The following is a 57671-nucleotide window of genomic DNA, read 5'->3' as shown; positions in this document are numbered from 1 at the left end:
TTACTGCTTTTTATTCAAACATTTCCATCACTTCCTGGCTTACTCCCATGTTTGAGAAACCACCATCATGCAATAAGTTTTGTAACGTTACTTTTCTGGTCAAATCAGAAAATAGTGTTAGGGTATAATTAGCACAATCTAAAGCAGATGCATTCCCTAAAGGTGACATTTTCTCGGCAAAATTTATAAATCCGTCAAATCCTTTTACGCCCTGACCAGCCGTTGTAGGCGTTGGAGATTGAGAAATAGTATTGACTCTTACTTTTTTATCTCTACCAAAGAAATAACCAAAACTACGTGCTATAGACTCTAAAAACGCTTTGTTATCCGCCATGTCGTTATAATCTGGAAACACGCGTTGTGCTGCCATATAAGAAAGCGCAACAATGCTTCCCCACTCGTTCATGGCATCTTTTTTATATAAAACCTGCATTACTTTATGAAAAGAAACCGCCGAAACATTCCATCCTTTCTCCGTATAATCGTAATTCTGATTGGTATAATGGTTGCCCTTTCTAACATTAACGGACATTCCGATAGAATGCAAAACAAAATCTATTTTCCCACCCAGAATTTCCATAGCTTGGTCAACTAAATGCTCTAAATCAGCCACAGATGTTGCATCAGCAGGAATAATTTGAGAATTTGTTTTTTTCGCCAGCTCATCAATCGTTCCCATTCGTATGGAAGCAGGAGCATTGGTAAGAACAAAAGTTCCTCCTTCTTCAAACACTCTTTCTGCTGTTTTCCATGCAATTGAATTTTCATCCAAAGCACCGAAAATGATTCCTCTTTTTCCTTTTAGTAAGTTATACATGATATAATTAATTTAAGTCTGTTCTTTTAAAAAAAATAATGCATCTTAATTTCGAAATGAATAAAACCATTGTGAAATTAAGATGCATTACAGAAACTAAATATTTAATTTAGTAAGGATTAAGCAATACTTTCGATGTTTACCACTTCGTTAGCATCTGCTTTATAATCTACTCCTTCTACGTCAAAGCCAAATAGATTGTAAAAATCTTTTCTGTATCCTTCCAAATCTCCTATTTCAGATAAATTTTCAGTTACAGCTTCAATCCACAATTTAGCCACTTTTTCTTGAACATCAGGACGCATTTCTAAATCGTCAATACGGATTCTTCCTTTCTCATCAACTGGAACTTCATTTCCAGTATATAATCTTTCTTGGTACAAACGTTGAATTTGTTCGATACAACCTTCATGAATTCCTTCTTCTTTCATTATTTTATACAACAAAGAAATATACAATGGAATAACCGGAATAGCTGAACTTGCTTGTGTAACCAATGCTTTATTTACCGAAACAAATGCTTTACCATTAGTAGCAGCTAAACTGTCAGTGATAGCAAATGCAGTCGCTTCAAGATGATCCTTGGCACGACCAATTGTACCTTTTCTATAAACCGCCTCAGTCAATGATGGCCCAATATAAGAATAAGCAACAGTTGTAGCGCCAGGAGCCAATAGATTTTGAGCTTTTAAAGCATCAATCCACATACTCCAATCTTCACCGCCCATTACTGCAATCGTATTTTCAATATCATCTCCACTACAAGGCTCAATTGAAATTTCTGAAACTTTACCAGAATGAAAATCAACTGTTTTATTGGTAAAAGTACTTCCGATAGGTTTCAAAACAGAACGATGCAAAACACCGGTAACCGGATGCATACGAACAGGAGAAGCTAAACTATAGATTACTAAGTCCACTTGTCCTAAATCTGCTTTTATAAGATCTAATGTTTGTTGTTTTACTTCATTCGAAAACGCATCACCATTGATACTTTTTGCATATAAACCTGCTTTATGCGCTTCAGTTTCGAAAGCAGCAGAATTATACCAACCTGGTGAAGCGGTTTTACCTTCTGTTGGAGGTTTTTCAAAAAATACGCCAATAGTTCCTGCATTAGAACCAAAAGCACTTGTAATTCTGGAAGCTAAACCAAATCCGGTTGAAGCTCCAATTACCAATACTTTTTTAGCCCCGTTTATAGGTCCTTTTGATTTAATATATTCAATTTGATTTTTAACATTTTGTTCGCATCCTTTTGGGTGAGATGTCGTACAAATAAATCCTCTCATTCTAGGTTCTATAATCATATTCTTGGTTATTCGTTTTTTTATTTATTCGTGTAATCGTTTTATTGCTGATGCAAAAATCTTGTCTTTAAAGGAAACAAATATAAAGTAAAAAATTAGTTCAGCAAGGCTTTAGCATGATTTAAGGCCGAATCAGAAACAACCGTTCCAGATAACATTTGTGAAGATACATCATACATTTATCGCTTAATTACAGCCTAAACTTATTCATTAACACTATAAAACTCAAAGTTTTTATTTATTTTTTCAAACTTTTTTTTACTTTTATAATCTTCTTTATCAATTGTAATATACTTAATACTCTTAGAGTTTGCAAATTCAATTGGAATGTTAATATTTTTGTTTCCGTTTATCAGAATCCTTTCTAAATTATTTAACTCTGATAATTCAACTGGCAAAATTATTATTTTATTATTTGAAATATTAAGACTATTCAAATCATTTAAATTACCTAACCCTTTTGGCAATTCACTTATTTGATTTTGAGAGAGTTTTAAAGATGTTAACCAAAGTAATTTTCTGATGCCATTTGAAATCTTTTTAATTTCATTATTTGATAAATTTATTTCATGAATGGAATTTTTCTTAGAAAATGAACTAGAGAATTTATCAATTTTGTTATTTTTAAAATTTAATTCCCATAAATCATTTAATTTATAGAAACTAAAACCAATCGATTTTAGTTCGTTATCACTTACGTTTAAACGAAACAACTTCTCCAATTTTCCGAAACTTCTTGGCAACTTTTTTAATTGATTTTTATAAACTAATAACTCCCGGAGTTTTTTTAATTTCCCAAATTCCAATGGCAAATATGTTAATTTATTATCTCCAAGATATAAAGTATTTAAGTTTGTTAAAATACATATCTCGTCAGGTAATACTTCTATTTGATTATGTCCCAAATCTAAATATTCCATTTTTTTTAAATTAGACAACTCTTTTGGAATAGTACTAAGCTTATTATTTGCAAAATTAACATCTTTCAAATTTTCACATTGCCCAATTTCCTTTGGAATTGAAGTTAAATTACTTCCTCTTATCCCAATTCTTTCTAACTTTTTAAGTTTTTTAATTGAAGTAGGAATCGAATCCAGATCACAAAATTGAAAATCTAAATCCTCCAAATTATTAAAATTACATATATTTTCAAAATCTTGAATGCTTATATAAGTTTTATAGAGTCTCAACTTTGTAATTGTTTGTTTATGCTTTATAGCCTCCTCAATTGAATTACAAACTGTATCATTTTTCCTGACATTTTCAATAATTTTAGGTGGTATTTCGTATGCAGTTAGAACTTTATTACTACAAGAACACAAAAAAAATAAAAATAAATAAAGTACGAAATCTAACTTTAAGCAACTCAAAAAAAACTGGCATTTATCCAGATAATCACTGACAATTTTCAACATCTTTATTCTACTTTTATAACATCTTATTTACTGTAATTTATTTACAGCTCCTATCACATCCTTAAAACCCTTATATTCTACACCTAATTCAGCAAGGCTTTAGCGTGATTTAAGGCCGAATCAGAAACAACCGTTCCAGATAACATTTGAGCAATTTCCACCACTCTTTCTTCTCCGTTTAATAACTTCAATTCAGATTGTGTATCGTCACCAACAGTCGATTTAAATACCTTGAAATGTGCATTTCCTTTTGCTGCAATTTGAGGTAAATGGGTGATGGCAAAAATTTGCATTTCCTGGCTCATTTCCTTCATGATTTCTCCCATTCTGATAGCGATTTCTCCGGAAACACCGGTGTCAATTTCATCAAAAATTAGTGTTGGCAATTTTGAGTATTGTGCTAATATCGCCTTAACAGCAAGCATAATCCTTGACATTTCTCCGCCGGAAGCCACTTTTTTCAACAAACCAAAATCAGTTCCTTTATTGGCCGAGAATAAAAACTGAAGCTCATCTTTTCCATTTTGGAAATACGTTTCCGTAGTATTAATATCAATATTGAAGCGAACATTTGGCATTCCCAAAGTTTCTAAAATGGTAATCAGCTTATGAGATAAAACTGGAATTGAATCCAATCTATTAGTATGAATTGTAGTCGAAAAAGTATCTAATTCAACTGTTTTTTGTTCAATAGAAATCGTCAGTGCAGCGATTTCTTCTTCCATATTGCCTAATTCTAAAACTGAATTCTCAAGATTCGCTTGAATTTCCAGTAGTTCATCCACAGAGGAAACCTGATGCTTCTTTTGCAAATTAAAAATCACCTGAAGCTTTTGACTGATTAAGTCCAATTGTTCCGGATCATTAATAAGTTTTTCGGAACAGCGATTCATTTCATCCGAAATATCATCAAACTCAATCGTTACGCTTGTAATCCTGTCTAACAAAGAATGATATTCAGTCGAAAAAGAGGCGATTTTTTGTAATGAAACCTTGATTTCATTCAAATTATGCATAACACCAATTTGTTCTTCATTGGCTATAGCCAAAGATCTATCGATAGATTCTTTTATAATCTCAACATTATTCAATTTTTCAAAATCAGTTTCAAGAGTTTCTTGCTCGCCCGATTTTAATTGTGCCGCAACTAATTCATCCAATAAAAAAGTATTGTATTCCTGCACTTTCTTAGATTCGCTTTGTCTTTTCAACAGCGAATTTAATTTGGATTTATCCAATTTATAGCTTTTTAAAAGCGATTGATACTCCAAAATTGTTTCTTTATTATTGGCAATTGCATCAATAATTTCGAACTGCACATTTTCATCCGAAAGTTCTTGGGTTTGCTGTTGCGAATGAATATCAATCAAGAACAAGCTCAGTTCCTGCAATTCCTGAAGATTTACAGGACTGTCATTTATAAAAGCTCTTGATTTTCCTGAAGGAAGGATTTCACGTCTAATTATGGTGTCATTTTCATAATCCAGATCATTTGCCTCAAAAAAAGGAAGCAAATTATACTTAGAAATTTCAAAATGAGCTTCAATGACACACTTTTCTTCTTTGCTTTTTAAAGAAGTTAAGTCGGCTCTTTTTCCTAAAACCAGTCCTAATGCTCCTAAAATTATTGATTTTCCTGCACCCGTTTCTCCTGTGATTGTTGAGAAACCTTTTGAAAAATCGATAGACAATTTTTCTATTAAGGCATAGTTTTTTATCGAAAGTGACGTTATCATTTACTATATTGTTTTGTGATGTGAAGCTGGATTAAACTAAAAATTGAAAATCAATTAATATTTTATCAGCATCCATTTACTTGAATTCAAAGGAGAAATTTTATTCAGATTATCTACTAAATCTGAAATTGTAATACTGGGTCCACCAGAAAAAATAGAAACGATTTCATCTGATTTAGCATCAAAAAAGACACGGGTTAAAAATGCGTTGGGTCTGGAAGCATTTAGTTTAGTCAAATCGATTAGTGATCCTTTTATTTTTTCTTTAGACGCTTTTAAATCCTTACTCATTAGGTCTAAACCAGTATGATAATCTAACATGGATTGTCGCACTTGTTTGAATGCAGGAGATAAAATATCGTTTATTAAAAAGTAACGGTTTTGATTTCCATCAGTTTGGCTCCATCCTTTAGAACCGCCTTGTTGTGCTACATTCGAGATATTTTGAGCCGTTTCAAAATAAGAATTCCCAGATTCGGAAACAAAAGTATCCGCATCCATTCCTAAAATCATATAACTATAAAAAGCCAAAACAGAAATTAAATTAGAATCGAATGTAGTTGGACTAAAAATTAGATTTTCAAACTCTGTATATCTAAAATTAAAGTCTTTATCATTGTAATTTAATACTGGAGATGAATAAGAGGAATTAAAAATAGGCCTTGAAGATTGCACTTGAATAGTTGCAGTAAATTGATCTGAGCTATTCGAAGAAACCGTAATGTACATCGAACAATTAATTTTTTCGCTTTGCTTAACCGTTTGCCCCGTCCAATCCGTTTTATTTACAAACTCACTTATTGAAGTTTGCAAGGTTTTAAAAACTTGCTGATTTGTAACACTCAATTTTTGTGAATCAACCGTTACCGTACAGTTTAATTGTTGCGCTTGCGTAAGCCCAAAAGTAAAAAGCAGAAAAAAAATAATTATTTTATTCATCTGTAGATTTGTATTATTTCTTAACGGTTATCTATAATTCAAACACCAACATTGCGTTTCTATTACAATCCGTTACCCTATTTCATAAAATGTACTTTCACCTTTTCTAGAATATCATCAGCAACAGCTTCTTTCGATTTCAATTCCATTGGCTCAATATTGAAATATTTATCAATAAAGGTAACTTTATTCGTTGCTTTACCAAAACCAGCACCCTGATCTTGAAGCGAATTTAAAACAATCAAATCTAAGTTTTTTTTCTGAATTTTCAAGGTCGCATTTTCAATTTCATTTTCTGTTTCTAAAGCAAAACCTATCAGAAACTGATTTTTCTTTTGTTCACCCAAAGAAGCTAATATATCCTTCGTTTTTTCGAGTTCTATTGTAAAATTATCAGCTGCTTTTTTTATTTTTTGTTGTGCAACAATCTTGGGTTTGTAATCTGCAACGGCCGCAGCCGCAATCGCAACATCCACATCGGCATAAAACTGATGACAAGCCACATACATTTCTTCTGCAGATACAACACTAATCACATTAATCAATGGATTTGAAACTTTACAATTTGTAGGTCCCGAAACCAAAATCACCGAAGCACCTAGATTTGCAGCGCTTATCGCTATATCAAAACCCATTTTACCCGAAGAATGATTTCCTATAAAACGCACAGGATCTATTGCTTCGTATGTGGGACCGGCAGTAATTAATATTTTTTTTCCTTTAAGAGGTAATTTGCTGTTTAAATCTGCTTCCAGAAAAGCTACAATATTTTCAGGTTCCGCCATTCTTCCTTCACCGGATAATCCGCTTGCTAATTCACCGCTTTCGGCAGGAATTATTACATTGCCAAACTGAGTAAGAGAAGAGAAATTAGCAATGGTAGAAGGATGTTTGTACATGTCTAAATCCATTGCAGGAGCAAAATACACCGGACATTTTGCTGATAGATAAGCTGCAATCAATAGATTATCACAAGTACCGTTTGTCATTTTCGACAAAGTATTTGCTGTTGCAGGAGCAATAACCATCAAATCAGCCCAAAGTGCTAATTCAACATGATTGTTCCATTTTTCATTTTCGTCGTCTTGATTATAAAAACTGGAATGTACAGGATTTTTGGATAACGTAGATAACGTAAGAGGAGTTACAAAATCCTTAGAAGCAGGTGTCATTATCACTTGGACATGCGCACCTGCTTTTATGAAAAGTCGTACTAATGTGGCTGTTTTATAGGCTGCAATTCCACCAGAAACTCCAAGTAGAATTTTCTTACCGCTTAAAACTGACATAGTAACTATTATTTATTTGAATCTCTGTGGTAGATTTTACCATCTAACCATTCTTGAACTGCTAAAGCGTGTGGCTTAGGTAGTTTTTCGTAAAACTTTGAAACCTCAATTTGCTCTTTGTTTTCAAAAACTTCTTCAAGACTGTCATTATATGTAGCAAATTCTTCCAATTTTTCAGTCAATTCTTTTTTAATTTCAGAATTGATTTGGTTTGCTCTTTTAGCCATAATGGTTATTGCTTCATACACATTACCAGTAGGTTCTTCAATAACAGTTTTGTTGTATGTTATTGTATTTACTGGAGCATTCGTCTTTTTTAAATCCATGACTTTATTTATTTAGTAAATTTTTGTAAATCTTTATCTATTCGAGCTAACATTTCGTTTGCTTCTTGCTTGTATTTGGTATCCGCTTTAAATTTAATCAAGTTCGATTGTGCTACTTTTGCAACATTTAATCGCTCTTCCATTTTTGATGGGATACTATTAATAGCCAATTGATAGGCTGAATCTAACTTGTAATATAAAGCATCTTCTTTTAATGGAGTTCCCGGATAATCCGCTACAAAATTGTCTAAAGCAACAATTGCTGATTTATAATCAGAAATTGTATTGTATCCTTTAGCATTTTCGAAAACCTTTTTTTCTATTTTTTCACTAAGCACTTTTACGGCACTATTAGCCTCCGTTAAATACTCTGAATTAGGGTAATTATCAATAAATGATTGCAATTTATCTAATGCTTTTGTGGTATCTGTTTGATCTAAACTATAAACAGGAGATAACATAGAGTAGCTTTTTGCTCCCAAATAGGCTGCTTCCTGTAATTTTTCACTTTTTGGATATCCCGAAACAAAGCTTTCAAATTGATACCCTGCCAAGTAATATTGTTTTGTTTTGTAATAGGATTGAGCAAACATGTAAAACAATTTTTCCGCTTGAGGTTTCCCTCTGTAAGCCGGAGCAATTTGTTCAAAAATACGAATCGCTTTAGAATATTTTCCTGCGTCGTATAATTTAGTGGCCATTTCAAATTTAACAGCGACATCTTCGGTTTTTAATGCTTTTTGGTATTCGTTACAAGAACTGAATAGAACTACAAGAAGCAATAGAGATATAATTTTTTTCATTTTTTTACTTTTTTTATGATTTCTTGGTTGAAACACCCCATAAAATCATACCGAAGTTTCGGTGGCAAATTTAGTTATTAATTTAGCGACTTCAAAATATATTTTTTGTTTAAAAAAAGCGTCTTTTTTTACCCTTGTTTATTGACTTTTTTGACAAACTGATCAATTCTGCTTGCGAGCGAATCATCTACTTTTACAAGTGGCAAACGCACTGTGTTTTCTGAAATTCCCAGTGATAGAAACACTTGTTTGATTCCTGCCGGATTTCCTTGCTCAAAAATCATATCAATACAATCCGCCAAAAGGTATTGTGATTTGAATGCTTCATCTACTTTTCGATTCAAACCTAATCGAATCATTTCAGAAAATTCTTTAGGAAAACCTTGCCCAATTACAGATATAACACCTGATCCTCCTGCCAAAACCATCGGCAAAGCAATCATATCGTCACCTGAAATTACCAGAAAATCTTTTGGTTTGTTTTTTAACAATTGCATCGCTTGAACAATATCTCCTGCTGCTTCTTTTATTGCAACGATATTTTCAAAATCATTAGCCAAGCGTATAACCGTTGAAGGCAACATATTGCTGGCTGTTCTTCCTGGAACATTGTATAAAATTACAGGAATTGGCGATGCTTCAGCAACTGCTTTAAAGTGTTGGTAAATACCTTCCTGAGTAGGTTTGTTATAATACGGTGAAACCGATAAAACCGCTGCAAATGGAGACAAATCTCTTGTTCTCAACTCTTCTGTCACTTTAAAAGTGTTGTTTCCTCCTACTCCAAGTACTAATGGTAAACTTCCGTTATTAGCCTCGATTACGGTACTAATAACTAATTCTTTTTCGTCTTGAGACAATGTTGCATTTTCTGCAGTTGTACCCAAAACTACAAGATATTCAATTCCTCCATCGATTGAAAAATTTACGATTCTTTTTAATGCTTCGGTGTCAATTGAAAAATCTTCTTTAAACGGGGTCACAAGAGCAACACCAGTACCTATTAATGATTGCATATTAGATTTATAATTTGTTTAATAATTTTAAATATTTGAATAATTCACTTACAAAAAGTGTATAATTATCGACATACGTTTTAATCATAAAATGATTTAATCTATTGTCTATTAATGAAAAACCGACTTTAAATTGCGCTTTTGAATCATGATTAATTTTTAATAAAATTGCTTTTTCTATGTCGTAATAACTGATTAACAAATCAAATTTTTTATTGATAAAATCATTTACTTCCGGAGAAGAAATTTCTCCATTCCATTTTAAATGTCCTGAATTGAATACAGGAAATTTTTTGTCTGCTGTTTTCTTAAATTTATCCCTGTAAACAATTGTTGTTATATTTTCCGGTAGAATTCCGTTTGCCGTTAACGCAGCAATCAATGCTTCCGTTTTGGCAAAACGAGTGCCATCAACCAGTAAACCAATTGTTTTTACAACATTAACTGACTCATTATTTTTTAAATTTTGAAAGCTTTTTTTTAATGTTTTTTTTACAAAATAATCCTTTATATAATTCAAAAACATATTACTTTTACTTGATTACAAAATTAATTAATTAAGTCGCATTTAAAATGGTAAATCTAAAAAAGTATAACGACGTTTCTAAACTTTTTGTTATATTCTTAACATTTTTTTTTGTTGCCTCTTGCAGCAAACAAAATTACTACGTTACTAAAATAGAAGGCAAACGAATTCCAATCACCGAAAAGGCTAATCAAGTTCCTCAAATTGAAAATTTCATCAAACCTTACAGAGAACACATCAACAAAGATTTAGACAGCGTTCTGGCCTATTGTCCGGAAACATTAGATAAAAGCACGGGGAAATGGCAAACTACAATTGGTAATTTGATGGCTGATGTTACTTTGATGAAAGGAAACATTGTATTTCAAGCCAGAGAAAAAAAGAACATTGCTATTTGTTTGCTTAATAGCGGGGGGATTCGCTCCATACTTCCAAAAGGAAATGTAACCGCAAGAACGGCTTTTGAAATTATGCCTTTTGAAAATAGTTTGGTTGTCATTGCTTTAAAAGGAGAACAAATTCTTGAAATGGTCGATTATTTTATCGCCGAAAAAAAACCACATCCACTGGCTGGAGTAACATTTACCATTGATAAAAACAATCTTCCAAAAAACATATTGGTACAAGGAAAACCTGTTCAAAAAGAGACTATTTATTACGTGGGAACCAATGATTATTTGTCTAATGGCGGAGATAATATGAATTTCTTTAAAAAAGGTGTTCAGAAATTTGATTTAGACTATAAACTACGAAATATTCTTATTGATTATTTTAAAGAAGTAGATACAATTCCTGTAATAAATGATGTTAGAATTACTGTTGAATAAGTAATTCGAACTTAGACACCAAAATAGTTTTAGAAACGTAAAGCCCTAGCCCCGATTGAAGCGGCATCCCACGCTTTTTTTTGCGTGGATACAGCGAAAAACGGGAAATAGCTCCAAAAAATATAAAAATGAAAAGAAGAGAATTTATAGAAAAAACAGCTGCGAGTTCAGCTTTACTAAGTTTAGGTTTATCATTAAGCAGCTTTGAATCTTCACAAAAAAGACATCTTACTATCTTACATACGAATGATGTGCACAGTTACATTGATCCGTTTCCTGCGGATCATCCCAGAAATGCAAATATGGGTGGCGTAGCGCGAAGAGCCGCTTTGATTGAAACGATTCGAAAAGAAAATCCAAATGTATTATTGCTGGATGCGGGCGATATTTTTCAAGGAACGCCTTATTTTAATTATTACGGTGGAGAATTAGAATTCAAATTGATGAGCATGATGCAATATGATGCTTCTACGATAGGAAATCACGATTTTGATAACGGTGTTGAAGGTTTACATGCACAAATGCCGCATGCTAAATTTGAGTTTATATCAGCCAACTACGATTTTAAAAACACCGTGATGGATGGTTTTGTAAAACCGTATAAAATATTCCATAAGAATGGCATTAAAGTGGGTGTTTTTGGACTTGGAATCGAACTTGATGGATTAGTAGATAAAGGAATGTATAAAGAAACCGTTTACAACAATCCTCTTGAAACGGCTCAAGATATGGTTCGGATTTTAAAGAAAGAACAAAAATGCGATTTAGTGATTTGTTTGTCTCATTTAGGGTATAAATACAGAGACGAACCTACTAAAATATGTGATTTGAAATTAGCAGAACTAACGCAAGACATTGACTTGATTATTGGTGGACACACACACACTTTTCTAGAGAAGCCTACCGTTGTAAAAAATCTTGCCGGCAAAGAAGTTCTAGTAAACCAAGTGGGTTGTTACGGTATAAATCTGGGCCGAATAGATTTTTATCTGGATAACGACAAAGCAAAAGCTTTTGAAGGAAAATCGATTATTGTATAGTTTTTTTTATGATTATCCGATACTTGTACCAAGTTACATCTTATGAATAAAATTTAGCTGTTTTGTCATTTCGACGAAGGAGAAATCTCATTAGTTGTTCTCGTTATGTGATTTCTCCTTCGTCGAAATGACAAAATTAAATACATTGGTATTAGTAATAGACAAGCATCTATTTCTTTAAGAACTTATCATTCTCAATAAAGTAATTGACCATAAAATAATACGAAAACACCTGAGTTATTGTTTCAATTAAACTAAAGGTAAAAAGTGACAGATAAAAACCATTTAGAACATAAAAAACATCCGAAAGCAAAAAGCAAGTTGACATTAATACCAAATTCAAAAAAGCATAATTGCTTTTTGTAATATAATTTACAACAGAAATACAAATTAATGTACCCAAGATTATACTGTAGATTATAATTATTGAAAAATCTGTTTTCATTTTCTCAAATTGCAAACTCAAAATAGTAACTGATAAAACGAGCATTACAAGAATTACACATAGTATAGATAAAACATCCGTTCTATTAAATTTTAATTTTTTGAACCCATTAACAAGATGAATTGTAAGCAGCAGATAAACGGTCAAAAAACTCAGTACTGAACCTACTTCCGAATTATTGTCGCTCATCAAGATAAAAACATCCCCTATAAAAGAAAACAAAAAAACCCCTCCTTTTATTAAATCAATTTTATAATTATTTGTAGTTAAATAATAAATAAAAATGGATGGTACTACTAGGGATTTTGCATAAAATACATACTCTTCCTGACCTATCAAATTAAATAAAATAGTAAAAAGGCAAGCTGAAAAATAAAGGATCAGTGAAGGTGTATTAGCTTTCATTTATCAGTTTCATAAAGTCATCTTCGGAAATTATCGGGATATTCAGTTTAGTTGCTTTATCCAGTTTAGCGGGTCCCATATTATCTCCCGCAACAACATAATCCGTCTTTGCCGAAATAGAACTTCCTACTTTTCCGCCGTTATCTTCAATAGCTTTTTTCAAATCATCTCTGGAAAATTTTTCAAAAACTCCTGAAACAACAAAGATTTTTCCGGAAAGTTTGTCTGTGGCATTTGGATTTATCTTTTCAACAATTTCAAATTGAACACCAAAACTTTTTAGTCGGTCAATAATAATTCTATTTTCCTCGTTTTCAAAAAAGTCAAGCACACTTTGTGCTATTCGATCTCCAATTTCATCCACTAAAATTAAATCCATCAATGTAGCCTTACGCAATGCATCGATACTTTTATAATGTTTGGCTAGTTTTTTAGCAACCGTTTCTCCAACAAATCGGATTCCAAGAGCAAACAAAACGCGCTCGAAAGGAATACTTTTTGAATTGGCCACTCCATTTACTAAATTCTCAGCTGATTTTTGAGCCATTCGTTCCAAAGGGCGAATTTGCTCAACGGTCAACTCATACAAATCAGCATAATTATGAACCAATCCATTATTAAACAGTAATGCTACCGTTTCTCCTCCAAGACCTTCAATATCCATGGCTTTTCGGGAAATATAATGCTGAATCCTTCCAATAATCTGCGGTGGACAACCATAAAAATTAGGGCAATAATGATTGGCTTCGCCCTCACTTCTCACCAATTCCGTATTGCATTCCGGACAATGTGTAATGTATTTTGTAGCTTCTGAGTTTTCTGGACGTTTAATAAAATCGACTGCAATTATTTTAGGAATTATCTCTCCTCCTTTTTCTACAAAAACAGTATCTCCTACTCGAATATCTAGTTTTTCTATTTGGTCCGCATTGTGCAAAGAGGCGCGTTTTACAATAGTTCCGGCTAATTGTACCGGCTCTAAGTTGGCCACTGGAGTTATGGAACCCGTTCTGCCTACTTGATACGAAATTGAATTTAGCTTTGTTGAAACTTGTTCCGATTTGAATTTATAGGCTATTGCCCAACGAGGTGATTTAGCTGTAAAACCCAATTCATCTTGATGTTGAAAAGAATTTACTTTTACCACTACGCCATCCGTTTCATACGGAAGATTGTGCCTGTGAACATCCCAATAATCAATAAAGTCGAAAACCTCGGTTAAACTATTGGCTAATTTTGCTTCTTTTGGTACTTTAAAACCCCAATTTCTTGCCGTTTCTAATCCTTCGAATTGAGATTTGAAAGGAAGATTATTTCCAATTAAAAAATACAACAGACAATCCAAAGGCCTTTTTGCAACTTCAGCACTATCTTGCAATTTTAAACTTCCGGAAGCTGTATTCCTTGGATTTGAATAAGGCGTTTCTCCAATTTCAATTAATTCCTGATTCATTTTTTCGAATCCGGCAAATGGTAAAATGATTTCACCGCGGACATCAAATGTAGCAGGAAAATTTCCTTTTATTTTTAATGGAATTGATTTTATGGTTTTGATATTATTAGTGACATCATCTCCTTGAAAACCGTCTCCACGCGTAACAGCACGTTTTAGTTTCCCGTTTTCATAAGTAATACTGATAGATGCTCCGTCGTATTTTAATTCACAGGTATATTCTAAAGGGACATCTCCTAAAACTTTTTGAACACGCTTCTCCCAGTCCATTAATTCTTCTTTGGAATAGGAATTATCCAACGAATACATTCGATGCTCATGAGCAACGGTTTGGAAGTTTTTGGTAATCGCGCCCCCTACTCTTTGTGAAGGGGAATTTTCATCAAAATATTCTGGATATTTATTTTCTAAATCCTGAAGTTGTTTTAATTTTAAATCAAATTCAAAATCGGAAATTGTGGGTGTATCTAACACATAATAATTATGGTTGTGTTGGTTTAATTCCTCCCTTAATTTTTGAATCGTATTTTGAATATCCATAGAAAATAAAAATTGGCTATTTTAGTTTTGAAAAAGTGTACTAAAATAACCAATTAAAAATAAATAGCAATACAATTACGAGGCTATAATCGTATTTATTTGTTGGTACAAAAGGCCATCACTCAAAAACGAACCTTGTTGTATCAATTCAAAAATGGAAGTATTGCGCTCATCTGTAAACTCTTTTTTCCCAACTTTCATTTCAATAGTATCCGTAAACATATTATCGCTAAGCCATTGCAACCCATCTTTGGTCAAAAAATCAACTTCAGGAACCAATGATTTTAAAACAATCGATTGAACATGGGTATCAAAACAATGAAAAAGGAAAATATGATTTTTAGAAAAATGCTCTAAATACGTTGCTTTTGAAAGAACACCTTCCCAAATCAAATCAGAAAAAACGTCTAATTCCTGTTCAGCAACTTCTGGTTTCTCGGCTTTTATTTTATCCCACTCGGCTTTATCAATCGCTTGAGTTGCTAAAAAAGTACTGAATTCGGGATTCAATTCCTCAAATTGTTCTTTTGTTAATCTTGAGTATTTCATTATTGTATTTTAGTATTTAACTTTTGTTTTCAACTTTCTTTTGACATTTTAAATCAAAAAAAAAGCCCTCTCAAACGAGAGGGCAAATTTAATATATTTTTTGCTGTTTTAGAAAATATATCTCACTCCAAACTGCGCTTGCCATCTTGACAATAAACTTGCATCATAGTTGAAAGTTTTAGTTTGGGTTCCATTAAAAGTATATGTTGGTATTTTTGTAGTTTGATCTACAGATACACCAATTGGTTGAACACTTGTTGGCACTTGAACCAATCCCCAATCAGAATTAATCAAATTACCTAAATTCAACACATCAATACTGAATTGAATTGTATTCGTTTTAGTAGAAGCAGAAGAAACTTTAAAGTTATAATCTTGCATAAATTTAAAATCCCATTTTCCTCTCCATGGAGACAAAGCACCATAACGCTCTGCATACTGACCTCTTCTTTCATTCAAATAATCATCTTGACTGATAAATGCATCAAATGCCGCTCCTTGTCCTACTCCAGAAAAAGCCATAGCACCAATTTCTGTTGAAGTAGGTATATAAATCAAATCATTGGTACCTGAACCATCACCATTGATATCTCCACCATAGATATAGTTAAAACGACCTCCTTGAGCATATTCAAAGAAAGTAGAAACAGTAGTCGCCCATTTGTCATTACCATATTTCCATTTTTTTGAAGCTACACCAATAAAACGGTGCGTATCTCCATATTTAGAATCAGATAAAACGGCATTATTTACGTTACCTAAAGCTGGATTAAAAGCAAAAGCATCACCTGTAATTTCTGCTTCAATCGAATTTACATCTTTAGATTTCAAATAGTTATACGCTAAACTAGCAAACAATCCGTTATCAAAATTCTTTTGTAATTTGATAGAAGAGTTAAATGCACTTCCTTTATCTGAATTTGTCATTACATAAGCATTATTACTTTGCTTATCAGTAGCATTATCATAAATTAACCTGTTATCAACACCCACTAAAGTTCCCGAAGGTGTTTTTAATCCCCAGTTTTGCACGTGAACTCCATTAAGATCTTTGTTATAAGACATATCAACAGTAACTATATAATTGCTTTCAAATTTATGATCAAAACCTAAACTGGTTCTCCAAACTTGTGGCCATTTATAATCTGGATCCATAATTTGGAAAAAACCATCATCAGCACCGCTTACCTGATTTCCTAACCAAACAAAAGGAATTCTCCCTGTAAAAATTCCAGTTCCTCCACGAAGTTGTGTTGTTTTATTTCCATTTACATCCCAGTTAAATCCAAGTCTAGGAGACCAAAGCAATTTATCGCTAGGTAATTTTGTTGATATCAAAGGAACTTGATTACCAGTTTCCGGATCATAATACTGAGTAGCATTATTTCTCGTAGCTCCATTATCTGTATCAATGTACTTTTGAATCAAATCTGCTGTATTAAAATATAACGGTTTATCAGCTCTTAAACCAAATGATAATTTAAAATTATCATTTACACTCCAATCATCTTGAGCGTAAAATGCTAACTGTCCTACATTTAATTCAGCTAATTTCCAACCTTTATCTTCACCTACTTCAAATGAATTCAAAGAATTAAATTGATTTTGAGCATAAACAAGGTTTTGTTTAATAAAACTTGCTGCCAAAGGTGCTGAAGCATCTGCTAAAAATGAGGTTACGTTAGGATAAGGACTAAATGTTCCGTAATAATTACCTAGAGTACCAAAAGTTCCAAAATTCTCATAAGCTGTTAAATTAAATGAGTTTTTGAACTGAAATTTTTCAAATGAAGCACCAAAAGTAAAAGAGTGATTCCCTACAGTATAATTCAAATTGTCTGTAATTTGAAAAACTTTCTGGTCTAAAGTATTATGGATTGAAAATGGCTCATGACCGGCAATAATATAATTAGAACCCGCTCCGTCCTGAATATTAATTATTGGAGCTGGCGAAGAAAATGGATTTCTATAATCATTAAAATGCGTGTAACCGGCTTGTAATTTATTCGAAACAGTTTCACTGAATTTTGAATTTAATTCAACTAAAAATGAATCTAATTCGTTGTTTATCTGATACCCTGATTTCTCAAACTGAAGAATTGATGCGTTTGGCCCTCTAAAACCTAAGGCTGTAGGGTGAGCCGGCTTATCTTTGGATGCATCCAAGAAATTATAAATAACGGCTAATTTATTATTATCATCAATGTTCCAATCTAATTTTACAATCCCTTTCTTAGAGTTTGAATTATGAGAGAATCCTTGATAAGCACCTGTATTATACCCTAAAGATGCTAGCGCATTTGAAACATTAATCAAATCTGTTTCCAAAACTCTGGATTCATTAATACCAGTTACGGCATCTCCATCATTAGCAACAAAATTAGATCCTAAATCGCTTCTTTCGTCAATTTAAAAATTGGTGAAGAAGAATAATTTATTTTTAATAATTGGTCCACCAACACTAAAACCTGCCTGTGTTTGCTCTAGTGAAGGCACAAATATTTTCTCCCCTTTTATTTTACTACCTGTCATGTCTTGATTTCTGTAAAAAGCATAAGCAGTTCCATGAAATTCATTTGAACCTGATTTAGTGACTGCATTTACAGAAGCTCCTGTAAAACCTGACAAAGTAACATCATAAGGGGCAGTCGCAACCTGAATTTGGTCAATTGCATCCAATGAAATAGGTTGAGAACCTGTTTGACCACCTGGAGTTGCTGCATCCAATCCGAAGGGATTGTTGAAAACCGCTCCATTGAGAGAGTAACTGTTGTATTGATCGTTTCTACCACCAAAAGAACCTCCACTTGCAGTTGGCTCTAAACGGGTAAAATCATCTGCTGATCTTGAAATAGAAGGCAATGCCGATAATTCTCTTCGACCAATTGTTGTTTCAGCACCTGTTCTACCACTTTGGAAAACCTTGTTCTTAGAACTAACCACTTTCACTTCCTCTAATTTCTGGCTTTCATCTTTCAAGAGAACATCCAAACTAAACACTTTACCCAAATCAAGGTAAACATCGTTGAATTCTTCACTTTGATACCCTACAAATGTTACAACAATTTTGTAAGGACCGCCAATTCTCATATTCAACATACTGAACCTTCCATCTTCATTCGATAAAGCTGAATACTTAGACCCTGTTGGAGTATGGATTGCCTGTACAGTAGCTCCTGGAAGCGTCTCATTATTGGAACTTTTTACAAGCCCTTTAATACTAGAAGTAGTCGTTTGCCCAATGACTGAGTAAAAACTACTAAAGATTAGTAATAATGTAATAATTTTTTTCATCTGATTGAATGTTAGTTATTTTGGTCAAAATTAGGCAAAAAAAAATCACTCCTAAGAGTGATTTTTATATTTTATTAACAAAATGTTAACTAAATGTTATTTTTCAGCAACGATTTCGTAGTCTAATTCAACGATAACATCTCTGTGTAAACGAACGCTGGCAGTATATTTACCAGTACGTTTAACGATTCCGCTTGTGATGAATTTTCTTTCGATTTGTTGTCCACCTTTAGCTAAAGATTCAGCGATATCAATATTCGTGATTGAACCGAATAATTTTTCACCACCTGCTTTTGCAAAGATTTTAATTTCGATAGCTTTTAAAGCTTCAGCTAATGCTTTTGCATCTGCTACCACTTTAGCTTCTTTGTGTGCTCTTTGTTTTAGGTTTTCAGCTAACACTTTCTTTGCAGAAGAAGTTGCTAAATGTGCATGACCTTGAGGGATTAAAAAGTTACGACCGTAACCATTTTTTACCGTTACAATATCATCTTTAAAGCCTAAATTTTGAACGTCTTGTCTTAATATAAGTTCCATGTTGTTGTCCTTTGTTATAGAAGTTAGGTTTCATGTTTCAGAAAACCAACAACTGAGTTTAATTATTATTTTAGTAAATCAGCCACATATGGCATTAAAGCTAAGTGACGCGCTCTTTTTACAGCTACTGACACTTTTCTTTGGTATTTCAATGAAGTTCCAGTTAAACGACGAGGAAGAATTTTTCCTTGCTCATTAACGAATTTCAATAAGAAATCAGCATCTTTATAGTCAATATATTTGATACCTGATTTTTTGAAACGACAATACTTTTTAGTTTTGTTAGTTTCTATGTTCAAAGGCGTAAGATATCTGATATCTCCGTCTTTTTTTCCTGAAGCCGATTGTTGTAATGTTGCCATGATAATTAAGCTTTTGTAGATTTTAATTTAGTTCTTCTTCTTTCAGCCCAAGAAATAGCGTGTTTGTCAAGACTTACAGTCAAGAAACGCATTACTCTTTCGTCACGTCTAAATTCAGTTTCAAAAGCAACAAGTACTTCTCCAGCTACTTTGAATTCGAATAAATGGTAAAAACCACTTTTTTTGTTTTGAATTTCGTAAGCCATTTTTTTAAGGCCCCAGTCTTCTTTCGACACCATTTCTGCTCCTCTACTAGTAAGAAAATCTTCAAATTTGCTTACTGTTTCCTTTACCTGAACTTCAGATAAAACGGGATTTAAAATGAAAACAGTTTCATAATGATTCATAAATATATATTTATTTGTTATTTTGGGTGCAAAAGTAATCAATTAATCCTATTAAGCAAGTCTTATTTCATTTTATTCGACGTATGGTAAAAAAATCGGCTCAATTAATTTTTTTTAAATAAAAAAGTAATATATTTACTCTGCCAAATCTAAAATACTATATTATGAAACTAAACTGTGTTGTAGTAGATGATAGTTCTATCCAGAGAATGATTATCGCTAAGTTAGTTAATAATCATCAAAATTTACACTTGATCGGTGATTTTTCTAATGCAATCGAAGCGAGAAGTTGTATGTCCATACACAATGTTGACCTTATCTTTCTAGACATTGAAATGCCTGTAATTAGCGGTTTTGATTTTTTGGATGGTTTAAAAGTAAAACCTCAAATTATTTTCATCACCTCAAAAGCTGAGTATGCCATGAAAGCGTTTGATTATGATGCTACTGACTATCTTCAAAAACCAATTGCAATAGACAGATTCAATGCTTCGGTTAAAAGAGCTATTGACTTACATCTACTTAAAAAAGAAAACAAAGAAGAAGAAGGAGAACATATTTTCATTAAAAGCAATTTGAAAAAATTGAAAATTTTCACTTCTAAAATAAAATGGATTGAAGCTTTTGGCGATTACGTTAGAGTAGTTACTGAAGAAGACAGCAATCTGGTACTTTCTACCATGAAATCTTTTGAAAATGACCTGTCAAAAGAAAAGTTTGTACGTGTACACAAATCCTATATTATCAACATTGATAAAGTAGAACGTTTCAATAGTAAATTTGCTGAAATTGGAGTTACAAAAATTCCTTTGAGCAGACATAAAAAAGAAGATTTAGTAAGAGCACTTGCCTTTTCATAACCAACTGAATTTTAATAAAAATCGACGTTTGACGTAACTTTTATAGCTCTGTATTGAGCAACAGCTTCAAAACTATTCAACATTTTCTGGATAGTTTTTTTTGTGTTTACAATTGACGCATTCTGAGGGATTTTAATTATAATCGTACGAATGTATTCGTTTCTAATTCTACTTATTGCAGGCTCTTCAGGTCCCAGCACCGGCATATTCAGGTTCTGGCTCATCACTTGATACAACCACATCGAACCTTCTTTTAATTTATCAAAATCGCGCTGTTTCAAGGTTAGTTTTATAATCCTGAAATACGGTGGGTATTTATATATTTGGCGGTCATACAACTGTTCCTTGTACATACCCAAATAATCATTATTAGTAACTTGCTGAATTGTATTATGATTGGGGTTATACGTCTGTATAACCACTTTTCCTTGTTTTTCTGAACGTCCTGCCCTTCCTGCAACTTGAGTCATCATTTGAAAACTTCTCTCGAAAGCCCTAAAATCAGGATGATACAACATATTATCAGCATTCATGATTCCCACCAAACTCACGTTATCAAAATCCAATCCCTTGGCCAGCATTTGCGTTCCAACTAAAATATCCATTTCTCTATTCTTGAAGCTATCGATAATTTTTTCGAATCCAAATTTTCCTCTGGTGGTATCCTGATCCATTCTTCCAATTTTAGAATTTGGAAAAATAGACACTAACTCTTGTTCTATTTGTTCGGTTCCAAAGCCTTTTGTAGTCAAATCAACACTGGAACAGGAATGACAATGCGTAGGTTTTGCCATTGTATATCCACAATAATGACAGCGCAACTGATTTTTATGCTTATGATAGGTTAAACTCACATCACACTGCTGACATTGTGGTACGTGACCGCAAGTGATACATTCTATTACAGGAGAATATCCGCGTCTGTTTTGAAATAAAATGACTTGTTCACCCAATGACAAAGCGATATTGATTTCCTCAATTAAAACATCACTAAAATGCCCTGTCATCTTTTTACGAAAGTATTTATCTTTCAAATCCACCAATTCAATATTCGGCATCATGACATTCCCAAATCGTTCCGAAATTTCGACCAGACCAAATTTACCCGATTTAGCATTGAAATACGTTTCAATACTTGGCGTAGCCGAACCCAAAAGCACTTTTGCTTTATGCGAATGAGCCAAAACTATAGCCGCATCGCGAGCATGGTAACGCGGCGCTGAATCTACTTGCTTAAAAGTCTGTTCGTGTTCTTCATCGACAATTATGAATCCCAGATTATAAAATGGCAAAAACAAGGACGACCTCGCTCCTATCACCACTTGCGCTTTTTCAGAATTTACCAAAACTTGATTCCAAACTTCGATGCGCTCGTTATTATTATATTTCGAATGAAAAACAGCTACTTTATTACCAAAATAAGTTCGCAGCCTGCCAACCAATTGAGTCGTCAAAGCAATTTCCGGTAATAAATACAAGATTTGTTTTCCGGTTTCCAGATATTCTTCAATGAGTTTGATATAGATTTCTGTTTTCCCGCTCGAAGTGACACCATGTAACAAACACACTTCTTTTTGAATGAAACTCTCTTTGATTTCCTCAAAAGCTTTTTGCTGAGCCAAACTCAACTGCAATTGATCTTCGCGTATTTTTCCTGTAAAATTAACTCGGTCTTCCTGAAGAAAATAATCTTCGAATATCTCTTTTTCAATTAATGCCTTAACAATTGCCGAAGAAGAATTGGCCGCTTCAACAAGTTTTTTTACGGTAATGGGTTTTTTCTCTGTAGCGCTCAATTGAAAATAATTTAATACAATTTCCTTTTGCTTATTGGCACTTTTAAGTGTTTCTAATAATTCGCTCAACCCATCGTTTGATTCATATTTAGGATGCAAACGAACATAACGCACTAACTTAGGTTTATAGGTTTCCTGTATTTCTTCCTGAAGTATTAATATATTTTTGTCTATCAATTTTTGAATGACAGGAAAGATATTTTTTTTGTTCAAAATAGCCATAATGTCCTGCACTTTCAAAGAACTTTGTTGCTGCAAAGCTTCGTAAACCAAAAATTCATCGTCCGAAAGCAGACTTGTATCTACAACTAAATCTGTTTTTTGAGAAATTACGGTTTCGCTTTCCAGCAAAAGGGCACTTGGCATGGCACCACGATATACATCACCAATGGTGCACATATAATAGGAAGCAATCCATCGCCAGTGTGCAATTTGGATTTCAGTTACAATGGGTTTTTCATCCAGAATTTGATGAATTTCCTTGGCTTCGTACAAACTGGGTTTGTTTTGATGAATTTCAATAACTAATGCCGTATAAATTTTACTTTTACCAAAAGGAACTGCCAACCGCATCCCAATTTTTATATAATGGAACTCCGCTTCAGAGACGCTATAGGTAAAGGTTTTGGCTAAAGAAAGCGGTAAAATTACTTCGACGAAATGCATTTGTATTTAATTATCAGTTATGAATTTTGAGTTATGCTGATTCTTTATTTTGAACTCATAACTCACAATTTATAATTATTTCACTCTGTTCCAGGTTTGTGTTCTTCCAAATAATGCTACGCCGACATATCCGCGCACTTTTAATTTGTCGTTTCCTTCGAGAGCCAAAAAGCATTTGTATAATTTTCCTGATGTTGGGTCAAGAATCTTTCCTGCATTGTATTCATTACCATCTTTTGTAAGTCCTTTAATAATAACAAGACCTAAAACCGGTTTGTTTTTTTCGTCACCAGGGCAATTTACACACAAGTTTTTTTTCTTTTCAGCATCTAAAATATCGATGATTTTTCCATAAATTTTTCCGGAACGCTCGTAGATTTCCACAATTGATTTGGCTTTTCCTGTTTCATCATCAATGGTCTTCCATTTACCAACAACGCTTTGACCTTGCACACATAAAGTCATCATAAAAAATAATACCAGGCCTAACACGTTACTTTTATTCATCATTTTTATTAAATTAAATTATATTTTCTAAATAACACCTCTTACCTAAACTTTTGCACAAACAAATGAATGGTGAAAATTAAAATATTAATCTTTTACTCTATACCAATATTGGGTTCTTCCAAACAATGAAATTCCGATAAAACCGCGAACTTTCAATTTGTCATTTCCATCAAGTGTGATGAAACATTGGTAGAGTTTTCCGTTTTTAGGATCCAGGATTTTACCTTTTTTATATTCTTTTCCCACTTTTGAAAGCCCTTTTATGACAATCATGCCTAAAATGGGTTTATTTTTATCCTCTCCAGAACAATTTTCGCAAACTCTATTTTTATTTTCTTCCTCCAGAATCTCAACTACTTTACCATAGATTTTCCCGGATTTTTCATAGACTTCCACAATTGATTTGGCTTTTCCTGTTTCATCATCAATAGTCTTCCATTTCCCGATAACAGTATGATTTTGACCATAGAATGCCATCGAAATAAATAATACGAGTATTGTTATGCTTTTTTTCATTGTTGCACTTTTTTATCCCTGATAGAAGTGGAAATCCTTTTCTCTCGTTTCTTTAACGAGAGAAAAGATTACTTCACATTACTCTTATTTTAATTGGAGTTCAGTGAATTTCATTTATAACGAATAACAGGAAATAGCTCCTAATTTTGAAACTATTTTGATTTAATACTACTCTTTCTTTACTTTTAGTTTGTTTATTGTGGCATTCAATTCGAAACCCAACAGCAATATCATGCAGTTAATCCAAATGTAAAACATCAAGATCAATAATGTTCCTATCGATCCATATAATTCATTGTATTTAGAAAACTTTATGACCCATATACCAAAAGCATATGAATCCAAAAGAATTAATATGGTAGTAAACACGGAACCTATCGATATAAATGCTCTGTTTTTGTCGTGTTTTGTACCAAACTTAAAAAGTATAGACGTTGTGCCTAAAATCATTAAAATCACAAATGCATATCTTCCCAAAACAATTAACGCAACTTGATCACTCAGTATTGTTTTTTGAATAAAAACTTCAAAAACCACAATTGTTGCCACAGTCACAATCAATAAAAATGACAACAATAAGGACATTCCCAAAGCAACTATATATTGTCTTATAAACCCTCTTTTTATGAGAACATGGCGGGAAGATTCAAATCCGCCAAGGATTCCATTTAAACCGTTTGCCATCAACAAAATAGACAACAAAAACCCATAAGACACTAATCCTGAGTGACTGTTATTAAGGATATCATTGATGATTTTATAAATAGCATCGTACGTATTGGGCGGCACTCCTTCTCTAACAAATTGAAGAAAATCATCCTGAAAACCTTCAATAGGAATGTATGGAATAAGATTTAGGATGAACAGCGCAAAAGGAAATAATGCCATGAAAAAACTAAATGCAATCGCACTGGCATGATACGTTAGCGCGCTTTCAACAATTCCTAACCCGTAAAGTTCCAATAAATCATACAACGACAATCCTTGCAGCCAAGGAAGCTCTATCTTTTTTAGCACATTAACCAGATTCCGTACTATTGGGATTCTTTGTAATTTAACTTCTATTTCTTTACTCATATCGCTTTCAAGCTCAAATCCATGTTATAAATAGAATGCGTCAAGGCTCCTGACGAAATATAATCTACGCCACATTCTGCATAATGACGAATGGTGTTTTCGTTGATATTTCCCGAGGATTCTGTTTGGCATTTATCGCCAATCAAAGCTACCGATTTTTTAGTATCATCATAATTGAAATTGTCAATTAAAATTCTAAAAACGCCTTCACTCTCCAGTATTTCTTTGATTTCATCCAGATTTCTGGCTTCCACAATGATTTTTAAATCCAGATTATTTTCTTTTAAAAAAGCTTTGGTTTTGGCTATAGCCAAAGTAATTCCGCCGGCAAAATCGTTGTGATTGTCTTTGAGCATAATCATGTCATACAAAGCAAAACGATGGTTTTCGCCTCCGCCAATTTTCACCGCCCATTTCTCACAAGCTCTGAATCCCGGTGTCGTTTTACGCGTATCTAGAATTTTAGTTTTGGTTCCTTCTAATAAACGAACGTATTCTTTGGTTTTAGTAGCAATGGCTGACATTCTTTGCATTGAATTCAATACTACACGTTCCGATTTCAAAATAGATTGTGAACTTCCCGAAACATGAAAAATAACATCTCCTTTTTTTACCGGAGTACCATCCTCGATAAAAGTTTCTATTTGCAAATTAGGGTCAACATACTCAAAAATCATTTTGGCGAAAGCCACACCAGCAATAATTCCGTCTTCTTTTACAAGCAACTTCGCTTTTCCAGTTGCTGTAGCTGGAATACAAGCCAAGGAACTATAGTCGCCCGGACCTACATCTTCCCGAATGGCATTTTGTATTAGTATGTCTAACTCATTTTTAAACTGTATGTCGCTAATCATTTTATAGGAAATTTATGGAATGCTAAAGTAAGATTTATTTTGTGGATTTGAAAATATGTATGCTGGGTTCTTTGAAAAAAAGAGGTAAATCAATGTGTTTTAGCAAAGTATTACATCTTAATTGTGGAAAGGTAAAAATAAATCTCATGCCACTTAATGCAATTATCTGAATACATTGACATTATGCGACGCGGCTTCAAGCTAATTAAATCAATTGTTTATTTAGGGCTGTATTATTTAAAATCTTATATTTGAGTCTAGTAACTAAAACACTGATTATGAAATCTTTTTTAAGCCTTCTTTTTGTATCCTCGCTACTATTGACTTCTTGCAAAAAAGAAGTTGAACCGCAAAATAACGCAACTCCAACAAATGTAGTTCCATTTACTGAAGTTGGCAAACAAATGAAGAGCGAAGCGGCAACAACAACTCAGGTTCAACAAACCACAACCACAAATACAGTGAATCCAAATAATGCTGTGGCAACTTCCAGTCCTGTAGCAACCGGAATGAATCCAGCACACGGTCAGCCATCACATCGTTGTGATATTCCCGTAGGTGCTCCATTAAACTCTCCACCTGCTGCTGCAAGCACAAGCAAACCAACAGTTCAGCAACAGAATCAACCGGTTCCTACTACCACTGTTACCACTACTCCAACACCAGTTGCAACAACACCCACACCTGAAGGAATGAACCCGCCACACGGTCAAACCAATCACCGATGTGATATTGCCGTTGGTGCACCATTGCCTAAGTCATAATTGAAAATTGCGCACGTATCCATTGAAAACTGTCACGAACTCGTTTGAAAATAAAAACTATGGCTGAATCAAAATACTATGCAAAAGCGGAAATGCTGATTCGAAAACCCATTGAACCTGTTTTTCAGGCATTTATAAATCCAGAAATCACCACTAAATTTTGGTTTACGAAGAGCTCCGGAAAGCTTGAAGAAGGAAAAGAAACCGAATGGACTTGGGAAATGTACCATCACTCTATTTTGGTTAGAACTAAAATGATTGAACTGAATAAAAAAATCACAATCGAATGGGGTAATTCTAATGAAATTACAACTGTGGAATGGACGTTTAAAAATTTAGGTGAAGTCGGAACTTTTGTAAGTATTATCAATAGTGGACTACATGGCGAAACAGAAAAACTTATCGCACAAATACGGGATTCAACAGAAGGATTCACTTTAGTTTTAGCGGGTTTAAAAGCCTATTTGAAACATAACATTGAGCTAAATTTAGTTTTCGACAGATTCCCGAAAGAGCTTAATGAGTAAGTAATAAACAGTACACAGTACACAATACACAGTACACAGTACGAAGAACTACTACTGCTAACTTCTCAAAAATTCAATAAAAAAGCTCCAAATCAAATAGTTAGAAAATACTCCGAAAATAATTTGTAATTTTGTTTTATAAAATATTTCACAATGACACGAGAAGAAATCATTGAGCGCACCGTTCAAATAATCAATCAACTTCCGCAAGACAAAGCGCTGGAAATATCAGACTTTGCTGGCTTCATTATAAAAAAATATGAAGAACAATTATTGACAGAGAACATTCAAAAAATAGTAATTGACAGTGAAACTTTCAATTTTTTAAATGAGGAAGAAAGTATCTATTCCATAACAGATTTGAAAGAACGATACAAATGATTAAAGGAGATATAATTCTTATTCCTTTTCCATTCACAGACTTAACAGGTAAAAAATTACGTCCGGCAGTAATTTTAATCGAAACTGATTATGACCTCACAGTAAGCTTTATTACGACACAATTCAAATGGAAAGAGAGTACCGATATTGAACTTTTTCCAACAAGTTCTAATGGGATTAAAACGCCTTCTTTGATTAGACTATCCAAAATTGCTACTGTCGACAAATCTCTGGTAATTGGAAAATTAGGAGAACTTCAACAAAATGACATGGCAGAATTAAATTTAAAGCTAAAAATACTACTACAGCTTGACTAAAAAGATATTTGATTTTCATAGAATTCCATTCAAAGATAGTAAACTTTAAAACTCTTAATTTTCTATATTTGCATCTTTGAAACACTGGAAAAATGAACATCAAATTGATTGCCATTGGTAAAACCGATAACAAAGCCTTACAATCTTTAATAGACGATTATACCAAGCGTTTGTTTTTTTATATCAAATTTGATTTGGATATTATTCCTGATATCAAAAACGTAAAAAACTTATCGGAAAGTCAGCAAAAAGAAAAAGAAGGCGAATTGATTTTATCTAAAATTTCTCCAACAGACCAACTTATTTTATTGGACGAAAACGGAAAAAACTTTTCGAGCGTCGGTTTCTCAGAAGAATTACAGAAAAAAATGAACTCTGGAGTGAAAACTTTAGTTTTCGTAATTGGTGGTCCTTATGGATTTTCGGATACCGTTTATGCCAAAGCGCAAGGTAAAATATCGTTGTCTTTAATGACTTTTTCGCATCAAATGGTACGGTTGTTTTTTATTGAACAATTATATCGTGGCTTTACGATTTTAAGAAACGAACCGTATCATCATCAGTGATTAGTTTTCAGTTTAAAAACTTCACATTCTAATCAACATTCAGAAAATTTTATTTCCGGGTGAATTTATCACACAATTTCACTTCTTTCCTTTTTTACTAACTATAGCAAACCCTAATATTGCTTTTAAGCAAGAATTAAAACTAACACACAAACTACTGAATATCAATATTTTAATTAAAAATTAACACCTTTTAAAATACAAAATTCTAAATTTACTCTCATTTTAAAATTAGGCTTTGCTTGCTCCACTTGATATATTCAGGAGGTTAGGCAACTTGTTAAAAGCAGTGATTTCCAATCATTTTTCTAACCTTTTAAATATTTTTATCATGAGACTCTTAATACGATTTTTAGCAATTGCTATTATTTTATCAGGCATAGTTTCCTGTGACGGTGATAGCTACAATGATCCAAATCCAAACCCAAATCCGAATTCAGGCAGCACAATAATCTATACAGCTACCTTAAGGGGGGCAAATGAAGTGCCTGCAAATGCTTCAACGGCAACAGGGACAGCCACACTTAGATTCAATACTGTTACAAAAACATTTACGATTTCGGTAACATACACAGGTGTAACGGCAACAGGCGCCCACATACATTATGCTAATCCAGGAGTTAGTGGCCCAATTGCTTTTCCATTTTCTAGTATTGCCTCTCCAATAACCTACACCAGCGTGGCCTTAAATGCAACTCAGGAATCATATCTTAATGCCAATCTTTATTATGTAAATATACACAGTGCGGCATTACCAGATGGAGAAATAAGAGGGCAACTTATTAAAGAAGGAACACCTGCTCCAGTTATAGTAACTCTTAATGCTACTTTAAACGGTATGAGTGAAGTGCCTCAAAATGGTTCAATGGCAACAGGAACTGCGACGCTTACATTCAACAATACCACAAAAAGATTTTCAATTACAGTGACACACAATGTTGTAGGAGCTAATGCCGCACATATACATAACGGTGCTGTAGGTATTAACGGGGGTATTGTTTTTCCTTTAGCTAGTACCTCTGCAACAAATTACACTTACACAAGTCTTCCTTTAAGTACAGCAGAGGAAATCGAGCTTAGAGCCGGACGTTATTATGTAAACATACACAGTGCTGCACCATATACGGCAGGAGAAATAAGGGGACAACTTATCATAACTAATCCCAGTGGTGCTGGAGACTGGGACTATTAAATAGTCATTCAACCTATTAAAGTAATAGGCTTTCTTTTTGAAAAAGAAAGCCTATTATGTTTTTTCAATTTTTACCAAATAAATAGCAAAAATTAATATTCCTTAGTCATTTATAAACTTATAAGACTCTAAGAATGTTTCGTTTTTGTTAGTAAACAAACTCCTGATTGTCGACACCTAATCCCGAAGTTTGGAACTTTAGACTTCGTATCAAAATTTCATTTTGCAAATAGTTTCCAAAAGACAACTCTTTTGCAAAACAAAACAGGTATTTATTGGATGTAGTACTTGGCAGTTTATTCAAATATGCTTGCAATTCTTCTTGTTTCACCACAATATTATCTACTAAAATTTCATTGTTTTTGGTAAAAAAGACAACTATTCCTGACTTCGGTTTTTCCAGTTTGTAATACACATTTGTAAAAGGAATAAAAGCCAAATTTTTTCCAATAGTATCGGCGTAAGAATAATAATTTTCGGCCTTTTCATTCTTGTGTGCTTTTTCTTCCCGCTTTTTTTGTTGCAACTTCATGATTTCCGGAATCGCAATTCGCAAAGGCAAACGTTTGTCTATATTTAGAATCCAATTGGTAGAAATAATACTATTTTTTCTGTTTACTTCTGCCAGCGTATCTTTGCCTTTTGTTCTGAAAAAAATATAGATTGGAGAAAGATCCGCTACATTTTTGACAATTGTTGTATTGGCTTTTGGCAGTAAAACAGCTTCTTTGTTTCCACAAGAAAATAAAGTAAAAAGAACAATCAGAGTAAAATATTTCATCTTTATAAATTGATTTTATTGAATAATGTAACACATTCCGCAGCTTCTTTTACATCGTGAACACGAAGGATTTTTGCTCCTTTTGTCAATGCCAAAGCATTCAAAACCGTAGTTCCGTTTAACGCATTTTCTATTGTTGTCCCAAGAGTTTTATAAATCATTGATTTTCTGGAAATCCCAACAAAAAGTGGGAGTTCCAATATATTAAATAATTCCATTTTCTGAAAAATCTCATAATTTTGATCTATTGTTTTGGCAAAGCCAAAGCCCGGATCGATAATCAAATCATTGATACCAAAACTTCTAGCCTTGGCAACTTTTTCAGAAAAATAGAACAACATTTCTTTTATAACATCATCGTAATCCGTAAGTGTTTGCATCGTTTGCGGATTTCCTCGCATGTGCATCATGATATAAGGAACATTGTATTTGGCAATTATCTCAAATATTTTATCGTCCAGATTTCCTGCCGCAATATCGTTGATGATGGCCGCACCACTTTCAATAGAAGCTTTTGCCACTTCACTTCTAAAGGTGTCAACCGAGATTATTGTCTCTGGAAAATGCTTTAGAATCAAATCAACAACAGGTACAATTCTCACAATTTCTTCTTGTACCGAGACAAATTCTGCATTTGGTTTGCTGGAATAAGCGCCAATATCTATAAAAGTAGCACCATCAGTTAGCATTTTTTCGACTTGAGAAAGGATTTCGGTTTCATTTTTATACTTTCCACCATCAAAAAATGAGTTGGGCGTCACGTTCAAAATCCCCATCACTTTGGGAGTTGATAAGTCAACAAGTATTCCTTTGCAGTTAATAGTCATTCGTTTACAGTTTTAAAGACTTCAAAATTCTACATTCAAAAAAATTATCTTATTTTTGAAAAAATTTGAATACAAATATACACCAATAATGAAGAATACTTCAAAGGAATATGATACGGTAATTGCGACTTGTCGCGCACTGTTTATCAACAAAATGAAAGATTACGGATGTGCTTGGCGAATTTTAAGGCTGCCTTCGTTAACGGATCAAATCTACATTAAAGCTCAAAGAATAAGGAGCTTACAAGAAAACGAAGTTCGTAAAATTGATGAAGATGAAACAGGCGAATTCATCGGGATTATCAATTATTCTATCATGGCGTTGATTCAATTGGAATTAGGCGTTGCAGACCAACCTGATTTAAGTGTTGAAAAAGCAACCGAATTATACGATGCCAAAGTTAAACTGACCAAGGAATTAATGGAAGATAAAAATCATGATTACGGTGAAGCTTGGCGTGACATGCGCGTGAGTTCATTGACGGATTTAATTTTACAAAAACTACTTCGTGTCAAACAAATTGAAGACAATAAAGGAAAAACATTAGTTTCTGAAGGAATCGATGCGAATTATCAGGATATGATTAATTATTCGGTTTTCGCCTTGATTTTAATGGGTTTTGGAAATAAACAATAAAAAGCAATAACTGAATATGAAAAATATAATTACTCAATTTTCTAGAATTTTCGTTGGAATCTTATTTATTATCTCCGGATTAATCAAGCTGAATGACCCTATTGGTTTCTCCTATAAATTAGCTGAATATTTCAGTGAACCAGTTTTCAACATGCCTTTTTTCGTTCCTTTTGCACTAGGAATTGCTTTGTTTTTAGTGATTCTTGAAGTGGTTTTAGGTATTATGTTGCTCATTGGTTACAAAACCAAATTCACTATCTGGAGTTTATTAATCTTGATTGTACTGTTTACTTTCTTGACTTTTTATTCAGCTTATTTTAATGTGGTAAAAGATTGTGGTTGTTTTGGAGATGCTTTGAAACTAACGCCGTGGCAATCGTTTACTAAGGATATTGTTTTACTTTTCTTTATTCTAATATTATTTTTTAATCAAAAATTGGTAAAACCATTGTTTAGCAATAATGTACAAAATATAACTATTTACGCCAGTATCGTTTTATCTTCGCTTATGGGAGTTTGGGTTTTAAACCATTTGCCATTGGTCGATTTCAGACCCTATAAAGTAGGGAACAATATTCAAAAAGGAATGCGAATCCCTGATGGAGCAGAAAAATCAGTGGTAGAAATGGTCTTTATTTACAAAGTTGGTGGTGTCGATAAAGAGTTTACCGAAAAAGATTTGATGTCGATTCCTGAAGGTGCCGTATTTGTAGATAGAAAAGACAAAGTTATCACAGAAGGTTACGTTCCTCCTATTCATGATTTTACAATGGAAAAAGACGGTTCAGATTACAAAGAGGAATTTTTAGAAGAACCAAAATTGATGTTGATTACAGCGTATGATTTGGTTAAAGCCGATCACAGTGGAATGGCAAAATTGGAAAAACTGAATCAGGATGCTAAAGCAAAAGGATATAAAGTGGTTGCAATGACGGCTTCTTCACCAGAAGAAATAGCTGCTGCAAAAAAACAATTCGGATTGACATTTGACTTCTATTTTTGTGATGCTATTACTGTAAAAACAATCGAAAGAGCCAATCCAAGTATTGTATTGCTTGAAAAAGGAACGATAATGCAAAAAGTGCATCACAATGATATTGCAGATTTAAAGTTCTAACAGGGCAAACGCATGAGTTATTTTGCCACAGATTCGCTGATTTTAATACCTATTTCTATCTAAAAAGGACAGATTATAGCGGATTTACTCAAAATAAGTTTCTCGAAAATTACAAAAAATAAAGTTTGCAAGAGAAAATCTGCGAATCTGCGGCTATTTTGAAAACTCATGCGTCTGCCCTGAAAGTTCTAAATAACTTATACCGTTTAAAGTCGTAAAGAAAGAATACTATACTTTACGACTTTTTACTTAAAAAGAAAGATAAATGCTTTCTAAATAAATCGGTGAATCAAAATCATCCGATTATTTATAAACTATAACGATATTGTTTTGTCGTTTTTAAATTCTGCTTTCAAAAATTCTTATTCTGTATAACGCATTCAAATTGTTTGTTTAACTTTGTTAAAAAACAATACTATAATGAAAAGAATAATAGCATTACTAATTGCGTTTGCAACATTCTCTTGCGTATCAAATGCGCAAAAAACTAAATTCTCCAAAGAAGCTTTATCCGAAACCCTTTTAGCCACTGACGGAAGTCAAGTTGCTTTCAAGGATATTTTAAAAAAACACAAAGGAAAAACCTTGGTAATAGAAGTGTGGGCTTCTTGGTGTGGCGATTGTGTAAAAGCAATGCCTAAATTTAAAGAACTACAAGCTAACAACCCTGATGTTGCGTACCTATTTATTTCAATGGATAAAACCGCCGATAAATGGAAACTAGGGATTGAAAAACACGAATTGAAAGGAGATCATTTCATGGCAAATGACCAAATGAAAGGGGTATTTGCAAAAGCAATTGATGTCGATTGGATTCCAAGATACATTGTTGTAGACAAAAATGGAAAGATCGTTTTATACCGCGCTATAGAAACTGATTTTGATAAAATCAATGAAACTCTCAAAAATTTAAAATAACACATTGTAACAATCAATTGCAATGTTGAAAAACTAAAACCAAAAACTAAATATAATACAACTAAAATGAGAAAGAAGATTGTTGCCGGAAACTGGAAAATGCATAAAAATGCAGAGCAAACTGAAGATTTATTGAATGAATTAATAGCAAAAATACCAACTGATACAAAAGCACAAGTAATTGTAGCACCTACATTTGTAAACTTGGCTTCTGCTGTTGATCATTTAGAATTCACGAATATCGATGTTGCGGCACAAAACGTACATCAAGCAGAAAGTGGCGCTTTTACAGGTGAAATTTCAGCAGATATGTTAAAAAGTGTCGGTGTAGATATTGTAATTCTAGGACACTCAGAGCGCAGAGCTATTTTTCATGAAACGGATGCTTTGATTGCTAATAAAGTAAATACAGCTTTAGAACATGATATGATGGTTATTTTTTGCTTCGGAGAAGAATTAAAAGACCGTCAATCAAAAAATCATTTTAATGTTGTAGAAAATCAATTGCGAGATGGTTTATTCCATATTGAATCCAAAGACTGGGAAAGTATTGTTTTGGCCTACGAGCCGGTTTGGGCAATAGGAACTGGAGAAACTGCTTCTCCGGAACAAGCGCAAGAAATGCATGAATTCATCAGAGAAACAGTTCGTAAAGCTTTTGGAAGCGAAATCGCTGAAAACGTATCCATCCTTTATGGCGGAAGTGTAAAACCTGAAAATGCAAAAGAAATATTCTCAAAACCAGATGTAGACGGTGGTCTTATTGGTGGTGCTGCCCTAAAAGCAGATGATTTTGTAGCAATTGTAAATGCTATATAAATTTCATTTTTAAATTATATAAAAAGCGGTGAAATTAATCATCGCTTTTTTTATAGTTTAAATTATTCATGAGAATAAAGAGAAATAGTACCTTTGCAAAAAAAAGAAGCATGTCAAACATTTATATCGGGTATCATTTTACTATTGAACCTAAAGAGTTGGGTTCTGAAATATTAATCGCAGAATTAGGAGAAAGAGCATTCGAAAGTTTTACAGAAACCGAAACCGGTATTTCTGCTTTTGTTCAAAAAGATTTGTGGGACGAAACTATTTTAGAAGATATTCATATTTTACAATCGGAGGAATTTACGATTGATTATACATTTGAAGAAATCGAACAAGTCAACTGGAATGAGGAATGGGAAAAGAATTTTGAAGCGATAGATGTCGATGGAAATTGTCATGTACGTGCGCCTTTTCATCCAAAAACGGATGCCGAATTTGATATTGTAATCGAACCAAAAATGAGTTTTGGAACGGGTCACCACGAAACGACTCACATGATGATTCAGCATTTATTAGAAATAGATGTTACCGGAATGAAAACCCTTGATATGGGTTGCGGAACAGCTATTTTAGCAATACTTGCCGAGATGAAAGGAGCGCAACCAATTGACGCCATTGATATTGATAATTGGTGTTATTTGAATTCTATAGAAAATGCACAACGCAATAATTGTAAGCACATTACAGTTTATGAAGGTGAGGCTGCTTTATTAGAAGGTAAAAAATACGATTTGATTATAGCTAACATTAACAGGAATATTTTGTTGAACGATATGCAAAGTTATGTTGATAGTTTAAATCCTAATGGAACACTACTTTTAAGTGGTTTCTACCAAGAAGACATTCCATTTATTGATGCTTCATGTACTGAAAAAGGATTAACTTATGTTAAAAAATTTGAAAGAAACAATTGGGTATCTTTAAAATATGTAAATTAGTGGTACTATTTTTTTATTAATTACGAAAGTACAAAAACCTACAAAATGAGTACTAAAGAAAAAGTAAGAGAAAGAGTTAGTCTTAAGGAAGCTATAAGTCTGGACAATGAAATAGTAGTTTACAACGATGATGTAAATACTTTTGATCATGTCATTGACACTTTAATTCGCGTTTGTGATCACACTCCGGAACAAGCAGAACAATGTTCATTAATTGTACATTATAATGGGAAGTGTACCGTAAAAACGGGTCCTTACGAAAAATTAAAACCACAATGCACTCAATTATTAGAAGCAGGATTAAATGCGGAGATAATTTAAGAATAATAAAACTTCCCTTTGAGAAATAAATTACTATGAATAATTCAAAAACATTCTCTTTTATTCTATATTTGAATAAAAAAAAGTGTTTTTATGGAAGAATACGGTAAAATTTTAGTTTTTGTAATGCCCGCTTTTTTGATATTAATTATCATCGAAAAAATATACGGGCATTATAAAGGGGAAGATACGGCACCAAATATGGATTCTGTTTCGAGCGTAAGTTCCGGAATGATTAACTCCCTAAAAGATGTTTTAGGACTCAGCATAACGCTGGTTTCCTATGATTGGATTGTCTCTAAAATAGCTTTATTCGATCTTGAAGCAACCGTTTTCACTTATCTCATTGGATTTATCGCTATTGATTTTTATGGCTATTGGAGTCATCGTTTGTCCCATCAAATTAATTTTTTATGGAACAAACATGCCATTCATCACAGTAGTGAAGAATTTAATCTGGCATGTGCCTTGCGTCAACCCGTTTCCAGTTTTGTGAATCTGTTTACTTTTTTATTGATTCCAGCTGCTCTTTTAGGTGTTCCCTCCAAAGTGATTGCGATAACCTTACCGATTCATTTATTCCTGCAATTCTGGTATCACACCAAGCACATTAAGAAAATTGGTTTTCTGGAAAACATACTGGTTTCTCCATCACATCATAGGGTTCATCATGCTATCAACCCTGAATATATGGATAAAAACCATTCACAAATATTTATTATTTGGGATAAGTTATTTGGTACTTTTCAAGCAGAATTAGAAACTGTTCCACCCGTTTTTGGAATCACAAGACCAGCGAGAACCTGGAATCCTATTCGGATTAATTTTCAGCATTTATGGTTACTGATTACGGATGCCTGGCGTGCCGAAAACTGGAAAGACAAGTTCACAATTTGGTTTAAACCAACAGGCTGGCGTCCAGAAAATTTTGAAGAAAAATATCCGGTAACCAAAATCACCAATGTTTATGATTTTGAAAAATATGGAGTCAAACATTCTAAAAAACTGATGTACTGGTCCTTATTTCAAGCTATTATTACGTTGTTACTTATTAGTTATATGTATAATTCCATTGCAGTAATAGGTTTGCCAAATGTATTTATTTACGGTGCATTCATCTTTCTGACCGTTTACAGTTACACCGAATTAATGGATACCCGGAAAATTTCTGTATTCTGGGAAAGTATTCGTTTCATATTTGGAATTGGGCTAATTTTCTATTTTGGAGATTGGTTTGGAATGGATCAACTCTTTCCTTTTGCGAGTTATGTTGTTGCAGGTTATCTTATTTTGTCATTGATAGTAACTATTTATTTTGTCAACAGCAATTTTGAAAAAGAAACAATGATTGTAGCTCAATCTTAAAAATAATATATGAAAAACAACTACATCTTAAACAGTTATCTCCGATTTAGTCTTATTTATCTTTTTATAATTTTTATAGGTCGCGAAGATGCAGCTTGGTATTTCAAACCATTTTTATTGCCGTTTCTAATTCTGGCAGTTTTTTTACATGAAAAATTCACTACCAAAAAAATTCTTTTAACGGCTTTGACTTTATCTTGGATAGGAGACATTATTTTGATGTTTGCTGACAAAGGAGAATTATATTTTATAGCAGGATTGATTGCTTTTCTTCTTTCGCACATTTCTTATATTATACTGTTCAGCAAACAATTAAAGATTTATTTAAAGAAAAGTAAAATCATTTTCTGGGTTGGAGTTACAACAATTGCCTTTTATTTAATAGTAATGATGTTGATTTTACTGCCAAGTCTGGGTGACTTAAAAATTCCTGTTTTTGTTTATGCACTGACAATTTCCATTATGTTGTTATTTGCGCTCAAAGGTTTTTTAAACTGGAAAAAACCTGCCAACATCTATATTTTAATTGGTGCTACCATTTTTGTAGCTTCAGATAGTATTTTGGCATTTGATAAATTTCATGCACCGCTGCAATACAGTTCCTTCCTGATTATGGCAACCTACTTACTTGCGCAATATTTGATTGTTGTTGGCATTTTGAAATTAAACAAAAAAAAGTAGCATTTTCATACGAGAATGCTACTTTGATACAAGCTATTTTTCGATTAATGAGGCAATTTATTTTTCAATAATCCGTATAAATAAGTTCCCAAAAGAGCTCCAAAAAGCACTATCAGAACAGTCCAGAAACCGGCACCCAATAAGATAAATATAGGTCCTGGGCAAGAACCTACCAATGCCCAACCCAATCCAAAAAATAATCCTCCTATCCAATAGCGTGCGGAGCCTTTTTCTTTATCCGGAATTTCTATGGATTCTCCTTTGATGTCTTTTATATTGTTTCTTTTTATGATTTGAATACCAATTATTCCCGTCAAGATAGCCACAGCAATAATTCCGTACATGTGAAACGACTGAAATTGGAACATTTCATAAATGCGATACCAAGAAACAGCTTCGGATTTAGTCAATACAATTCCAAAAATAAATCCAACTAATACATATTTTACTATATTTTTCATGCTTTTTATTTTAATATTAAGGTCATTATGATTGCTTTGCAATGCTTATTTTAAAATCAATGGTAATAAAAAATGCGCCATTATCAATCCACCGATAAAAAACCCAATAACAGCTTTCAAAGAAGGAAGTTGTAAATTACTTAAGCCAGAAATGGCATGTCCTGAAGTACAACCACCAGCATAACGAGAACCAAAACCAATCAAAACGCCACCAATAAGCAGTATGAAAATACTTTTTGGAGATTCTAAAATAGCTGTCCCAAAAAGAGCATCCGGCATTAATTTCCCGTTTGGAGCTTCAATACCCAGTTGTGCTAATTGTGCAATTGTTTTAGGATTAATAGCCACATTTGAAGCATCAGCCATAAAATGAACAGCAACAAAACCGCCTAACATAGCCCCAAGAACGACTACTAAATTCCAACGTTGTGCTTTCCAATCAAAATCAAAAAAGGCTACTCGTTTTCCTAAACCAGCCATTGAACACAGCGAACGCAAATTAGAAGACATTCCGAAAGACTTTCCGAAATAAATCAAAGAAAGCATAATCATACCAATCAAAAACCCAGAAATATACCAGGACCATGTTTGAAAAATAATATCCATATTGTTTTTTTGTACAAAGATAAGAAGCATTTTACGAGATTTTGGAAGAAATGCTACATTCGATTAAAAAATGATACATCCAAATTATTACGGGAACTCGTACGAAGGTCTAAAGTTCTGTTTATATTTGTATTATTTAAATTACGTGGTATTGTAATTGCTATTTAATTTTTACCTAATAAATTTACCCTAAACATGAAAAAATCAATCTTTTTTATTGCTTTGCTAATCGGAATGGCTTCTTGCTCAAGTACACAATCAACTTTGAAAAATACAGATGATAACGCCCCCAACCTTACCCTTTCAAAAGACAATACTTTTGTGATTACTGAATATAGTAAAGACAAAAAATATGGCTATGATAAAGATTATCCTATCAATATATTCTTTAACAACACCAAAAATGAATCCATCAACCAAGGTCGATTTTTAAACGCATTGGCTGGACCTAATGGCGAAAAAATTACGTTTACCAAACTAGAAAACTGTTGCCCGTTCCCAACAAAAAGAAGCGAATTGGGAGCCGGATTTTTGGATGTTTATGAATTAAAATGGGAAGGGCAGAAAAAACCGGTTACGCTTTACCTGAATATCTATGAAAAAGGAATATTGATGGTTCCAGTGGGATTTTCATTGAAAAAATAATAGATTTCGAATCCCAAAACATCCTTGAAAACCAAATCCCTAGCCCTGATGGTCCCGAAGCGTCGGGAGAAATCCTCCCGTTTTTTCGGGAGATTGTAACGTACAGCAGGAAAAAGCTCCTAATAAAAAGTTAATCCAAGAAATTATTTGCAAATCATAAATAGTAAATCGTAAATCATAACTACCTTTGCACTTTCTAAAAAATTCATATTATGAACCTACAACATATTCCACAAATCAAATATACTGACAGTGGCAATTTCTTCCTGCTAGCTGGTCCTTGTGCCATTGAAGGTGAAGAAATGGCAATGCGAATTGCTGAAAAATTAATTGGTATTACTGATAATTTACAAATCCCTTTTGTTTTTAAGGGTTCTTTCAAGAAAGCGAATCGTTCCAGAATTGACAGTTTTTCAGGAATTGGTGACGAAAAAGCATTAAAAATCCTTAGAAAAGTTTCGGAAACATTTGGAGTTCCTACTGTTACTGACATTCACACGAATGAAGATGCGGATATGGCGGCTCAATATGTTGATGTATTGCAAATTCCGGCTTTTTTAGTGCGTCAAACGGATTTAGTAGTGGCTGCTGCCAATACCGGAAAAGTGGTCAACTTGAAAAAAGGGCAATTTATGAGTCCGGAAAGTATGAAACATGCCGTTCAAAAAGTATTGGATTGTCACAATGAAAATGTGATGGTTACGGATAGAGGAACGATGTTTGGCTATCAAGACATGATTGTTGATTTCAGAGGAATTCCTACTATGCAACAATACGCCACTACTGTTCTTGATGTTACACACTCACTGCAACAACCCAACCAAACGGCTGGTGTAACTGGCGGAAGACCAGATATGATTGAAACCATTGCTAAAGCAGGTATTGCTGTAGGCGTGGATGGAATATTTATTGAAACCCATTTTGATCCTGCCAATGCAAAAAGCGATGGTGCCAATATGTTGCATTTGGATTATTTCGAATCCTTAATGACCAAGTTAGTTGCCATCAGAAAAACAATAAATACATTTTAAATTTAGGCCCCAAATTCATTGAAACATTTTTTTTTATATTCCGCATTCCTAATTATACTATTTACTAATACTACAATTGCACAGGAAAAAATAACAATTCAAGATCGATACACCACTCATAACAAAGGGAAATTTTTTGTTTCATGGGGAGGAAATAGAGACAGCTATTCTAAATCTGATATAACTTTTCGCGGTAAAGATTACAACTTTACTCTCGAGAATGTACAAGCGCATGACAAACCAAAAGGATGGCATGTAGACTATATCAATCCAGCCAGAATGACCATTCCCCAAACTAATTTTAGATTGGGGTATTTCATAAATGACCATTATAGCGTTGCTATAGGTGTCGATCATATGAAATATGTAATGACTCAAAACAAGGCAGTTAACATCAATGGTTATTACCCTAATCCAGGATCGTATGACGAGTTATTGCCTAACAATCAAGTACTTTTAACCCCAGAATTTTTAACTTTTGAACATACTGACGGTTTAAATTATGTAAATACTGAATTTTCCAGACACGATGATATTTCCTCTATTTTTAAAATTGGAAATACGGACAAAATTCAAGTTAATTTAACTGAAGGTGTTGGTTTTGGTCTATTGTATCCAAAAACGAATACAAAGCTATTAGGAAAAGAACGTCATGACGATTTTCATGTTTCGGGTTATGGAACTTCATTAAAAGCGGGTTTGAACATTACTTTTTTCAAGCACTTTTACATACAAGGAGAACTTAAAGGCGGTTATATTAATATGCAAGACATACGAACTACAAAAAGCTCAGAAGATACTGCTTCACAAGATTTTTTCTTTTTTCAAAGAATAATTGCTATTGGAGGAATCTTCAGAATATAAACAGAGTGTCAATACTAAAAAACGAGGCTGTCAGTAAAATGACAGCCTCGTTTTGTTTAACCTTTTTTTTCATTTAAATGATAGCAATACATTTTATTTTAATTATAAATTTGTGTATACCATTGCTCTTATTATAAATAATTATTAGCTAAATTTGATAGTATGTTTTCTTCTAAAATTAAACAATTCATAAAATTTGTATTTGTCCAAAATCCGAATAACAAATAACTTTAAAACTCAATGACTATAAAAAAAAGTAATCCTGATTCAGAAGGGATCTATCACTTTGATAATTTTTTTAATATCTCAGCTGATTTTATTTGTATTGCAGGATTTGATGGCTATTTCAAGAGGATAAATCCCGCTGTTTCAAAATTATTAGGTTTTTCAGAAGAGGAATTATATGCTAGACCTATCAGTAGTTTTGTTTATGCACCAGACCTTAAAATGACTATCGAAACCAGAGAACAAGTATATAAAAACAAGCCCCTTTTAAATTTCGAAAATCGGTATTTAACTAAAAGCGGAGCCATTGTTTGGTTATCTTGGACATCCATGCCTATCGAGTCCGAAAAACTAGTGTATGCGATTGCCAAGAACATCACTCACAAAAAAGAAGAAGAAGAAGAACGCAATTTACTTCTTACAAATCTTACACAAATCAATAAGGAACTTACCGTTTTATCACACAAAACATCCCATGATTTAAAGTCACCTATTAATAACATGCTTTCGGTTTTTAGTCTTATCGATGTTTCTAAAATCAATGATCCGGAAACATTGGAATTGATTAACATTAATTAACCAGTGAAAATTTAAAACAAACTTTAAACGACTCGATTGATGAATTGGTTGAAAATGAGAACATAAATACTCAAATTGAAGAAATAAATTTAAATGAATCACTTGCAGAAGTCCTTGTATCCATCAATTCCTTGGTACGCGATTCAAAAGCGGTTATTCATGTTGACTTTTCAGATTTTGAAAATGTTTCTTTTAACAAGGCATACATTAAAAGTATTTTTTTGAATTTATTAACCAATTCGATTAAATATGCAAAACCAGATCATGCGCCCGTTATTACTATCCAATCCAGAAAAGTCAACGGAGTGAAGCAATTAATTTTTTCTGATAATGGACTTGGTTTTGATATGGATAAAGTAAAAGATAAGATTTTTGGATTGTATGAAAAATTCCACAGTAACATTGACAGTAACGGTATAGGATTGTATCTGGTCTACAATCACATCACTAGTTTAGGGGGCCGAATTGCAGTTGAAAGTAAAATAAATGAAGGGACAACATTCACTATTTCTTTCAAATATTAAATGTAGTATCTTTACTTATACCCAAAGGCAATCATAAAAACAGCATTAACTAAATTTGTAAAGGATATGAAAAACTTTGATTGGACAACATTTACCAGACGAATTGCGGTAAAATCAACTCTTGCCGAAATGTATGCTGCTTGGACAAAAACTACGGAAATAGAAAAGTGGTTTTTAAGCAATGCTAATTATTTCGATGCAAACAAAAACCTTGTTGACAAAAACACTCCTTTTGAAAAAGGTTTTACCTATGAATGGCATTGGTATTTATATGATGGAGTTGAAAAAGGAAAAATAACGAACGCAAATGGCGAAGATTTTATTCAATTTTCATTTGCTGGAGACTGTTTAGTCGACATTAAACTTTCAACTCAAGACGATTATAGTATAGTTGAATTAACTCATAAAAACATTCCGACAGATGAGAACTCAAAAGAGAACATTCGGCTTGGGTGTGATTCAGGTTGGTCCTTTTTTCTGTTAAACCTAAAATCTGTTTATGAAGGAGGACTGGATCTAAGAAATAAAAATCCCAACCTGAAAGGAATGATTAATAGTTAGGATAAAATAAAGAATGCATGTCATTCCATAATCCCAGCCCAATAAACATAAAAAAAACTACAAGCGTATAACTTGTAGTTTTTTTATGCCTTTATTAAAGATTGACAACACAAATATTGAAAAATTTATTGAACCTTCACCGTATTTACAATTCCATTCTGATCTATTAAATATAGTAACGAAGCCATCGTTGCTGCTCCTAATTCTAATTCTCTTTTATTGATGGCATCAAAAGTGTCATTTGCAGCATGATGGTAATCAAAATAGCGTTGTGAATCCGGTTGTAATCCAGCCTTTACGATATGATTTGATTTTAACGGACCAATGTCAACTCCGGAATGCCCTTTTACAAATTTGTGAACTAAATAAGGTTCGAATAAAGTTGCCCAACTACTGATTTTATTGAAATTCGCTTCATCAGCATCAATTGAAAAACCTCTTGGTGAAAATCCTCCTGAATCACTTTCTAAAGCAAAAATATGGTTTTCGTTGTTTTTATTGGATTGCACTTCATATTCATTTCCGCCGCGAACACCGTTTTCTTCGTTCATGAACAATACCACACGAAGCGTATTTTTAGGTTTATACCCTATGTTTTTAAATATATTCAATACTTCCATACTTTGCACACATCCAGCGCCATCATCATGAGATCCGTCTCCTAAATCCCAGGAATCAAGATGCCCACCAACGACCATTATTCTTTCAGGATGTTCAGAACCCGTCATTTCACCGACAACATTATAAGACAAAACATCATCAAATGTCTGACAGGATTGTTTTAAATAGAATGGCGCATTGGGTTTATCTTTTAAACTTTTACTTAAAAGTTCAGCCCCATTTGTACTAATTGCAGCAGCCGGAATTCGTTGTTCTTTTGAAATTTCTCCATAATTGGTTGCACCGGTATGTGGTAAATCATCCAATCGCAAATTCATCGATCTGACAATTACAGCTAATGCACCCAGTTTTCCGGCTTCTCTTGCTCCTGAGGATCTTTGGTCGACACAACTGCCATACGCTTTGAAAGTTTCAATAAATTCAGGATTCATGGGTCTGTTAAAAAAAATGATTTTACCTTTTACTTTTTCTTCCCCTAATGCTATTAATTCTTCTAAACTGTTTACTTCAATTATAGCTGCTTGCACTCCTTTTTTTGGAGTGGCAACTGAGCCGCCCAGCGCACATATTGGGAAAGTGATTTTTTGTTTCCCAATTTGTAAATAAGCGATTTCTTTTTCGCCCCGAACCCATTTTGGCACCATCACTTCCTGAAGGTATACTTTATCTAATCCGAGCGTTTCCAATTGTGCTTTGGTATACAAAACCGCTTTTTCTGCTCCGGTTGAACCCGATAATCGAGAGCCAATTTTATTGGATAAATGGTCCAGCCAGGGATAACATTTGGCATTGGTCAAGGATGATTTGTAAATTTCCTTCAAGGTTTGTTCCTCCTTAGTTTGAGCAAAAAGAACAATTCCGTTAAGGAATAGTGCAACACATAAAATTGATTTTCTCATAATTTAATACGGTGATGGTTTGAATTTTTTGGTTTCAATAGGAACGGCAATTTCGTAATTCTTAACGAATATTTGATATCCCATTCAAAAAAAAATCTGCAAATTATTTTTTTTGAATTGATAAAAGTAAATAAAAGCAGTTGACCATCGCATTGCTTTTAATAAATACGCTTTTTTATAAAAAAACCCTTCGGTATGAATACCGAAGGGCTGATCATAAATAAACTAACCAAAATCTACTTAATCAACAAAAAATCAACTTTATTATCAGTGCTTGAATCCGTACCTACAATAGCTTGAAAAGTACCCGGCTCAGCAATAAACTGTAAATCTGAATTATAGAATTTTAATTCTTCTACAGAAATTTCAAAAATTACCGTTTGTTTTTCTCCTTTTTTAAGGACTATTTTTTGGAATCCTTTCAATTCTTTTAAAGGTCTTGTAACTGACCCAACTAAATCTCTTATGTACAATTGAACTACCTCTTTCCCATCATAATTTCCTGTGTTTGTAACGTCAACGCTAACCATTAATTTCTCGTTGAAATTCATTTTATCGGATGAAATTTTCAAGTTTGAATATTTAAAAGTGGTATAGCTCAATCCAAAACCAAAAGGAAATAAAGGTTCATTTCTTTCGTCAATATAATTCGATCTGAATTTTTCGAATTTCCCTTCTTTGTTCGCAAGTGGTCTTCCTGTATTTTTTTGATTGTAATAAATAGGCACCTGCCCTACACTTCTTGGGAACGTCGCCGTTAATTTTCCGGAAGGATTTTCATTTCCAAACAAAACATCAGCAATAGCGCTTCCTGCTTCACTTCCTGCAAACCAAGTATTTAATATGGCTGGAACCGTTTCATTTTCCTGAACCAACACCAAAGGCCGACCTGTAAATAAAACCAATACAACCGGTTTCCCCGTTTTCAATAATGCTTGCAATAAGTCTTTTTGCGCTTGTGGAATCTCTAAATTAGTTCGACTGCTGCTTTCTCCGGACATTTCTGCTGATTCACCTAAAGCTGCAACAATTACATCCGACTGACTCGCTATTTTCAAGGCTTCCGTCAATAATTCTGCAGAAGTTCTATTATCTCGGTGCAACGTTTTTCCAAACATGGTCGCTTTTTCTTCGAAAGCCGCATCATAATCCAGATTACTCCCTTTGGCGTAAAGCACTTTTGTAGCATCACCGGCAACTTCTTTGATTCCTGCTAGTAATGAAATGGATTTATCCATATTGGTAGCCACACTCCAAGTACCCGCCATATTTTCTTTGGCATCAGCCAATGGCCCAATAACAGCAACAGTCCCTGATTTTTTAAGAGGAAGCAACTGATTGTTATTTTTTAATAAAACCAAAGACTGTGCAGCAATAGCTCTTGCTTCAGCTCTGTGGCTTTTTGTAAAAACTTCTGTTTTAGCCCTTTTTTCATCACAATATTTATACGGATCATGGAACAATCCCAAATCATATTTGGCATTCAAAATAAGACGAGCCGCATTATCTATTTGTTCGATGCTCACTTTTCCTTCATCCAATGATTTCTTTAAAGTCGTAAGAAACCCTTCACCTACCATATCCATTTCAATTCCGGCATTTAATGCCAAAGCAGATACGGTTTGCAAATCCCCCATTCCGTGTTCTATCATTTCTGGAATCCCTGTAAAATCAGTCACCACAAAACCGTTGAAACCCCATTGTTTTCTCAACACATCAGTCATTAACCATTTGTTTCCCGTTGCAGGAATTCCGTCAATCTCATTGAAAGATGCCATAACCGAACCTACGCCGGCATCAATAGCGGCTTTGTATGGAGGAAAATAATCATTGTACATTTTTATTCGGCTCATATCAACCGTATTGTAATCACGTCCTGCATCTGGCGCGCCATATAAAGCAAAATGTTTCACACACGATAAAATGGTATTGTTCTTTGACAAATCATTTTGTTGATACCCGTTGACCATTGCTTTTGCAATTTGACTTCCCAAAAACGGATCTTCACCTGAACCTTCAGAAACCCTTCCCCAACGTGGATCACGGGAAATATCAACCATAGGCGAAAATGTCCAGTTGATTCCATCGGCACTGGCTTCCTTAGCAGCAATTTGAGCACTGCGTTCAATCAATTTCATGTCCCAAGTACAAGACAATCCAAGCGGAATAGGAAAGGTCGTTTCATAGCCATGAATTACATCCATTCCAAAAAGCAACGGAATCTTCAATCGGCTTTTTTCGACAGCAATTTTCTGTACTTCTTTTATTTTCTGAACTGATTTGATGTTGAACAAACCGCCAACTTTACCTTCTTCGATATTTTTAGCCACATTAGAACTACTGGCAGCACCAGTTGTAATATCACCCGAAGTGGGTAAATTCAATTGACCAATTTTCTCTTCCAAAGTCATTTTCGAAAGCAACTCCGCTACGAATTCGGTTTTTGGTTTAATTGTAACCGCCTTTTTAGTTGTCTTTTTTTGGCTATAACCAAAAAGCGAAAAGCCAATAAGGAGTATAATAAGTTTAATTTTCATTTTATCTATTTTTGTTTGTTTGAACATCCAGTCATAAATTTCTTGGTTGTCATATACTTTTGTCCAACTATCGTGATTTGCATCATCAAAAATTGTTAGCGCAACGTTGGCATTACTGTCCCTTAAAACCCATATTTCCCTGAGTGAAAACCAAGATTAATTAAACCTTGTTTTACCTCAGGTGCATTCATAAATAGTTTCCATAATAAACCCGAACGATAATTTTCTAACATCACTATTTCTGGTCCTTGATCAATCGCTAAGTAGCGTTGCGCTGTCCATTTATACTGTAGACTGTTTGCATCGTAAAATCCAGCTACACCCCAAGTTTCCGTTTTATAGTTTTCATATAAATTTCGCATTAAGGCAATAGACTCAACCGGCGTATAAACAATGGAACTTATTGCGGCTGTAGGTGAAATGACTCCTTTGTCATTGCTGGGCATGTGTGCATCATAACCAATGGATTCATCACTATTTCTAGAATAAGACGCAGTCAATCCCCAATAATTGGCCCCATAGCCTTTGAATTTTTTTGGATTGGCAACAGCATACAAATAATTGATTTTTGTATGATTGGAATTCAAATCCCAATAATTAGCATACTTGTCAGTTAACTGATTTGGATCTAATCCTAAATAGGAATAATGTGCCCAAAATAAAGGCCCTCCGAATTCTTCAGCACCATTGTGCTTTAAAATCAAAGGCAAATTGTATTTGGTTTTAGCCGAAACTATTGCACCACTTCTTGCCCAGCCTTCATGATACGCCGCAGGTGTGATTGGATGTGTTGGTGAAGCTGCTGCCATAACATATGTAATCAAACATTCGTTATAACCTTCAAGAGCAAAATTCATTTGCCAATCGTAATTAGGTGACCAATGCCAAAATAATTTATTTTGATTGTTCGTGTACCATTGCCAATCAATTCCTTTCCAGAGTTCGTCGAATTTTTGACTAACAGCCTTTTCTTCAGCTGTTCCGTTTTTAAGGTATTCCCGAACGGTTATAAAACCTGCTGCCAAAAAAGACGTTTCAACTAAATCTCCACCATTATCTTTTGTACCAAATGGTTTTACTTTACCTGTATTTCCGTCAATCCAATGCGACCAAGCTCCGTGAAAACGATCTGCATTAGCAAGGAAATTGGCAATTTTATTTAATCTTTCCGTACCTTGATTTTTAGTGATATAGCCACGAGACATACCTGAAACGATGGCCATCAAGCCAAAACCAGAGCCCCCTGTTGTTACAACATGAGCATCATTTTCAGGATAAATACCATCAGGATGATAGCGTTCTCTCGCCATCCCTGAATTAGGCTCAGCATAATCCCAAAAATAAGAAAGGGTTTGTTTTTGTACTAAATCGATTAGTTCTTCATCCGTTAATTTTATAATTGGTGGATTTACCGCTGTACTCTCATTTGGTTTATCTCCATAGGAACTACAACCCAAAAAAGTAAAAAACATAAATAAAACTGAGATTTTAATCATCTTTAAATTTTCGATTTTTATACTGTTTGTAAAAATAAATTATTCTCATTTCTCTCAAAAAAACAAGAGAAATGAGAATAAAACCAATTAATAACCAGAGTTTTGAGTAAGAACACCGTTACTCAAAGAGATTGCTTCTGCTGGAATTGGGAAAACTTCATTCTTTCCAGATGTGAATCCAAGCGGACCCAAAACAGTTGCTCCTCTTCCTTGACGCACGACATCTAAAAATCGATCTCCTTCCATTCCCATTTCTGATCTTCTTTCTTTCCAAATTGCTTCACGAAGTTGTGCTTTAGGTAATGAAAGTAATGGAATTAATCCCGCTCTTACTCTCACTTTATTAACAGAAATTAATGCTAAAGGAGTATCACCTGTTTCGTTTGCTGCTTCAGCATTCATTAAAAGAATTTCGGCAAAACGCATTATTTTAATGTTCTGTTCAGAACCTTCAGAGCAATTCCCAATTTGTCCAGATGGCACATACGATTTTTGATTGTACATCGGATTGTCTCCAATTAGAGCAATAAAATCACCTTCTGGCGTGGTTTCACCTCTGTAAATAATAGTGGCATCTCTACGGACATCACCTGCTTCATAGGAATCAGACAAATCTTGTGAAGGCACATTAAATCCCCAACCATATTGTCCTCTTACGCCTTGTACTTGAGAATATTGAGAATTTGACAAGTCACAGTTTCCAGAAACATAGGTGCATTGTGCTTCAAAAAGTGATTCGACACTATTTTCATTTGCAATACGAAATACGCTGTTATAATTTGGCAATAAATCATATCCCATTCCTATCACTGCATTAGTAAATGATAAGACTTCGTTCCAATTCCCTAAATACATATTTACTTTAGCTTCAAATCCTTTTGCAGCACCTTTAGTCGCTCTTCCAATATCTGTAGCTCCATAGGCAGCGGGTAAATTCTCATCGGCAAATTTTAAATCAGCCAAAATAAAGCTATACACTTCTTCTTTTGTATTTCTTGGAAGGTTATAATTACCATCAGCAGGAAGACCATCATAAATAGGCACTCCTCCATAAGTTTTCACTAAATTAAAATAATGATAGGCTCTCAAAAAACGAGCTTCAGCAAGCAATCTCGTTTTTAATGTTTCATCCATAACAATATTTGGAATATTAGAAATGGTTTGATTGCTTAAATTAATCCCTTTAAATTGCCCAGACCAATACCCTCCAATTATACCTGCAGATGATGTGAAAGTGAAATTATTAATATCGGTAAAAAATGAGGCATCACCCGGAGAGCTTCCTTTTTCAACATCATCAGAAGATATCGATAAAATCATAGGGGAAAAAGCGGCTAAATCCCATGCTCTTAAATTAGCATAAATAGCGTTTACAGAGGCTAAAGCATCTTCTTTTGTCTTAAAGAAATTATCAGCTTCAATCTGATCTTCTGGTTTTATATCGAGATAACTATCGCTACAAGCACTAAGAAGTGTTATACCAAAAAGTATAAAAATTATTTTTTTCATTTTATTAAAAATTTAAATTAATACCAAAACTATAGATTGCTGATAGTGGGTAAGCATTGTTGTCTACTCCTAAATTCTCAATACTTTGACTTCCTAATTCAGGAGAAAAACCATTGTATTTGAATGCTGTGAATGGATTTTGTGCACTTAAATAAAATCGCAATTTTTGAATTTTAATTTTATTTAATAAATTTTCGGGAATTGCATATCCCAATTGAATAGTACGTACTCTAAAATAATCTCCTTTTTCTACGTAAAATGAACTTGGACGAGAAGACGTTTGATCTGAATTAGCTGCTGGATAACTATTCGTAGGATTAGTAGTTGTCCAACGATTGTTTACAAAATCTTGATCCCAATTTTCGTTTCCAAATCGAGAGTTTCTATTAAAATTATAGATCTCATTCCCTGCAACACCTTGAAATTCGACCGCAAAATCGATTTTCGAATATGCTAAATTTATACCAAAACCATACGTTACATCAGGAATTGGACTTCCTAAAAAGGTTTTATCCTCATTATCTATTACTCCATTTTCATCCAAATCCTTAAATTTGAATGCCCCCACTTTTGAACCTAAAGCAGTAGCTTCAGCTTGAGTTTGTATCACTCCGTCAGTCTGAAAGCCATAATAGGCTCCTAATTCCTGCCCATTTTCATATCTTTTTATTTGGTTACCAAATAAACTAGGCCCCGTGTTAAAGAAAGAGCCTCCTATAACACTTGTAATTTCATTTTTAATCGTTGTTAAATTACCATAAACGGAATAGGTAAATTTCTCTCCAATTTTATCATTCCAAGTCGCTGAAAATTCAACCCCTTTATTTTCAAATGAACCTGCATTAGTATAATAACTTCCTCCTAAACCAGACGTTGTTAAATTTGTAATATTAAAAATAGCATCTTTAGTCTCTTTTATATAATACCCTCCTTCAACTGATAAACGATTATCAAAAGTTCGCAATTCAAACCCTAAATCAGTCCCCGTTACTACTTCCCACTCAATCGATGGATCTACTAATTGTGTAATTGATATTGCCGTATTTACTGCTGAGGGATTTCCGAAAAATGCTCCGGCTTGATTAGAAGCTGTATTGTCAAATTGTCTGGTAATGGTTGCATTTCCAAGTTTACCCCAGCTTCCTTTTATTTTCAAAAAGTCTAACCCTGAGTTTTTCATAAAATTTTCTTTACTAATTACCCAACCTAAACCTAATGAAGGGAAAGTTGCTGATTTTTGATTTCCATCAAAATTATACACCGATGCTCCATCACGACGAACAGTAGCATTTATAAGATATTTATCGTCATAAGCATATTGCAAACGACCAAAATAAGATTGAAAACGCGTTTCACTGCCCTGTGCTCCAGCATTATTTTGTAATAAGTTCGTTAAGGACGTACCTAAGTTTAGGTATAATGTCTCATCAGAACCATTAAAAGGAACATCAATTACTGAAAACGAAGAATTTCTAGTTTTTCGGCTTTCTCTACTTGCTCCACCCAAAACAACAATTCTATGTTTGTCAAAAGATTTTGTCCAAACAAGTGTATTTTCTGCCAAAACATTATCTCTAGAACCATTGTTTTCTATAAGCTTACTATGACTAAGTATTGCACTACCAATTGGTGTGAATTCCGGAGTATAACCATAACTGGAAGAAGTTTCAAAATCCCTTGAAAAGTTAACTTTATATGTTAAGTCTTTAAAAAAATCATACTCAGCAAAACCACTTAATAAACTTCTTGTTGTTTTTGATTTTCCTCTAAAGATATCCAACATCATTCTTGGATTATTATTCCCCGCTGTTCCTAAACCTGCACTAACAGGCGCAGTTCCATAAGAACCATCCGTATTATAAACAGGAATAACAGATGGTGTAATCCTAGCAACTTGAAATGGTGCGTTGGCATCATTTGAATCCGACTTTAAATACGCTAAACTACCTCCTATTCTAAATCTGTCAGACACATCATAGGTACCATTGAAACGAGCTGTAATTCTTTTATAATCTTCTCCAGAACTTACTCCCTTACCGGCATTCATAATACCATCCTGTGTAAAATAACCTAATCCCATTGCATACTTCGCTTTTTCTGAAGCACCATTCATACCTATATTATGTGAATTTGTAAAAGATGATTTCTTCAAAATTTCATCCATCCAGTTTGTATTTGCTCCATTAAACTGGGCAAGGGTTAATACTTTTGATGGATCACTATTGCCTTCAAAAGTTAACTTTTCATTGTATAATGCAACATAGTCTGATGCATTTGCATATTGCGGAACATTAGTTGGAGTCTGAAAACCAATATTAGAATCATAATTGAATTTTATGTTTTCAGCAACTCCCTTTTTGCCTAACTTGGTGGTAATAACAATAACTCCATTTGCCGCTCTAATTCCATAAATTGCAGAACTTGAAGCGTCTTTAAGGACACTCATTTTGTCTATATCATTTGGATTCAAATAAGAAATATCATTTGTAATTACTCCATCAACAACATAAAGAACATCTCTCCCTGAAATACTACCAATTCCTCTGATTGAAATACTTGGTTGTCCACCAGGACTACCTGAGTTAATAATTGAAACTCCCGCTACTTTTCCTTGCAGCGAACTCACGGCACTTGCATTAGGTCTGTCAGATAAATCTTTTTGAGATACAACTGCAATGGAACCTGTAATGTCAGATTTTTTTTGTGTCCCATACCCAATGACAACAACTTCTTTTAGTTCAGTATCCTTCGATTCTGAGAGTATTATTCTCATAGAATTCACTGTTGCTTTTATTGAAATGGCATCAAAACCTACCATGCTAATTTTTAATACTTCGCCTACTTTGGCGTTGATATTAAAATTCCCGTCAAAATCAGTATCAGTTGAAGTTTTAGAATCTGTCGCTACTATAATCGCACTTGGAATTGCCATTCCTTTTGAGTCTAAAACTTGTCCCTTAATTACTTGTCCAGACATATATGCCGGAAGTAAAATGAGAGCTAAAAAGCTAAAAATAAAATTTCTCATATATTAATAATTTGTTAAAGTTAGTTGAGTCAAACTTAGATAATTACAACGTTATAGTAAGCAACATAGAGGTACTACATAAACACATCAAATCATTAAAATAGCGAGATAAATCAATGATTTAAAGCAATTAATAATAACATTGAGGTACTATACAGAGGTGCCTGATGTAGTAATGATGTATTGTGATTTCTTAAAAAAATAACTCTATAAATCTATTATCTGTAAAAAAAACAACTTATTTATATGTTTAATAAAAACTTAGAAAGATTTTCATCCTGTGTAAGGTTTAATTTCTTTCTTAATCGATAGCGATGCAACTCAACTCCTCTGAAAGAAATATTCATCATTGGTGCAATTTCCTTGGAGGAAAGATTCATTTTCAAGTAAATACAGAGCTTAATATCCTTTGAAGTTAGGTTTGGATATTTCTTTGATAACATAACGATAAACTCATTGTGTATTTGATTCAGATTGGTTTCAAAAGTTTCCCATTCATGCTTATTTAATGCATTTATTTTTATGGCTTTTTTAATTTCACTTTTTAACTTATTAAAATCAGTTTCTGCATCCAGAATTCCTTGAATTTTTTCAATCATCTCACTTTGCTTCGCTATCGAAAGTGATTTACCTGCAACCTCAGATGATTTTGATTGCAATTCAAGTTCTAAAATATGTTTTTCATATTCTTGGCTGGTTAGCTCATTTTCGGCTTTTAACTCCATCTCCAAGATTTTCTTCTGATGCTTCAATTCTTCTTCACGTAATTCCAGTTTTTGAATGTATCGCATTTTATTCCATTTATAATACAGATATAAAATCATCCCTATTATAAATAAGTACAACACTATCATCCAAAGAGAGAAATACCATGGTTGTGCCACCATAAACTGAAAATTTGAAATGGTATTATAATGCAATCCATCATGTTGGTAAATAGTGATTTCATGTGAACCACTACTTAAGTTATTCAAAACAATCAATCCTCCTTTTACAGGTATAAAATCTTTAGTTTCATTTGTCTTATAAACTAAATTAGGACTCGTTACTCCGTAAACTCCAGATATTACATGTATTCTAATTTCTGAATTATACTTAATTTTTGATTTGTTTTCAATCAAATCATCATTGACAAAGGCTTCAATGCTTACTTTGCCTTTTTGTTTACTCGTATATTTTAATTGAAGTGAAATAAAACCATCGTCAAGATTCAATAGATAATTGTCTTTATTCTTGAATACTTTCAAATTATCATTAATAATTTTTCCTTTGTAATATTTCTCTTGAATGATATTTCGGATAAAATTATTTCCATTGGCATAAATATGATACAAAAGCCCATCTTGAAGTACCAAAAAATGATTTTCGTCAATGGCAACGATGTTTGAAACATTCTTAAAGTTGGCATTAAACAATTTATTTTTTTCTAATTGATTGTTGATTGAATTATAGGTATACCAAGACTTGTTGATTAAAAAAAGGATTTCGTTTCTAAACTCAAATATTTTCACTCCAAAATCATTGCTGATTTTACTGCGTTGGGTAACATTTTCAACATTGGTAGTTTCATTGGCCTCATTGTACAGAATTCGATACAATCCCCTATTGTTATCAGCTGCCCATATTTCATTTTTTCTATTTTGGGCAACGTATTTTATAGGCTTCATTATTTTCTTTACAACAATAGTATTTTTCAAATTATTGGCATCATTATAAATGACCACACCGCTATAAGTTGCCTGTAAATACGAATTATTGATGCTACTTTTTGCCAAATTCCAACCTCCATTTATAGTACTTAATTTATAGAACAATCCGTCCTCATAAATAAAAGTACCTTCGTTATGTCCTATGAGGAATTTAGTGTTTATTTTACTGATATTCCAAGCCTGCCCTTGGGTATTTGGAATTAACGAAAGCTGCTTGTCCTCATATTTAAAGACACCATGATTGGAAGCCATCAAATAGCCTTTTGGAGTACTCGCTACAGAATAAACGGAACCTAAAATTCCTGAATTATCATAAAAAATAGAAATAGGAGAATTGACCTCAATATGTGCTATTCCGTTATCCAAGCCAAGCCATAAATCATTCTCAGTGTCCTGACTAATACTTAAGATAGAATTGTTCATCAATACGTTATTTCGATTGATATTTTTATATGAACCGGAATTCAAATCAAAAACATAAACACCCTTATTAGCTGTTCCTATGATTAATTTATTGTTTTTAATGAATTTAGCAACATTGATATTAGCCGCTTTCAAAATATCGTTTAAAGGATCTTTCCAAGGACTTAAAACGCCCTTATCTTCCACATAAACCCCATTTTTTTTAGTAAAAATATAGGTTTTGTTTTGATGTTTTTCAATAGCATGGATGACGTTATTCTCTAAAACAGACCATCCTTCTATTTTTTCGAATTTGGAATTATTCATTTTATAAATTCCTTTTTCTACTGAAGCAACCAACAACTCATTGCCAACCGGGAAGCAATAGGAAACCAGAAAATCAAACTTGCTTTGTTTAATTTTTTTCCCATCGAATAGAAAAATTCCATTAAAAGATTGAAAGTAGATCTTACCCTTGAATTTAAATATTTTCCAAATCTCTTCATTATCACTATCGCCAAAAACCTTGGTTTTATCAGAAATGGAAACATAAAACATCTTTCCATTTTTTCGATGCCAATAGCCAAATTCTTTATAAGAACCGGTATAAATCCGGTCACCATCAACCATTACGGAGCGAATGATTGTTTTGTTAGGCAAGCTGTATTTCTCCCATTTTACACCATCATAGCGCAACAAATAATAATTATTGGCAAAATACATCGCGTTATCATTTCCTTGTGCGACACTCCAAATCTGATTATCCCCTTGATAATCAGATTTATTGTAATTTTCAACAAAGGGAAGTAACTCCTGTGAATACAATTGAGATGAAATGAAATAGAATAGGATTATTATTGTAATTCTTGCTTTCAAAATGTGGTGTTTTATATCCAAATATAATTAGATTTCTTAAATAAAAGGCATAAAAAAAGCCTCTGCATACAGAAGCTTTTTTTGAATTGGTTATTTTCTTAATTCATCAGTAATTCAAATACCTGATTGGCAATTTCGATTTCTTCATTGGTAGGAATAACCAATATTTTAGTCTTGGAATCTGGTGTGTTGATTTCTCGAATTTCTTTCGAACGAATTTCATTTTTGGATGCATCCAATTCTATTCCGAAATAATCCATATCGGTGCACACTAATTTTCGGATATAAGATGAATTTTCTCCAATTCCAGCCGTAAAAATAATGGCATCAAGTCCGTTTAAAACGGCTGTGTAAGAACCAATATATTTCTTTATTCGGTATGCATTCATAGCTAAAGCCAACTGACAATCGGCATTTCCGTTCTCCGCATTGGCTTCAATATCTCTTAAATCGCTGTAGCCGGTAAGCCCAAGCATTCCGCTTTGTTTTTGCAACATCGTATTCACGGCTTCAAGCGAATAACCCAACGTATTTACCAGATAAAAAATCACGGATTGATCCACATCGCCGCTTCGGGTTCCCATAATCAATCCGTTCATTGGACCAAAACCCAACGTATGATCGATACTTTTTCCGTCTTTTATTGCGGTCATGCTGCAACCGTTTCCTAAATGTATCGTGATGAT

At 33.4% G+C, this 57671-nt stretch carries 54 protein-coding genes and 2 pseudogenes (1 of these 56 only partly in view); 23 read left to right on the top strand and 33 right to left on the bottom strand.

All coding sequences use genetic code 11. The features are described 5' to 3' along the window. Nucleotides 1-10 precede the first annotated feature (10 nt). The 10 genes from E0I26_RS10710 to E0I26_RS10665 form a co-directional block, all read right to left on the bottom strand. On the bottom strand, nt 11-820 hold the full coding sequence (locus E0I26_RS10710) for an enoyl-ACP reductase FabI (RefSeq protein WP_205728796.1): 810 nt from the start codon (nt 818-820) through the stop codon (nt 11-13). A 116-nt stretch (nt 821-936) separates the two neighbouring features. Further along, the gene (fabV, locus tag E0I26_RS10705; protein WP_131916469.1) at nt 937-2127 is read right to left on the bottom strand and encodes an enoyl-ACP reductase FabV; all 1191 of its coding nucleotides are present in this window, start codon (nt 2125-2127) and stop codon (nt 937-939) included. Nucleotides 2128-2330: 203 nt separating this feature from the next. Next, nucleotides 2331-3542, bottom strand: a complete 1212-nt coding sequence (locus tag E0I26_RS10700; RefSeq protein ID WP_131916468.1) for a leucine-rich repeat domain-containing protein — start codon at nt 3540-3542, stop codon at nt 2331-2333. Between the two features lie 83 nt (nt 3543-3625). Continuing rightward, the gene (gene recN / locus E0I26_RS10695; protein WP_131916467.1) at nt 3626-5278 is read right to left on the bottom strand and encodes a DNA repair protein RecN; all 1653 of its coding nucleotides are present in this window, start codon (nt 5276-5278) and stop codon (nt 3626-3628) included. Nucleotides 5279-5332: 54 nt separating this feature from the next. Beyond that, on the bottom strand, nt 5333-6217 hold the full coding sequence (porD, locus tag E0I26_RS10690) for a type IX secretion system protein PorD (protein ID WP_131916466.1): 885 nt from the start codon (nt 6215-6217) through the stop codon (nt 5333-5335). A 77-nt stretch (nt 6218-6294) separates the two neighbouring features. Continuing rightward, nucleotides 6295-7506 carry a bifunctional phosphopantothenoylcysteine decarboxylase/phosphopantothenate--cysteine ligase CoaBC gene (coaBC, locus tag E0I26_RS10685; protein ID WP_131916465.1) on the bottom strand — a complete coding sequence of 404 codons (1212 nt, stop codon included), beginning with the start codon at nt 7504-7506 and terminating at the stop codon, nt 6295-6297. Between the two features lie 8 nt (nt 7507-7514). Next, nucleotides 7515-7832: a DNA-directed RNA polymerase subunit omega gene (locus tag E0I26_RS10680; protein ID WP_026709525.1), complete on the bottom strand. Its 318-nt coding sequence runs from the start codon at nt 7830-7832 to the stop codon at nt 7515-7517. 8 nt (nt 7833-7840) lie between these two features. After that, nucleotides 7841-8635 (bottom strand): outer membrane protein assembly factor BamD, encoded by a 795-nt coding sequence (locus tag E0I26_RS10675; RefSeq protein WP_131916464.1) that lies wholly within the window; start codon nt 8633-8635, stop codon nt 7841-7843. Between the two features lie 128 nt (nt 8636-8763). After that, a complete protein-coding gene (dapA, locus tag E0I26_RS10670; RefSeq protein ID WP_131916463.1) occupies nt 8764-9651 on the bottom strand; it encodes a 4-hydroxy-tetrahydrodipicolinate synthase in 888 nt (295 codons plus the stop codon). 7 nt (nt 9652-9658) lie between these two features. Further along, complete coding sequence (locus E0I26_RS10665; RefSeq protein WP_131916462.1) at nt 9659-10177, bottom strand: DUF6913 domain-containing protein; 519 nt, start codon at nt 10175-10177, stop codon at nt 9659-9661. A 47-nt stretch (nt 10178-10224) separates the two neighbouring features. Here E0I26_RS10665 and E0I26_RS10660 point away from each other — a divergent pair, with 47 nt between their 5' ends. Together E0I26_RS10660 and E0I26_RS10655 are read left to right on the top strand one after the other, a co-directional pair. Beyond that, nucleotides 10225-11004 carry a 5'-nucleotidase C-terminal domain-containing protein gene (locus E0I26_RS10660; RefSeq protein ID WP_131916461.1) on the top strand — a complete coding sequence of 260 codons (780 nt, stop codon included), beginning with the start codon at nt 10225-10227 and terminating at the stop codon, nt 11002-11004. A 128-nt stretch (nt 11005-11132) separates the two neighbouring features. Continuing rightward, on the top strand, nt 11133-12044 hold the full coding sequence (locus E0I26_RS10655; protein WP_131916460.1) for a bifunctional metallophosphatase/5'-nucleotidase: 912 nt from the start codon (nt 11133-11135) through the stop codon (nt 12042-12044). A 169-nt stretch (nt 12045-12213) separates the two neighbouring features. On the opposite strand, the gene E0I26_RS10650 is transcribed toward E0I26_RS10655, so the two are convergent. From E0I26_RS10650 to rpsF, 7 genes and pseudogenes are all read right to left on the bottom strand, one after another. Then, nucleotides 12214-12894 (bottom strand): lysoplasmalogenase family protein, encoded by a 681-nt coding sequence (locus E0I26_RS10650; RefSeq protein WP_131916459.1) that lies wholly within the window; start codon nt 12892-12894, stop codon nt 12214-12216. Continuing rightward, nucleotides 12884-14887, bottom strand: coding sequence for an NAD-dependent DNA ligase LigA (gene ligA, locus E0I26_RS10645; RefSeq protein ID WP_131916458.1), 2004 nt, complete (start codon nt 14885-14887; stop codon nt 12884-12886). Before ligA ends, E0I26_RS10650 begins: the two co-directional genes overlap by 11 nt. 75 nt (nt 14888-14962) lie before the next feature. After that, a complete protein-coding gene (locus E0I26_RS10640) occupies nt 14963-15436 on the bottom strand; it encodes a DUF6495 family protein (protein WP_131916457.1) in 474 nt (157 codons plus the stop codon). Nucleotides 15437-15544: 108 nt separating this feature from the next. Continuing rightward, a pseudogene (locus E0I26_RS10635) lies at nt 15545-18730 on the bottom strand (TonB-dependent receptor). A 96-nt stretch (nt 18731-18826) separates the two neighbouring features. Beyond that, nucleotides 18827-19267: a 50S ribosomal protein L9 gene (gene rplI / locus E0I26_RS10630; RefSeq protein ID WP_099715089.1), complete on the bottom strand. Its 441-nt coding sequence runs from the start codon at nt 19265-19267 to the stop codon at nt 18827-18829. A 65-nt stretch (nt 19268-19332) separates the two neighbouring features. After that, the gene (gene rpsR, locus E0I26_RS10625; RefSeq protein WP_007138295.1) at nt 19333-19629 is read right to left on the bottom strand and encodes a 30S ribosomal protein S18; all 297 of its coding nucleotides are present in this window, start codon (nt 19627-19629) and stop codon (nt 19333-19335) included. Between the two features lie 5 nt (nt 19630-19634). Continuing rightward, nucleotides 19635-19976: a 30S ribosomal protein S6 gene (rpsF, locus tag E0I26_RS10620; protein WP_131916456.1), complete on the bottom strand. Its 342-nt coding sequence runs from the start codon at nt 19974-19976 to the stop codon at nt 19635-19637. A 164-nt stretch (nt 19977-20140) separates the two neighbouring features. Between rpsF and E0I26_RS10615 the strand changes: the two genes are divergently transcribed. Next, nucleotides 20141-20836: a LytR/AlgR family response regulator transcription factor gene (locus E0I26_RS10615; RefSeq protein WP_131916455.1), complete on the top strand. Its 696-nt coding sequence runs from the start codon at nt 20141-20143 to the stop codon at nt 20834-20836. 11 nt (nt 20837-20847) lie between these two features. On the opposite strand, the gene priA is transcribed toward E0I26_RS10615, so the two are convergent. The 5 genes from priA to nadC form a co-directional block, all read right to left on the bottom strand. Then, nucleotides 20848-23298, bottom strand: coding sequence for a replication restart helicase PriA (gene priA / locus E0I26_RS10610; RefSeq protein ID WP_131916454.1), 2451 nt, complete (start codon nt 23296-23298; stop codon nt 20848-20850). Between the two features lie 75 nt (nt 23299-23373). Then, entirely contained in the window at nt 23374-23805 is a 432-nt protein-coding gene (locus E0I26_RS10605) for a DUF2147 domain-containing protein (RefSeq protein WP_165929437.1), read from the bottom strand. An 87-nt stretch (nt 23806-23892) separates the two neighbouring features. Further along, nucleotides 23893-24324, bottom strand: coding sequence for a DUF2147 domain-containing protein (locus E0I26_RS10600; RefSeq protein ID WP_131916452.1), 432 nt, complete (start codon nt 24322-24324; stop codon nt 23893-23895). Between the two features lie 168 nt (nt 24325-24492). Next, nucleotides 24493-25401: a YihY/virulence factor BrkB family protein gene (locus tag E0I26_RS10595; protein WP_131916451.1), complete on the bottom strand. Its 909-nt coding sequence runs from the start codon at nt 25399-25401 to the stop codon at nt 24493-24495. Then, the gene (gene nadC, locus E0I26_RS10590) at nt 25398-26255 is read right to left on the bottom strand and encodes a carboxylating nicotinate-nucleotide diphosphorylase (protein WP_131916450.1); all 858 of its coding nucleotides are present in this window, start codon (nt 26253-26255) and stop codon (nt 25398-25400) included. The genes E0I26_RS10595 and nadC overlap by 4 nt, the downstream gene beginning before the upstream one ends. Nucleotides 26256-26761: 506 nt before the next feature. On the opposite strand from nadC, the pseudogene E0I26_RS16735 reads away from it, so the two are divergent. From E0I26_RS16735 to E0I26_RS10560, 6 genes and pseudogenes are all read left to right on the top strand, one after another. Continuing rightward, a pseudogene (locus E0I26_RS16735) lies at nt 26762-27019 on the top strand (hypothetical protein); the annotation flags it as partial. A 59-nt stretch (nt 27020-27078) separates the two neighbouring features. Next, nucleotides 27079-27546 carry an SRPBCC family protein gene (locus E0I26_RS10580; RefSeq protein WP_205728795.1) on the top strand — a complete coding sequence of 156 codons (468 nt, stop codon included), beginning with the start codon at nt 27079-27081 and terminating at the stop codon, nt 27544-27546. 153 nt (nt 27547-27699) lie between these two features. Beyond that, nucleotides 27700-27927 carry a hypothetical protein gene (locus E0I26_RS10575; RefSeq protein WP_131916448.1) on the top strand — a complete coding sequence of 76 codons (228 nt, stop codon included), beginning with the start codon at nt 27700-27702 and terminating at the stop codon, nt 27925-27927. Then, nucleotides 27924-28244, top strand: a complete 321-nt coding sequence (locus E0I26_RS10570) for a type II toxin-antitoxin system PemK/MazF family toxin (protein ID WP_131916447.1) — start codon at nt 27924-27926, stop codon at nt 28242-28244. The genes E0I26_RS10575 and E0I26_RS10570 overlap by 4 nt, the downstream gene beginning before the upstream one ends. Nucleotides 28245-28336: 92 nt before the next feature. Next, nucleotides 28337-28810, top strand: a complete 474-nt coding sequence (rlmH, locus tag E0I26_RS10565) for a 23S rRNA (pseudouridine(1915)-N(3))-methyltransferase RlmH (RefSeq protein WP_131916446.1) — start codon at nt 28337-28339, stop codon at nt 28808-28810. Nucleotides 28811-29141: 331 nt separating this feature from the next. Beyond that, complete coding sequence (locus E0I26_RS10560) at nt 29142-30002, top strand: CHRD domain-containing protein (RefSeq protein ID WP_131916445.1); 861 nt, start codon at nt 29142-29144, stop codon at nt 30000-30002. A 148-nt stretch (nt 30003-30150) separates the two neighbouring features. Here the strand turns inward: E0I26_RS10560 and E0I26_RS10555 are convergent, their stop codons facing one another. Beyond that, complete coding sequence (locus E0I26_RS10555; RefSeq protein WP_131916444.1) at nt 30151-30783, bottom strand: hypothetical protein; 633 nt, start codon at nt 30781-30783, stop codon at nt 30151-30153. A 2-nt stretch (nt 30784-30785) separates the two neighbouring features. Beyond that, the gene (gene folP / locus E0I26_RS10550) at nt 30786-31610 is read right to left on the bottom strand and encodes a dihydropteroate synthase (protein WP_131916443.1); all 825 of its coding nucleotides are present in this window, start codon (nt 31608-31610) and stop codon (nt 30786-30788) included. Between the two features lie 88 nt (nt 31611-31698). Between folP and E0I26_RS10545 the strand changes: the two genes are divergently transcribed. The 8 genes from E0I26_RS10545 to E0I26_RS10510 all read left to right on the top strand — a co-directional run bounded on the left by E0I26_RS10545 (nt 31699) and on the right by E0I26_RS10510 (nt 38412). Then, nucleotides 31699-32247 (top strand): DUF1599 domain-containing protein, encoded by a 549-nt coding sequence (locus E0I26_RS10545; protein WP_131916442.1) that lies wholly within the window; start codon nt 31699-31701, stop codon nt 32245-32247. Between the two features lie 16 nt (nt 32248-32263). Further along, nucleotides 32264-33364 carry a BT_3928 family protein gene (locus E0I26_RS10540; RefSeq protein WP_131916441.1) on the top strand — a complete coding sequence of 367 codons (1101 nt, stop codon included), beginning with the start codon at nt 32264-32266 and terminating at the stop codon, nt 33362-33364. Between the two features lie 420 nt (nt 33365-33784). Then, complete coding sequence (locus E0I26_RS10535; protein ID WP_131916440.1) at nt 33785-34282, top strand: TlpA family protein disulfide reductase; 498 nt, start codon at nt 33785-33787, stop codon at nt 34280-34282. Nucleotides 34283-34348: 66 nt separating this feature from the next. Next, nucleotides 34349-35101: a triose-phosphate isomerase gene (tpiA, locus tag E0I26_RS10530; protein ID WP_131916439.1), complete on the top strand. Its 753-nt coding sequence runs from the start codon at nt 34349-34351 to the stop codon at nt 35099-35101. 110 nt (nt 35102-35211) lie between these two features. Beyond that, nucleotides 35212-36045, top strand: coding sequence for a 50S ribosomal protein L11 methyltransferase (gene prmA / locus E0I26_RS10525; protein ID WP_131916438.1), 834 nt, complete (start codon nt 35212-35214; stop codon nt 36043-36045). Nucleotides 36046-36090: 45 nt separating this feature from the next. Beyond that, nucleotides 36091-36366, top strand: coding sequence for an ATP-dependent Clp protease adaptor ClpS (locus E0I26_RS10520; protein ID WP_131916437.1), 276 nt, complete (start codon nt 36091-36093; stop codon nt 36364-36366). Between the two features lie 93 nt (nt 36367-36459). Then, on the top strand, nt 36460-37731 hold the full coding sequence (locus tag E0I26_RS10515; RefSeq protein WP_131916436.1) for a sterol desaturase family protein: 1272 nt from the start codon (nt 36460-36462) through the stop codon (nt 37729-37731). 9 nt (nt 37732-37740) lie between these two features. Beyond that, the gene (locus E0I26_RS10510; protein ID WP_131916435.1) at nt 37741-38412 is read left to right on the top strand and encodes a lysoplasmalogenase; all 672 of its coding nucleotides are present in this window, start codon (nt 37741-37743) and stop codon (nt 38410-38412) included. Between the two features lie 44 nt (nt 38413-38456). On the opposite strand, the gene E0I26_RS10505 is transcribed toward E0I26_RS10510, so the two are convergent. Beyond that, nucleotides 38457-38873, bottom strand: a complete 417-nt coding sequence (locus E0I26_RS10505; protein ID WP_131916434.1) for a DUF6691 family protein — start codon at nt 38871-38873, stop codon at nt 38457-38459. Nucleotides 38874-38918: 45 nt separating this feature from the next. Then, on the bottom strand, nt 38919-39479 hold the full coding sequence (locus tag E0I26_RS10500) for a YeeE/YedE family protein (protein ID WP_131916536.1): 561 nt from the start codon (nt 39477-39479) through the stop codon (nt 38919-38921). 195 nt (nt 39480-39674) lie between these two features. Here E0I26_RS10500 and E0I26_RS10495 point away from each other — a divergent pair, with 195 nt between their 5' ends. The 6 genes from E0I26_RS10495 (at nt 39675) to E0I26_RS10475 (ending at nt 43908) form a co-directional block, all read left to right on the top strand. Beyond that, nucleotides 39675-40124, top strand: a complete 450-nt coding sequence (locus tag E0I26_RS10495; protein WP_131916433.1) for a 2-dehydro-3-deoxyphosphooctonate aldolase — start codon at nt 39675-39677, stop codon at nt 40122-40124. 212 nt (nt 40125-40336) lie between these two features. After that, complete coding sequence (gene kdsA / locus E0I26_RS10490) at nt 40337-41155, top strand: 3-deoxy-8-phosphooctulonate synthase (RefSeq protein WP_131916432.1); 819 nt, start codon at nt 40337-40339, stop codon at nt 41153-41155. A gap of 18 nt (nt 41156-41173) precedes the next feature. After that, complete coding sequence (locus tag E0I26_RS10485) at nt 41174-42019, top strand: hypothetical protein (RefSeq protein WP_131916431.1); 846 nt, start codon at nt 41174-41176, stop codon at nt 42017-42019. A gap of 240 nt (nt 42020-42259) precedes the next feature. Continuing rightward, complete coding sequence (locus tag E0I26_RS16650; protein ID WP_235831757.1) at nt 42260-42823, top strand: PAS domain-containing protein; 564 nt, start codon at nt 42260-42262, stop codon at nt 42821-42823. A 221-nt stretch (nt 42824-43044) separates the two neighbouring features. Continuing rightward, the gene (locus E0I26_RS16645; RefSeq protein ID WP_235831756.1) at nt 43045-43347 is read left to right on the top strand and encodes an ATP-binding protein; all 303 of its coding nucleotides are present in this window, start codon (nt 43045-43047) and stop codon (nt 43345-43347) included. 66 nt (nt 43348-43413) lie between these two features. Then, on the top strand, nt 43414-43908 hold the full coding sequence (locus tag E0I26_RS10475; RefSeq protein WP_131916430.1) for an SRPBCC family protein: 495 nt from the start codon (nt 43414-43416) through the stop codon (nt 43906-43908). A 125-nt stretch (nt 43909-44033) separates the two neighbouring features. On the opposite strand, the gene E0I26_RS10470 is transcribed toward E0I26_RS10475, so the two are convergent. The 7 genes from E0I26_RS10470 to E0I26_RS10440 all read right to left on the bottom strand — a co-directional run. After that, nucleotides 44034-45428, bottom strand: a complete 1395-nt coding sequence (locus E0I26_RS10470) for a M28 family peptidase (protein ID WP_131916429.1) — start codon at nt 45426-45428, stop codon at nt 44034-44036. A gap of 236 nt (nt 45429-45664) precedes the next feature. Next, nucleotides 45665-47965, bottom strand: a complete 2301-nt coding sequence (bglX, locus tag E0I26_RS10465; RefSeq protein WP_131916428.1) for a beta-glucosidase BglX — start codon at nt 47963-47965, stop codon at nt 45665-45667. Between the two features lie 122 nt (nt 47966-48087). Beyond that, nucleotides 48088-49461 (bottom strand): glucoamylase family protein, encoded by a 1374-nt coding sequence (locus E0I26_RS10460; RefSeq protein WP_131916427.1) that lies wholly within the window; start codon nt 49459-49461, stop codon nt 48088-48090. 87 nt (nt 49462-49548) lie between these two features. After that, on the bottom strand, nt 49549-50970 hold the full coding sequence (locus E0I26_RS10455) for a RagB/SusD family nutrient uptake outer membrane protein (RefSeq protein ID WP_205728794.1): 1422 nt from the start codon (nt 50968-50970) through the stop codon (nt 49549-49551). Between the two features lie 4 nt (nt 50971-50974). After that, a complete protein-coding gene (locus tag E0I26_RS10450; RefSeq protein ID WP_131916426.1) occupies nt 50975-53998 on the bottom strand; it encodes a SusC/RagA family TonB-linked outer membrane protein in 3024 nt (1007 codons plus the stop codon). Nucleotides 53999-54240: 242 nt separating this feature from the next. Then, nucleotides 54241-56985, bottom strand: coding sequence for a helix-turn-helix and ligand-binding sensor domain-containing protein (locus tag E0I26_RS10445; protein WP_131916425.1), 2745 nt, complete (start codon nt 56983-56985; stop codon nt 54241-54243). 98 nt (nt 56986-57083) lie between these two features. Next, nucleotides 57084-57671, bottom strand: the end of a protein-coding gene (locus E0I26_RS10440) for an acetate/propionate family kinase (RefSeq protein WP_131916424.1). Its footprint extends 612 nt past the window's final position; only the last 588 of its 1200 coding nucleotides appear in the window; its start codon lies beyond the right edge, outside the window — the gene reads right to left on this strand; the stop codon is at nt 57084-57086.

It is taken from the genome of Flavobacterium rhamnosiphilum, assembly GCF_004349195.1.
GTDB lineage: Bacteria > Bacteroidota > Bacteroidia > Flavobacteriales > Flavobacteriaceae > Flavobacterium > Flavobacterium rhamnosiphilum.
The sequence above is the reverse complement of the archived record's forward strand: the minus strand, read 5'-3'. Positions and strand labels throughout refer to the sequence as shown.

Excerpts from the sequence above, each read along its gene's own strand:
- fabV (WP_131916469.1), bottom strand. The coding sequence starts at position 2,127 with ATGATTATAGAACCTAGAATGAGAGGATTTATTTGTACGACATCTCAC.
- E0I26_RS10700 (WP_131916468.1), bottom strand. The coding sequence starts at position 3,542 with ATGTTGAAAATTGTCAGTGATTATCTGGATAAATGCCAGTTTTTTTTG.
- recN (WP_131916467.1), bottom strand. The coding sequence starts at position 5,278 with ATGATAACGTCACTTTCGATAAAAAACTATGCCTTAATAGAAAAATTG.
- porD (WP_131916466.1), bottom strand. The coding sequence starts at position 6,217 with ATGAATAAAATAATTATTTTTTTTCTGCTTTTTACTTTTGGGCTTACG.
- coaBC (WP_131916465.1), bottom strand. The coding sequence starts at position 7,506 with ATGTCAGTTTTAAGCGGTAAGAAAATTCTACTTGGAGTTTCTGGTGGA.
- E0I26_RS10680 (WP_026709525.1), bottom strand. The coding sequence starts at position 7,832 with ATGGATTTAAAAAAGACGAATGCTCCAGTAAATACAATAACATACAAC.
- E0I26_RS10675 (WP_131916464.1), bottom strand. The coding sequence starts at position 8,635 with ATGAAAAAAATTATATCTCTATTGCTTCTTGTAGTTCTATTCAGTTCT.
- dapA (WP_131916463.1), bottom strand. The coding sequence starts at position 9,651 with ATGCAATCATTAATAGGTACTGGTGTTGCTCTTGTGACCCCGTTTAAA.
- E0I26_RS10665 (WP_131916462.1), bottom strand. The coding sequence starts at position 10,177 with ATGTTTTTGAATTATATAAAGGATTATTTTGTAAAAAAAACATTAAAA.
- E0I26_RS10660 (WP_131916461.1), top strand. The coding sequence starts at position 10,225 with ATGGTAAATCTAAAAAAGTATAACGACGTTTCTAAACTTTTTGTTATA.
- E0I26_RS10655 (WP_131916460.1), top strand. The coding sequence starts at position 11,133 with ATGAAAAGAAGAGAATTTATAGAAAAAACAGCTGCGAGTTCAGCTTTA.
- E0I26_RS10650 (WP_131916459.1), bottom strand. The coding sequence starts at position 12,894 with ATGAAAGCTAATACACCTTCACTGATCCTTTATTTTTCAGCTTGCCTT.
- ligA (WP_131916458.1), bottom strand. The coding sequence starts at position 14,887 with ATGGATATTCAAAATACGATTCAAAAATTAAGGGAGGAATTAAACCAA.
- E0I26_RS10640 (WP_131916457.1), bottom strand. The coding sequence starts at position 15,436 with ATGAAATACTCAAGATTAACAAAAGAACAATTTGAGGAATTGAATCCC.
- rplI (WP_099715089.1), bottom strand. The coding sequence starts at position 19,267 with ATGGAACTTATATTAAGACAAGACGTTCAAAATTTAGGCTTTAAAGAT.
- rpsR (WP_007138295.1), bottom strand. The coding sequence starts at position 19,629 with ATGGCAACATTACAACAATCGGCTTCAGGAAAAAAAGACGGAGATATC.
- rpsF (WP_131916456.1), bottom strand. The coding sequence starts at position 19,976 with ATGAATCATTATGAAACTGTTTTCATTTTAAATCCCGTTTTATCTGAA.
- E0I26_RS10615 (WP_131916455.1), top strand. The coding sequence starts at position 20,141 with ATGAAACTAAACTGTGTTGTAGTAGATGATAGTTCTATCCAGAGAATG.
- priA (WP_131916454.1), bottom strand. The coding sequence starts at position 23,298 with ATGCATTTCGTCGAAGTAATTTTACCGCTTTCTTTAGCCAAAACCTTT.
- E0I26_RS10605 (WP_165929437.1), bottom strand. The coding sequence starts at position 23,805 with ATGAATAAAAGTAACGTGTTAGGCCTGGTATTATTTTTTATGATGACT.
- E0I26_RS10600 (WP_131916452.1), bottom strand. The coding sequence starts at position 24,324 with ATGAAAAAAAGCATAACAATACTCGTATTATTTATTTCGATGGCATTC.
- E0I26_RS10595 (WP_131916451.1), bottom strand. The coding sequence starts at position 25,401 with ATGAGTAAAGAAATAGAAGTTAAATTACAAAGAATCCCAATAGTACGG.
- nadC (WP_131916450.1), bottom strand. The coding sequence starts at position 26,255 with ATGATTAGCGACATACAGTTTAAAAATGAGTTAGACATACTAATACAA.
- E0I26_RS10580 (WP_205728795.1), top strand. The coding sequence starts at position 27,079 with ATGGCTGAATCAAAATACTATGCAAAAGCGGAAATGCTGATTCGAAAA.
- E0I26_RS10575 (WP_131916448.1), top strand. The coding sequence starts at position 27,700 with ATGACACGAGAAGAAATCATTGAGCGCACCGTTCAAATAATCAATCAA.
- E0I26_RS10570 (WP_131916447.1), top strand. The coding sequence starts at position 27,924 with ATGATTAAAGGAGATATAATTCTTATTCCTTTTCCATTCACAGACTTA.
- rlmH (WP_131916446.1), top strand. The coding sequence starts at position 28,337 with ATGAACATCAAATTGATTGCCATTGGTAAAACCGATAACAAAGCCTTA.
- E0I26_RS10560 (WP_131916445.1), top strand. The coding sequence starts at position 29,142 with ATGAGACTCTTAATACGATTTTTAGCAATTGCTATTATTTTATCAGGC.
- E0I26_RS10555 (WP_131916444.1), bottom strand. The coding sequence starts at position 30,783 with ATGAAATATTTTACTCTGATTGTTCTTTTTACTTTATTTTCTTGTGGA.
- folP (WP_131916443.1), bottom strand. The coding sequence starts at position 31,610 with ATGACTATTAACTGCAAAGGAATACTTGTTGACTTATCAACTCCCAAA.
- E0I26_RS10545 (WP_131916442.1), top strand. The coding sequence starts at position 31,699 with ATGAAGAATACTTCAAAGGAATATGATACGGTAATTGCGACTTGTCGC.
- E0I26_RS10540 (WP_131916441.1), top strand. The coding sequence starts at position 32,264 with ATGAAAAATATAATTACTCAATTTTCTAGAATTTTCGTTGGAATCTTA.
- E0I26_RS10535 (WP_131916440.1), top strand. The coding sequence starts at position 33,785 with ATGAAAAGAATAATAGCATTACTAATTGCGTTTGCAACATTCTCTTGC.
- tpiA (WP_131916439.1), top strand. The coding sequence starts at position 34,349 with ATGAGAAAGAAGATTGTTGCCGGAAACTGGAAAATGCATAAAAATGCA.
- prmA (WP_131916438.1), top strand. The coding sequence starts at position 35,212 with ATGTCAAACATTTATATCGGGTATCATTTTACTATTGAACCTAAAGAG.
- E0I26_RS10520 (WP_131916437.1), top strand. The coding sequence starts at position 36,091 with ATGAGTACTAAAGAAAAAGTAAGAGAAAGAGTTAGTCTTAAGGAAGCT.
- E0I26_RS10515 (WP_131916436.1), top strand. The coding sequence starts at position 36,460 with ATGGAAGAATACGGTAAAATTTTAGTTTTTGTAATGCCCGCTTTTTTG.
- E0I26_RS10510 (WP_131916435.1), top strand. The coding sequence starts at position 37,741 with ATGAAAAACAACTACATCTTAAACAGTTATCTCCGATTTAGTCTTATT.
- E0I26_RS10505 (WP_131916434.1), bottom strand. The coding sequence starts at position 38,873 with ATGAAAAATATAGTAAAATATGTATTAGTTGGATTTATTTTTGGAATT.
- E0I26_RS10500 (WP_131916536.1), bottom strand. The coding sequence starts at position 39,479 with ATGGATATTATTTTTCAAACATGGTCCTGGTATATTTCTGGGTTTTTG.
- E0I26_RS10495 (WP_131916433.1), top strand. The coding sequence starts at position 39,675 with ATGAAAAAATCAATCTTTTTTATTGCTTTGCTAATCGGAATGGCTTCT.
- kdsA (WP_131916432.1), top strand. The coding sequence starts at position 40,337 with ATGAACCTACAACATATTCCACAAATCAAATATACTGACAGTGGCAAT.
- E0I26_RS16650 (WP_235831757.1), top strand. The coding sequence starts at position 42,260 with ATGACTATAAAAAAAAGTAATCCTGATTCAGAAGGGATCTATCACTTT.
- E0I26_RS10475 (WP_131916430.1), top strand. The coding sequence starts at position 43,414 with ATGAAAAACTTTGATTGGACAACATTTACCAGACGAATTGCGGTAAAA.
- E0I26_RS10470 (WP_131916429.1), bottom strand. The coding sequence starts at position 45,428 with ATGAGAAAATCAATTTTATGTGTTGCACTATTCCTTAACGGAATTGTT.
- bglX (WP_131916428.1), bottom strand. The coding sequence starts at position 47,965 with ATGAAAATTAAACTTATTATACTCCTTATTGGCTTTTCGCTTTTTGGT.
- E0I26_RS10460 (WP_131916427.1), bottom strand. The coding sequence starts at position 49,461 with ATGATTAAAATCTCAGTTTTATTTATGTTTTTTACTTTTTTGGGTTGT.
- E0I26_RS10455 (WP_205728794.1), bottom strand. The coding sequence starts at position 50,970 with ATGAAAAAAATAATTTTTATACTTTTTGGTATAACACTTCTTAGTGCT.
- E0I26_RS10450 (WP_131916426.1), bottom strand. The coding sequence starts at position 53,998 with ATGAGAAATTTTATTTTTAGCTTTTTAGCTCTCATTTTACTTCCGGCA.